General features: G+C 57.5%; 57 protein-coding genes (1 of these 57 only partly in view). 22 read left to right on the forward strand and 35 right to left on the reverse strand.

What is annotated here, in order from left to right:
- From HMCN_RS17240 to HMCN_RS19110, 19 genes are all read right to left on the reverse strand, one after another.
- Positions 1-255 (reverse strand): phage baseplate assembly protein (locus HMCN_RS17240; RefSeq protein ID WP_202962640.1); only part of this gene is annotated, 255 nt, incomplete at its 3' end.
- The gene (locus HMCN_RS0103850) at positions 245-1,528 is read right to left on the reverse strand and encodes a DNA circularization protein (protein ID WP_025916138.1); all 1,284 of its coding nucleotides are present in this window, start codon (positions 1,526-1,528) and stop codon (positions 245-247) included. The genes HMCN_RS0103850 and HMCN_RS17240, both read right to left, overlap by 11 nt.
- A gap of 90 nt (positions 1,529-1,618) precedes the next feature.
- Positions 1,619-3,886: a hypothetical protein gene (locus HMCN_RS0103855; RefSeq protein WP_025916139.1), complete on the reverse strand. Its 2,268-nt coding sequence runs from the start codon at positions 3,884-3,886 to the stop codon at positions 1,619-1,621.
- Between the two features lie 118 nt (positions 3,887-4,004).
- Positions 4,005-4,319, reverse strand: a complete 315-nt coding sequence (locus tag HMCN_RS0103865) for a phage tail assembly protein (protein ID WP_025916140.1) — start codon at positions 4,317-4,319, stop codon at positions 4,005-4,007.
- A 2-nt stretch (positions 4,320-4,321) separates the two neighbouring features.
- On the reverse strand, positions 4,322-4,675 hold the full coding sequence (locus HMCN_RS0103870) for a phage tail tube protein (protein WP_081801398.1): 354 nt from the start codon (positions 4,673-4,675) through the stop codon (positions 4,322-4,324).
- An 82-nt stretch (positions 4,676-4,757) separates the two neighbouring features.
- Positions 4,758-6,242, reverse strand: coding sequence for a phage tail sheath subtilisin-like domain-containing protein (locus HMCN_RS0103875; protein ID WP_025916142.1), 1,485 nt, complete (start codon positions 6,240-6,242; stop codon positions 4,758-4,760).
- 36 nt (positions 6,243-6,278) lie between these two features.
- Positions 6,279-6,524: a DUF2635 domain-containing protein gene (locus HMCN_RS0103880; RefSeq protein WP_025916143.1), complete on the reverse strand. Its 246-nt coding sequence runs from the start codon at positions 6,522-6,524 to the stop codon at positions 6,279-6,281.
- Entirely contained in the window at positions 6,521-7,120 is a 600-nt protein-coding gene (locus HMCN_RS0103885; protein ID WP_025916144.1) for a hypothetical protein, read from the reverse strand. The genes HMCN_RS0103880 and HMCN_RS0103885 overlap by 4 nt, the downstream gene beginning before the upstream one ends.
- Positions 7,120-7,602, reverse strand: coding sequence for a hypothetical protein (locus HMCN_RS0103890; protein ID WP_025916145.1), 483 nt, complete (start codon positions 7,600-7,602; stop codon positions 7,120-7,122). The genes HMCN_RS0103885 and HMCN_RS0103890 overlap by 1 nt, the downstream gene beginning before the upstream one ends.
- A complete protein-coding gene (locus HMCN_RS0103895) occupies positions 7,599-8,234 on the reverse strand; it encodes a hypothetical protein (RefSeq protein ID WP_025916146.1) in 636 nt (211 codons plus the stop codon). The genes HMCN_RS0103890 and HMCN_RS0103895 overlap by 4 nt, the downstream gene beginning before the upstream one ends.
- Positions 8,235-8,236: 2 nt before the next feature.
- Complete coding sequence (locus HMCN_RS0103900; protein WP_025916147.1) at positions 8,237-8,569, reverse strand: hypothetical protein; 333 nt, start codon at positions 8,567-8,569, stop codon at positions 8,237-8,239.
- Positions 8,570-8,655: 86 nt separating this feature from the next.
- The gene (locus tag HMCN_RS0103905) at positions 8,656-11,217 is read right to left on the reverse strand and encodes a phage protease (protein ID WP_035625706.1); all 2,562 of its coding nucleotides are present in this window, start codon (positions 11,215-11,217) and stop codon (positions 8,656-8,658) included.
- Positions 11,218-11,365: 148 nt separating this feature from the next.
- Entirely contained in the window at positions 11,366-12,424 is a 1,059-nt protein-coding gene (locus HMCN_RS0103910; protein WP_025916149.1) for a hypothetical protein, read from the reverse strand.
- The gene (locus tag HMCN_RS0103915) at positions 12,424-13,770 is read right to left on the reverse strand and encodes a hypothetical protein (protein ID WP_202962641.1); all 1,347 of its coding nucleotides are present in this window, start codon (positions 13,768-13,770) and stop codon (positions 12,424-12,426) included. Before HMCN_RS0103915 ends, HMCN_RS0103910 begins: the two co-directional genes overlap by 1 nt.
- Complete coding sequence (locus tag HMCN_RS0103920) at positions 13,757-14,011, reverse strand: hypothetical protein (RefSeq protein ID WP_025916151.1); 255 nt, start codon at positions 14,009-14,011, stop codon at positions 13,757-13,759. Before HMCN_RS0103920 ends, HMCN_RS0103915 begins: the two co-directional genes overlap by 14 nt.
- Positions 14,001-15,638, reverse strand: coding sequence for a hypothetical protein (locus tag HMCN_RS0103925; protein WP_025916152.1), 1,638 nt, complete (start codon positions 15,636-15,638; stop codon positions 14,001-14,003). Before HMCN_RS0103925 ends, HMCN_RS0103920 begins: the two co-directional genes overlap by 11 nt.
- Positions 15,635-16,615: a hypothetical protein gene (locus tag HMCN_RS0103930; protein WP_025916153.1), complete on the reverse strand. Its 981-nt coding sequence runs from the start codon at positions 16,613-16,615 to the stop codon at positions 15,635-15,637. The genes HMCN_RS0103925 and HMCN_RS0103930 overlap by 4 nt, the downstream gene beginning before the upstream one ends.
- Positions 16,616-16,736: 121 nt before the next feature.
- Positions 16,737-17,012 (reverse strand): hypothetical protein, encoded by a 276-nt coding sequence (locus HMCN_RS0103935; RefSeq protein ID WP_155837379.1) that lies wholly within the window; start codon positions 17,010-17,012, stop codon positions 16,737-16,739.
- 334 nt (positions 17,013-17,346) lie between these two features.
- A complete protein-coding gene (locus tag HMCN_RS19110) occupies positions 17,347-17,778 on the reverse strand; it encodes a hypothetical protein (protein ID WP_155837380.1) in 432 nt (143 codons plus the stop codon).
- A 1,176-nt stretch (positions 17,779-18,954) separates the two neighbouring features.
- Here HMCN_RS19110 and HMCN_RS0103940 point away from each other — a divergent pair.
- From HMCN_RS0103940 to HMCN_RS0103990, 11 genes are all read left to right on the forward strand, one after another.
- Complete coding sequence (locus HMCN_RS0103940; RefSeq protein WP_025916155.1) at positions 18,955-19,854, forward strand: CheR family methyltransferase; 900 nt, start codon at positions 18,955-18,957, stop codon at positions 19,852-19,854.
- A complete protein-coding gene (gene cheD, locus HMCN_RS0103945; RefSeq protein WP_025916156.1) occupies positions 19,851-20,462 on the forward strand; it encodes a chemoreceptor glutamine deamidase CheD in 612 nt (203 codons plus the stop codon). The genes HMCN_RS0103940 and cheD overlap by 4 nt, the downstream gene beginning before the upstream one ends.
- A gap of 44 nt (positions 20,463-20,506) precedes the next feature.
- Complete coding sequence (locus HMCN_RS0103950) at positions 20,507-21,583, forward strand: chemotaxis response regulator protein-glutamate methylesterase (protein WP_025916157.1); 1,077 nt, start codon at positions 20,507-20,509, stop codon at positions 21,581-21,583.
- Positions 21,584-21,766: 183 nt separating this feature from the next.
- Positions 21,767-22,150: a chemotaxis response regulator CheY gene (gene cheY / locus HMCN_RS17245; protein WP_035625718.1), complete on the forward strand. Its 384-nt coding sequence runs from the start codon at positions 21,767-21,769 to the stop codon at positions 22,148-22,150.
- Positions 22,151-22,599: 449 nt separating this feature from the next.
- Positions 22,600-23,814, forward strand: coding sequence for an EAL and HDOD domain-containing protein (locus HMCN_RS0103960; protein ID WP_025916158.1), 1,215 nt, complete (start codon positions 22,600-22,602; stop codon positions 23,812-23,814).
- 252 nt (positions 23,815-24,066) lie between these two features.
- Entirely contained in the window at positions 24,067-25,209 is a 1,143-nt protein-coding gene (flhB, locus tag HMCN_RS0103965) for a flagellar biosynthesis protein FlhB (RefSeq protein WP_025916159.1), read from the forward strand.
- Positions 25,206-27,293, forward strand: a complete 2,088-nt coding sequence (gene flhA / locus HMCN_RS0103970; RefSeq protein ID WP_025916160.1) for a flagellar biosynthesis protein FlhA — start codon at positions 25,206-25,208, stop codon at positions 27,291-27,293. The genes flhB and flhA overlap by 4 nt, the downstream gene beginning before the upstream one ends.
- Positions 27,290-29,752 carry a flagellar biosynthesis protein FlhF gene (flhF, locus tag HMCN_RS0103975; protein ID WP_025916161.1) on the forward strand — a complete coding sequence of 821 codons (2,463 nt, stop codon included), beginning with the start codon at positions 27,290-27,292 and terminating at the stop codon, positions 29,750-29,752. The genes flhA and flhF overlap by 4 nt, the downstream gene beginning before the upstream one ends.
- Before the next feature lie 10 nt (positions 29,753-29,762).
- Complete coding sequence (locus HMCN_RS0103980; protein ID WP_025916162.1) at positions 29,763-30,605, forward strand: hypothetical protein; 843 nt, start codon at positions 29,763-29,765, stop codon at positions 30,603-30,605.
- 57 nt (positions 30,606-30,662) lie between these two features.
- Positions 30,663-31,388, forward strand: coding sequence for an RNA polymerase sigma factor FliA (locus HMCN_RS0103985; protein ID WP_025916163.1), 726 nt, complete (start codon positions 30,663-30,665; stop codon positions 31,386-31,388).
- Between the two features lie 58 nt (positions 31,389-31,446).
- A complete protein-coding gene (locus HMCN_RS0103990) occupies positions 31,447-31,938 on the forward strand; it encodes a flagellar protein FlhE (RefSeq protein WP_162174114.1) in 492 nt (163 codons plus the stop codon).
- Between the two features lie 168 nt (positions 31,939-32,106).
- Here the strand turns inward: HMCN_RS0103990 and HMCN_RS0103995 are convergent, their stop codons facing one another.
- From HMCN_RS0103995 to flgA, 3 genes are all read right to left on the reverse strand, one after another.
- Positions 32,107-32,565, reverse strand: coding sequence for a flagella synthesis protein FlgN (locus tag HMCN_RS0103995; RefSeq protein WP_025916165.1), 459 nt, complete (start codon positions 32,563-32,565; stop codon positions 32,107-32,109).
- Positions 32,562-32,882, reverse strand: coding sequence for a flagellar biosynthesis anti-sigma factor FlgM (flgM, locus tag HMCN_RS0104000; RefSeq protein WP_025916166.1), 321 nt, complete (start codon positions 32,880-32,882; stop codon positions 32,562-32,564). Before flgM ends, HMCN_RS0103995 begins: the two co-directional genes overlap by 4 nt.
- Positions 32,883-32,970: 88 nt before the next feature.
- Entirely contained in the window at positions 32,971-33,696 is a 726-nt protein-coding gene (flgA, locus tag HMCN_RS0104005; protein ID WP_081801400.1) for a flagellar basal body P-ring formation chaperone FlgA, read from the reverse strand.
- 439 nt (positions 33,697-34,135) lie between these two features.
- Here flgA and flgB point away from each other — a divergent pair, with 439 nt between their 5' ends.
- The 11 genes from flgB (at position 34,136) to flgL (ending at position 45,182) form a co-directional block, all read left to right on the forward strand.
- Positions 34,136-34,543: a flagellar basal body rod protein FlgB gene (flgB, locus tag HMCN_RS0104015; protein WP_025916168.1), complete on the forward strand. Its 408-nt coding sequence runs from the start codon at positions 34,136-34,138 to the stop codon at positions 34,541-34,543.
- A 14-nt stretch (positions 34,544-34,557) separates the two neighbouring features.
- A complete protein-coding gene (gene flgC / locus HMCN_RS0104020) occupies positions 34,558-34,974 on the forward strand; it encodes a flagellar basal body rod protein FlgC (RefSeq protein WP_025916169.1) in 417 nt (138 codons plus the stop codon).
- Between the two features lie 60 nt (positions 34,975-35,034).
- Positions 35,035-35,694, forward strand: a complete 660-nt coding sequence (flgD, locus tag HMCN_RS0104025; protein ID WP_025916170.1) for a flagellar hook assembly protein FlgD — start codon at positions 35,035-35,037, stop codon at positions 35,692-35,694.
- Between the two features lie 68 nt (positions 35,695-35,762).
- Complete coding sequence (gene flgE, locus HMCN_RS0104030; RefSeq protein WP_025916171.1) at positions 35,763-37,061, forward strand: flagellar hook protein FlgE; 1,299 nt, start codon at positions 35,763-35,765, stop codon at positions 37,059-37,061.
- A gap of 52 nt (positions 37,062-37,113) precedes the next feature.
- Entirely contained in the window at positions 37,114-37,857 is a 744-nt protein-coding gene (locus tag HMCN_RS0104035) for a flagellar basal body rod protein FlgF (RefSeq protein ID WP_025916172.1), read from the forward strand.
- Positions 37,858-38,131: 274 nt separating this feature from the next.
- Complete coding sequence (gene flgG / locus HMCN_RS0104040) at positions 38,132-38,914, forward strand: flagellar basal-body rod protein FlgG (RefSeq protein WP_025916173.1); 783 nt, start codon at positions 38,132-38,134, stop codon at positions 38,912-38,914.
- A 13-nt stretch (positions 38,915-38,927) separates the two neighbouring features.
- The gene (locus HMCN_RS0104045; RefSeq protein ID WP_081801401.1) at positions 38,928-39,620 is read left to right on the forward strand and encodes a flagellar basal body L-ring protein FlgH; all 693 of its coding nucleotides are present in this window, start codon (positions 38,928-38,930) and stop codon (positions 39,618-39,620) included.
- A 2-nt stretch (positions 39,621-39,622) separates the two neighbouring features.
- Positions 39,623-40,786, forward strand: a complete 1,164-nt coding sequence (locus HMCN_RS0104050) for a flagellar basal body P-ring protein FlgI (protein WP_081801402.1) — start codon at positions 39,623-39,625, stop codon at positions 40,784-40,786.
- An 8-nt stretch (positions 40,787-40,794) separates the two neighbouring features.
- A complete protein-coding gene (gene flgJ / locus HMCN_RS0104055; protein ID WP_025916176.1) occupies positions 40,795-41,757 on the forward strand; it encodes a flagellar assembly peptidoglycan hydrolase FlgJ in 963 nt (320 codons plus the stop codon).
- Between the two features lie 158 nt (positions 41,758-41,915).
- Positions 41,916-43,919 carry a flagellar hook-associated protein FlgK gene (gene flgK, locus HMCN_RS0104060; protein ID WP_025916177.1) on the forward strand — a complete coding sequence of 668 codons (2,004 nt, stop codon included), beginning with the start codon at positions 41,916-41,918 and terminating at the stop codon, positions 43,917-43,919.
- Positions 43,920-43,949: 30 nt separating this feature from the next.
- Complete coding sequence (gene flgL, locus HMCN_RS0104065) at positions 43,950-45,182, forward strand: flagellar hook-associated protein FlgL (RefSeq protein WP_025916178.1); 1,233 nt, start codon at positions 43,950-43,952, stop codon at positions 45,180-45,182.
- A gap of 240 nt (positions 45,183-45,422) precedes the next feature.
- Here the strand turns inward: flgL and fliR are convergent, their stop codons facing one another.
- From fliR to fliF, 13 genes are all read right to left on the reverse strand, one after another.
- A complete protein-coding gene (gene fliR / locus HMCN_RS0104070; RefSeq protein WP_025916179.1) occupies positions 45,423-46,217 on the reverse strand; it encodes a flagellar biosynthetic protein FliR in 795 nt (264 codons plus the stop codon).
- Positions 46,217-46,486 (reverse strand): flagellar biosynthesis protein FliQ, encoded by a 270-nt coding sequence (gene fliQ, locus HMCN_RS0104075; RefSeq protein ID WP_025916180.1) that lies wholly within the window; start codon positions 46,484-46,486, stop codon positions 46,217-46,219. Before fliQ ends, fliR begins: the two co-directional genes overlap by 1 nt.
- A gap of 143 nt (positions 46,487-46,629) precedes the next feature.
- Complete coding sequence (gene fliP, locus HMCN_RS0104080) at positions 46,630-47,361, reverse strand: flagellar type III secretion system pore protein FliP (RefSeq protein WP_035625730.1); 732 nt, start codon at positions 47,359-47,361, stop codon at positions 46,630-46,632.
- Between the two features lie 35 nt (positions 47,362-47,396).
- Positions 47,397-47,852 (reverse strand): flagellar biosynthetic protein FliO, encoded by a 456-nt coding sequence (fliO, locus tag HMCN_RS0104085; RefSeq protein ID WP_025916182.1) that lies wholly within the window; start codon positions 47,850-47,852, stop codon positions 47,397-47,399.
- Positions 47,849-48,286, reverse strand: a complete 438-nt coding sequence (fliN, locus tag HMCN_RS0104090) for a flagellar motor switch protein FliN (protein WP_025916183.1) — start codon at positions 48,284-48,286, stop codon at positions 47,849-47,851. Before fliN ends, fliO begins: the two co-directional genes overlap by 4 nt.
- Positions 48,279-49,283: a flagellar motor switch protein FliM gene (gene fliM, locus HMCN_RS0104095; protein WP_025916184.1), complete on the reverse strand. Its 1,005-nt coding sequence runs from the start codon at positions 49,281-49,283 to the stop codon at positions 48,279-48,281. Before fliM ends, fliN begins: the two co-directional genes overlap by 8 nt.
- A 34-nt stretch (positions 49,284-49,317) precedes the next feature.
- Positions 49,318-49,797: a flagellar basal body-associated protein FliL gene (gene fliL / locus HMCN_RS0104100; protein WP_025916185.1), complete on the reverse strand. Its 480-nt coding sequence runs from the start codon at positions 49,795-49,797 to the stop codon at positions 49,318-49,320.
- Between the two features lie 286 nt (positions 49,798-50,083).
- Positions 50,084-51,619 (reverse strand): flagellar hook-length control protein FliK, encoded by a 1,536-nt coding sequence (locus tag HMCN_RS18180; protein ID WP_025916186.1) that lies wholly within the window; start codon positions 51,617-51,619, stop codon positions 50,084-50,086.
- Positions 51,620-51,743: 124 nt separating this feature from the next.
- A complete protein-coding gene (fliJ, locus tag HMCN_RS0104110) occupies positions 51,744-52,199 on the reverse strand; it encodes a flagellar export protein FliJ (RefSeq protein WP_025916187.1) in 456 nt (151 codons plus the stop codon).
- Positions 52,200-52,227: 28 nt separating this feature from the next.
- Positions 52,228-53,661 (reverse strand): flagellar protein export ATPase FliI, encoded by a 1,434-nt coding sequence (gene fliI, locus HMCN_RS0104115; RefSeq protein WP_025916188.1) that lies wholly within the window; start codon positions 53,659-53,661, stop codon positions 52,228-52,230.
- Positions 53,654-54,430: a flagellar assembly protein FliH gene (gene fliH / locus HMCN_RS0104120; protein WP_238551941.1), complete on the reverse strand. Its 777-nt coding sequence runs from the start codon at positions 54,428-54,430 to the stop codon at positions 53,654-53,656. Before fliH ends, fliI begins: the two co-directional genes overlap by 8 nt.
- Positions 54,423-55,451: a flagellar motor switch protein FliG gene (gene fliG, locus HMCN_RS0104125; protein ID WP_051566772.1), complete on the reverse strand. Its 1,029-nt coding sequence runs from the start codon at positions 55,449-55,451 to the stop codon at positions 54,423-54,425. The genes fliH and fliG overlap by 8 nt, the downstream gene beginning before the upstream one ends.
- Positions 55,444-56,466, reverse strand: the 3' portion of a protein-coding gene (gene fliF, locus HMCN_RS0104130) for a flagellar basal-body MS-ring/collar protein FliF (RefSeq protein WP_025916191.1). Its footprint extends 690 nt past the window's final position; 1,023 of the gene's 1,713 nt are visible here — the last part of the coding sequence; its start codon lies beyond the right edge, outside the window — the gene reads right to left on this strand; it ends in the stop codon at positions 55,444-55,446. Before fliF ends, fliG begins: the two co-directional genes overlap by 8 nt.

Raw genomic sequence — 56,466 nt, forward strand, 5'->3', positions numbered from 1 at the left:
GCCATGCGCCTGCTTGTCGAACGACGGCCGCACCGCATCGGTATAGCCTGTGATGACGGTCTGGCCGTTGATCTGCAGCTCGCAGGCATCGCCCGGACGGATCTGCCACGGTTGCGACTGCCCGGCCCAGCGGTCCATCACGCCCAGCTCGAACGCGCCGGCGCACTGCTCGATGCCGATTTCTGCGCGCAGCGTCTTCCACCCGGAAAACACCAGGCCGCCGACTTTCAGGGAAACCACCGGGCTAGACGACACGGCGCACCTCCAAAGGCGAGCCGCCCGGTACGAACAATGGATGCAGCACGGTGGCTGCAGCCTGGTTGCGCTCGACCAGCTCGGCGGCATACGCGCCCGAACCATACAGCCGATACGAAAGCACCTGCGCCGGTGCGGATGCCGGCAAGGTCATTTTGGAAAGCTGCGCCAGATCCGCGCCGCGCGCGGTAATGTCGCGCACCATTGCGCTACGTAAATCGTGCAGCGCCGCATACACCGCATCCGGCGCATCCAGCATCAGCGCGTCCAGCGCTTCGTACAGGGTGTCGCGCACCGCCACCGATTCGTCGGTGCTGGCGAACGGCAGGTAAATCGACGACCGAACCGCCTCCACCACCGCACAACGGGCTACCAGGGCAAACACCGCCGCCTGATTGGCTGCCTGCTGCCGGCGCACCGGCGTATTGGTTGGGATGATCGGCCTGGCATACGGCGTGCCGGCTTGCCCGTACGTCGCCAGCGGCAGCAGGCTGCGCAGCGGGTTGGATGGTTTGCTGGCGTTGCCGAACGAAATCGCTGATTTACCGGTACCGGTGCCGGAGGCGGAAAAATCAAACTGGCCAACCAGTGCCCGGATCTGCACCGACAGTTCGGTAAACAAGGCATTCGGCGTCGCCAGCAAGCCCAGTACATTGGCTTTCAGCATTGACCCGGCGCGCACCAGCTGGGACAGCGCTGACAGGTCAAAGCGCATTGCCGACCGCACTGCAGTCACCACATCATTGATATGGCCGATTTCATCTACAAACGACTGTACCGACCAGGCCGGCGCGCCAGCGACAGAAAACTCGGAGGCGAAATCATCCTCCATCGGGCCGTAGGCAGCATCGGCTGCATCATCCACGGCTTGCTGGGTATCGACTGCGGTGGACGGCTGAACATCCTCGCCAGCTTCGACAAACACCAGCGAAAACGACACCATGCCGCGCCGCTCGATGAAAGACTCGCGCAAGCGCCCTGGCTGTAACAGCGACACCTGCAAGGTGCCAAAGGAAGGGTGGATCAGTGTTCCGGGGCCAGCCTCCGTCAACGCCGCGATCAGGCGCTTCATATTGGGCAGGTAATCATCGCCGATGATGAAGCCATCTACCGCGAACTCGGATGCTTTGCGCCCCATATCTTCGGGAAACGGCAGATCCTTGAGCGGAAATTCATGTGCAACCGTGCGTCGTCCGACCGAAGTATCCGCGCTGGATACCTCGAATTGGATGCCACGGAAAGAGGCTGGTTGCAGTTCGTCTCGGAAGCTCAAGGAAAATCTCGGTCACACGATGAAGTGATGCCGAGTTTGCCGCTTGCGTCAATACAAAATCAGGGGGGGATTGTGTTGGCAGGGGACGAATCAGTGCGTCATCATCGGTCCGGTATCGAGCCGGAAGTTTGTGCCGGATAGATTCGTTTGCGAGACAACCGGCTTGCCCATTTCATCGAACGCGATCTTCAGCTGCAATTTTGCCTCAATCGGGTTCGACTTGATCGATTGCTGCAATGCCTGCGCGACCCTTTGCGGATCGGGGTCCTTTGAGCCGAACATCGCCGCGCCTGCCATCGTTCCGGCCTCATGTCCGCCCCAGTATCCCAACCCGCCACCAATCAAGCCCCCAATCGCGGTGCCAACCACCGGAAAAACGCTGCCCATCGCCGCGCCGGCAACTGCCCCGCCAAGGGCGCCGCCCAGGGCCCCACCAACAGCGCCGGTATAGCCGATTTTCTTTTGCTGCGCGGTCAGTTTGTCATTGCTGTAAATGTCATAGGCGTCATAGCCAGCGCCCACCGCAGCCATCGCCCCAGTACCTTTCAAATTACGAAGAAACGTTTTGCCAAAGCCGCCAGTGCCCTTCGGCACACCGGGGATACCATCGACACCGGCGTTTCCGCCAACCTTGCCAAGCGCAATTGATGCAAGGGTCGCGTTCCTGCCCAACAAAGCCATCACACCCGCCGCCACGCCAGCACTTGCGCCCAAGGTCATGACGCCAACTTTGCCGCCTTCCATGGCAGCGGCAAGCGCCGGGTATTTCTCATACAGGGCGCTGGTTTTTTCGGCTAATTTGCCGAGCCAACCATTGAAGCCTTCCATGCTCCGATAAACTGCATCCGCCTTGTTTTCCTCTGCCAACTGTGCCTTGTAGCCGGGCTGAGCCGCAATGAATTCATGCTCCGACTCGGCCATCTTGATGGTGCCGTCCTTGTTGATCTGCTTCACCATGTCATGGTAAGCGTCCGGATTGGTCAGCACGCCGATGCCGCCGCGCAGCTCTTGCTGGTTATGGAACAGCTTGCCGATGCCGCGCCCCAGCAGGATGGCGGTAACGTTATCGGCAATGCCGCTCAGTTCCTCTGTCGCTGCCATCTGCGCACCGGTGTCGCCGCGCTTTTTGGCATCATCAAGGCGTTTCTTGGCGACATCGCGCTTCTTGACGGCCTCGACATATTTCGGATCGCCTTTGCTGATCATGCCGACGATCTGGATCATGGTGTCGACCGCATCGACGCCCTTTTCGGCATTCGAGGCCAGCAGGTGCCCCAGATCGAGATAGTTCTTGCCGGTGCGCTTTTGGCCGTTGTTTTGGACCAGTGAATTCGTCTTTTTGTCGAAGCTGAAACGCTTGAGGTTGTTGGCCAGATGCGCCGAGTTCATCGAGTTCAGGAAATCGGTGGTATTGATGCCGGCTTGGTCCGGTGTGCCGGAATAATCGACCGCCAGTTCGTTGAGCGCCACCATCTTCGCCACGGCCGACGATCCCGACATACCGGCATTTTTTGCCGCCGCCGACTGCTGCGGGAAATAATGCGCCATGTGCTTGATCTCGGAGCCGCCGATCGCGCCGCCGTACAGTATCTTCGCCAGCCCGGCGGGGACCTCGTCGACCGGCACGCCCAGGCTTTTAACCAATCCAGACGTGGCTTGCCCCACATCGACGGCGGAAGCATTGCCGGCTTTGGCGATCATGCCGATGAAGGGCAGCACCTTCAGCGTGTCGTCCATGTTGCCAAGCGAGTTACGTGCAATCAGTGATTCGGCGGCTTCCAGCAGTTCTTCCCGCTTGCCGCCGCTGTAGCGCGTGGCCTTCATCACGCCGGCATCGAGCTTGGCCATGCCCGTGATTTTTTCATCGATGCTGCCGCCCAGTAGCGACACGTTGGTCGCCTGGGCCAGCCGCATGCCGTAATCCATCGTGGTATGCACAACAGGGGCCAGCACCGCCTTGCCGGCCTGCCAGCCGGCCATGGCGGCGCCGATCGCTTTGCCGCTGGTCTGCAGACGGTCGAAGGTATTCGCCAGCAGCGTCGCCTCCTGATTCGACTGGCGTAACTTGTTTTTCAACTTGTCGGCGCCATCGTTGCGCCCCATCTTCTCGATGCGCTCGGTCAGTTTCTCGACCGAGGTTGCGACGTTCTGCACTACCTTCGGCAACGCATCGAAGGCAGCATCGGTTTTGCCAATGCGCTCGGTCAGCTTGTCCACTGAGGTGGAAGCGTCTTGCACTACCTTCGGTAACGCACCGAAGGCTTTATCAACTAACCCGGTAAACCGCTGAATATCGCCCAGCGCCTTCGTATAGTCGGCGTTGATACGAACTGAAATATCTTCTTTTCTCTCAGCCATGTTCACTCATTGTCTTCTTTGGTCAGTTGTTCAATATAAAAATTGAATCGGGCGCGGGGCATGGCCAGAATGTCGGCCTCGCTCCAGCCCGTTTCCTTGCCGAGAAAAAGCACCGACCTTAATCGGTCGCCTTGCTCGGCAATGACTCTTCCCCCAGGCTGGCCACCTCGCTCAAGCCGTCGCGCAGCGCGTTGAAGTCATCCGGTTCCAATGCCCGCACCATCTTCAACGTGAAAGGGCCGTCATAAGTACCGACACGCACCAGTTGCAGACTGGCCAGCGCAGCAGAGAAGTTCATCACCTTGCTGGCCGGAACCTCCATCTCGGCATCCAGCATGTCGGCCGTGGTCATCTCGCGCAGCTCGAAATCCATGTGGATTTCCTTGCCGACCTTCATGCCTTTTTTGAACTGTCCGGTATAAGTTGCCGCCATGATTACATTTCCTCCACGTCGCCGATGAAGGTCGCCGAGATCTTGCCGCCGGCGCTGATTACGCGCGCCTGTTCGCAGACCGCGTTGCGCATCATGTAGGACTGCCCGTTGTTCCCCTCGGCAATTATGGTGCCGCCGCGCATGGCCTGCACCGGGCGCAGCTTGAAGCCCTCGATCGCCAGCAGGCTGCATTTGAACTTGCCGGGGTTGAGTTTTTCGACGCTGTGGGTATTGCCAGCGGCATCGACTACTGGCTCATTGTCGGCGCCGCCGATATCGATTTCGGTAGCGCGCTCTTCGGTGGCGTAGGTCTGGCCGTTAAAGGTCATTTTCAGCCGTGCGAGTACTGCAGACATGGTGCTCTCCTGATGTTGTGCTGTTGCTGGCAGACCATGTCGAGGATGTTCTCGACATGGTCGTACACATTAATTAATGAACTTAGTTAATAAACTTGACCGCCGCGGCGAACACGTCGAATTGATTGACCAGGTTTGGCGATGCCACCGCGTTGACCTGATTCGGGTTGGCGATTGAACGCAGGATCAGCAGCGTTTTCTTGAACTCATCCACGTTTTCGATGACGCCGGCGTATTCCAGGGTACGCGCCAGCGCAATGGTCTCGATCTTCAGCACGCTCGGCGTGACGATCGGCTGGCCGGGCGCGAAGTTGGTGCCGTCGTCAGCCAGCTTGAAATCCGGGTAGCGGGTCGCGATCAGCACTTTCCACGCGTAGCGGAAGTAATCGGCGGTCCATTTGCTCTGCAGCTTGAAGTAAGCCCGGGTCGGTATGCCGAAACTGTTGGTCTTGTAGGTGGTGGCCACCATCTCGATCATTGCCTTGCCGCCGGCGTCATAACGCAGGGTGGAAATACCGTTCTTCAGCAGATTGTTGCGGGTCGGCTGGTCGAAGCGGGCGCTTTCCGCCGGCGCCGGGATGCCCGGCAACACCATGCCGAAATAAGGACGGGCCGGGTCGCCGGATCCGCGCAATGCGCATAGTCCGGCCACCGACGCCGCAATGCGCCACGGCGCCACCATATTGCCCTCGCGCGGGATGATCGACACATGCGGGCTGTTGCGGCCGGTGCCGTACGTCACCAGGGTGGCGAAGGTGCCGGACAGGGCTGCGAAGCAATGCGATTCCTGCTGTTTCATCGGGCCGTAGCGGTCGGCGAAGTCGGCCTCGATCTTGACAATGTTGGAGCTGTCAGTCCAGGGGCTGATCAGCACGATGCGGTCATCGCCCTTGATGGCGGCCAGCAGCGGGCCGACATCGGGGTTGCCGGTGCCGCCCGCCATTGGAGTGACGGTCAGCGCCACGCCGGACGGCAGGTTTTGCCCGAGGTAGAACGAGTGGCGCACATCGATATCGTTGCCGCATTCGCCCTTGTGCCTGGCCACCAGCGCCAGCGTGGCTGTGGTCGGCGCCACCGGCACCGATAATGGCAGGTCCGGGTTGGCGTTGATCTGGGACGCAATGTTCGCCGCGATCTGGATTGCGGTATCGCCGCTGGTTACACCGACCTGCACCAGTGTGCCGTCGATATACAGCGCAATGGTGCCCGATGCCGTCGCAGGGCCAGCCGCCAGGATGGAACCCGTTGCCGCCACGCCGGCCACCAGGTCGTCGGCGGCAATCACGGTGAATTTCCCGTACGGATGCGCCTTGAATGCTTCAACCGCCATCTGCGCCAGCAGCGATCCACGCCCGCCCAGCTGCACCACCTGGTCAGGCGTCGCCACCGGCACTTCGGTCGGCACCAGGGTCACTGAGGTGCCGGCAGCCAGCTTCTGGCCCATGATGATGATTTTGCGCGGGATCGGCGGCGTGCCGCTATCGGCGCGCGAGCCGTCGATTTCAATATATTGCCCCGGCACAAGAACGTCGGCCGGGATTTCGCGAAAGCTGACATTGTCGGCCATGGCGGTTCCTCTCTGTTAGATGATGCGTGGATGGGCCTAATTGCCCTTGGTTTTTGATGTTTCTGGCTGTGCGTCTGCAAACATAGGCGCATTCATCGGCGCTTCAGGCTGTGCGTTTCCAGGCACAGGCACATCCTCGATCGTCACGTCGCCATCCGACTGGCGCTGATACCAGTAGCTGTTGAGCGCAACAACCTTGCCTTCGACAGGCAGATTGCCGTTGCCGTCCGGCAGCGGCACGATCATGCCGGGCTTGGGGGTGATGTATTTCTGTTCGGTCATGGGGTGCTCCTGGGGATCTCGACGCGCATCTGCGCGTCCGGTTGGCTGGTGGTGTAATCGGGTATATCTGCGACCCACTTGCTATGTTCAGCCGCACTCTGGTGCGGCTGGGCGAGATCGATGCCGGCTTGGAACGTCAGGAAGTCGGTCAGGTGGCCGATATTTTCATCGGTGGTCAGCGGCTCGGTGGCGTCGTACGGGCCGCATTCGACCTTGACCGATACCCAGCCATACGGCGCTTCGATTTGGGCCGAATGATCAGTGTCGGTGATCCGCATCAAGGGCCCGTACAGTTGGCGCTGGATCAGGGTCTTGATCTCGCGCGCCATGATCAGTTCGGCCTCCTCGATGTCTTCTCCTGTGGCATTTCGATTCAATTGCAGCTGCCCGACCACCTTGAATATCAGCGTCTGATCAAAGACATCGGCGCCAGACTGGCCGACCGTTACGATCGTGAACACGCCGGCTTTCAACTCAGCCGGCAGGCGTTCGGCAAAATCCTTCAGGCTGCGGGTGACGATGCGCAACGGGTAAGCCGCTGCCAGTACAGCCTTGAAGGAGCTCAGTATCTTGGATTCTGGGGTCTGTGGATTCATTATTCGAATGCCTGTTGTGCCGCGGTATGCACGCCTTCGCGCAGCAGGGCGACCACGCGGTCATCCATCTTGTCGCGGGTACGCTGCACAAACGGGTTGGCCTTGGTGCCGTTGGCGGCGATGAAGCGCTGCAAGCCCTTGGCGCGCACCCGCAGCTGCTGCTGATCGGTCACGCGCTTGGTTACGCGCAACCAGTCCATCAACGGATTCAGCGGGGCCCAGTGCGGACGGCCGCCATTGTTGACGGCGGCCGCGTATTTCATGCCCGGCGCCACGCTCCAGTCGGCGATGCTGTTCTTGTGTACCTGGATACTGTTGGTCAGGCTGGTCAGGGCTTTCGGCGCTTCCTTCTTCTCGGCCCGGGCGAATTCATTTGCGCCGCGCTGCACGAAGCGGTCGAGCGTTTTCGGCATCGTTATCACCGCCCGCGCCACCCGTTTTTCCAGTTGGGCCGCATCGACCACGATATTCAGGATCCTCATATGCCCAGCCTCGCGACCTTGGATTCCCACTCGCGCATCATCACGATATGCAACGCGGCCGGCGTCATGTTGCGCGGGGAAGAATGCAAACCGTCGCGCATGGTCACCGGTTTATTGATATTGCGCATCGTCATCTCGCGCATTGCCTCGGCCTGGGCCCGCAGCAGCAACAGGAAGCGGTCGCCGGCCGCCAGCGTGGTATCGGCGGCGGTGTCGCCAATCACATGCTGGCCGAAATAGTAGTAACGGAACTCGGTGCCGAGCGTCATCAGCTGCAGCTGGGTCGGCGCCGGCGTCAGGTGCAGCTCGCGCCCGGACACGCCGTCAGCCACATGCACATCCGGCAGCGGCCCCGGCCATTGCCGTTCCCACGGTTTGGCCCGCGCTACCGGCGCAATACCCCACAGCGACGACTTGAACAGGTACAGATTGGCCGGCGCCGGGTAATCCATGCGCCCGACCTCGACTGTCATGCTGCCCAGCAGGGTGCGGGCCCGATGGCGACTGAAATCGAGCGCAGCCGCATCCAGCAGCCGATCCATGTCGCCGGGATCGGCAAACACGTCCAGCGCATCGTGCAGGGATGCGCTCAGATCAGCCGCCAGATCGGGGCGGGACATCGAACTGGCCATGCTTACTGACCGTCAGCCGGGTTGGACGCGCGGCGTAGTTTTTCGGCCGCCATCAATTCCAGCAGGGATTTGCGGGCCTGGCCGTTTTCTTCCAGATACATGGCGGAATGCAGCTCGTCGTCGCTGAGTTTTTCCAGTGCGGATCCGATTTCCTTGACGTTGCCTTTCAGCCACTCGGCGATCGGGTCTGGCGGCGAATCTTCCTTTCGCTCTCCTTCCGGCGTCCAGCCAGGCAGCAGCGACGGATCGACGTCGCGCGTCTCGCCGGCAGGGATGGTGACGCCGCCGATATGGGCGGTGTTTTCACCTGTGTTTGTGTAGGGAACTGTTTTCATGATGGCTTCCTGTCGATTGTTTGGCACAAAGCCTGCCCTCCAATGAGGGCAGGCTTTAGCACTTGCTGCTGGGGTTATCCCGTGGTTTAGCGACCGGTTACGCTGTACACCAGCACCGAGGTCATGCGCTGGGCGACCGGGGTCGGCACCTTGATTGCGCTGTACTCTTCGCCATACGCCTGTTTCTTGCCGATCGGCGTGCCGCTGGAATCGACCGCCTCGAACGGCTGGCCGGTAACGAAAGGCTTGGCAACCACGTAGCCCAGCAAGCCGCGCTGCCCGATCAGCACGCGCTCAGCGCCCATGTCCACGCCTGGCGCGTTGGTGCTGTAGGCCGGCAAGGCATTGACCTGGCCCAGATCGCCGACGTTGTCGGTGTTGGCGCCGCTGCGCTGGTACTGCTGCATGAACTGCTCGGCGTTCGACATCGCATTGTTCAGGCTAGGAGAGGTCAGCAAATAATCCGGCTTGACGTAACGCTGTTCGTCCATGAATGCCTTGCGCTTGCCGATCGCCTGGATCACCTTGTTCATCTGCTTTTCAAGCGTCGAACCGGCCGCGATGTCCGAATCCACCTTGACGATGTTGGTCGGGGTGTAATACGCGATCGTGTTGGTGCCGGTCGCGGCTGGCACTACCGGCACGCCGGCTTGCGTGACGAACTGGATATAGCCGAGATTGTAGGAATTGGCCTTCCAGTAGGTGCCTGCCGCTTGCTTGCCGGTGCCGTCCCACTGGGTGATCACAACAGTGTTCAGCGTGACCACAATCGGATTCTGCGGCGATCCGACAGCGTTGCCCTGCAGGTCGCGCTGCTGAAACGGACGCACAATCGGGAACGATGCCGTCTTGATCTGGCTGACAGCACCCAGCTGCGATGTAAAGCTCTCGGCTCCGACCGAGGTGGCCTGGTAGGAGTCGGCCGAGCGCTGCAGCTCGTTCAGGATGCGGCGGCAGATCAGCTCGCGCATGATGCGGGCGTTCATTTCGACGTTACGGCCCATCGCATCCCAGTTGATTGCAGCGGCCTGGGTGAAGTGCATCACCTCGTTCGACACCAGCATCGCCAGCTTCATCGGCTGGATGTAAGCGGTATCCATGAACTGGCCCATGCTGGCTCGATGGATCGGCTGGCCTTCGTACACGATGCCGTCGTTATACACCGCCGACATGTCGCGCAGCTCGTACGGGATCTGGGTGGTCACGGTGGCGCTGAAGTCGGTCGATGCCTGCACCAGTTCCAGGATGCGCAGATCGGACAGCGCCTCGCGGATCACCTCGCGGCGGAAGCCGACCGGCAGATTCGTGTCCGAGATATTGGTCATGCCACCGGACAGCATCTTGACTTCATTGGCGATCATCGGCGCATGGAGGCGGTCGAACTCGGCCAGCACCATGTTGACGAAGGCTTCAGAGCGCGGCGACAGCTTTTCAGCCAGCTTCAGACCGCCGTTGGCATAGCTGGAGGTTTTCTTGAGCTGGTCGCGGTACATGCCTTCCAGCTTCTTCACATCCTCGAACGGCATCGAGATATGCACGCTGCCACGCGGCGCCACATAGCCGAGCGCGGACAGCTGGCGCGCGACAGCCAGTTCATTGCCCTGGTTGATCTGCACCTGGGCCAGTTTGACGACCTGTTCCTGTGTCATTTCAGGGGTGATCAGGTCGGCCACCGCTTCGGTCAATACTTTCTTGGTCTCGGCATCGAAGGCGGCGACAGCGCCGATGGTGTCGGACAGCAGCTTGACGTTGCCGTCGCGCTTCTCAGTCAAAGCCTTTGCGCTATCCGCCGCTTTTTTGGTTTCGTCGGCCATCAGCTGCCTGACCTGGTCGGCATTCATGCCCATGTTCATCGTAGGTACTTCGACCGACAGTTTTACCTCCTGGCTGCCGATCTGCTCGGCTAGCTGGGTGCCGGACTCTTCAAAGGAAGTCAGCAATAGCGTTGCTGCGCCTTCGTCGGCGACGTGGGCAACCGCTTTTTCAGCGGCGAGCATCAGGGAATCGACCACGCCGGCCGCCAGTTTTTTGGCGATCAGCTTGGCTTTCAGTTTTTCGAGTGCGTTCTTGTGCATGATGTGTAGCTCCTGCAGTAATTTGGTTTGGAGTTCTGGATGGATCAGGACGGGAATGCCCTGATCGCCGGCGGCTTCGGATAACTCGATAGGATCCAGGCGCTTGATGGCGGGACGCACGACCAACCCCGCGCCCATCATGACCGGGCCGAAATCGGTGCCGGTCTCGTTATCCTTGTAATGTTCGTGGTATTCGATGGATAGGTAGCGGTAGCCCTTGTTCTGGATCGCGTCCAGGCCAAGCGGCGTCCACTCGCACAAGGCCCGCAGCCGGTCGCCCTCGACCGACAGCTTCAGCACCTTGGCTGCCGCCCCCTCGTTCGGGCGATGCGCAACATCAATGAACACGTCCTGGCCGAATACCCGCTTATTGAAGTTGTCGACCATCGTCAGCAGCATGGGCCGGCTGATCTCGAATTCGCCGTAGCGCGGATCGGTAAACTTGCCGGTGCGGGTGATCGTCACCCAGGTAGACGCCTTGCCTTCCTCCAGGATCACATGGAGGCCGGACAGGAATCGCACTGATCCGGATTGCGCAGCATCCAAAAGGATGTGACGTGATGATGTTTTCATTGTTCGCCCTGAATAAAAATGCCTGGCATCACCCCGTTTTCGAGGGAGACGGCTCGGAGGGGAAAACCGATGCCACGCAATAAACTTTACTGACTCAGACGCCAGTTTCAGGGTTTTTACAATACAAAATCAGGGGGGGATTGTGTGGTTACGACTGGCGGGCTATGCGTTTTTGCACGTCGCGCCAGCGGCTTCTGACCTGCGATGCGGGCAGCTTGCCAGCCTCGAACGCCTCGTTTTTGTTCACGCCCAGGATGCCCTCGCGGTCTGTGCTCGGAACCGTCTCCAGGAATTCGGTGGCGGTCTGCTGTCCGGCCCTGTCGGCTTCGGTTACCTCATTCCGGTACACGATTACCTCGAAACTCAGGGTATTCGGATGTGCTGGAAGCGGGCTTTTCCCATGCGGATAGACCCCGGCGCCGAGGCCGAACAGATTTGCCCGGGCGTGCATGTCGCAAATGTCGACGCGCGGGTGCCGCGGCGATAGCATGAACTGGGTGCCGATCGAATCGTCATCGGCGGCAGCGCTTTTCTGGTAGGCCTTGGTATGGGCCCGGTTGATCTCGGTGCGCATCACCCGCATGGCATTGTCGAGCGGGGCGCCGCGCCCGGTCATCAGGCCTTCTTCCACCGAGCCGGCGATGTTGCCTGCGGTGGCGGCATCCTTGGCCAGGTCGATCTCCGCCGGCGGCAGGATGCCCCGCGCCAGAAAATCGCGCGCCGCCTGCGCCGCGCCTTCTCCGCGCACCACTGCATTCTGGACCGCCTGGCTGACGATCTCGTTTGCATGGCGATCGATGCGCCAGATCCGATCGGACAGCTTCAGCTTATCGGGGCCAACATATTCACGCACGAACTGCGCCGCTTCGACCCGTATGCTGTCCAGTTGCGCAGCATTCACGGTCGGCATGAATGGCGTGACGCCGATGGTGGCGGCCTGATCGATACCCTGCATCAGCACCGCATTCCGGGCGTTGGCCAGTTTGCCCAGCCGCGCCTGGATCTGCAGCAGCAGGGCGGGCAGGGCGGTAGTGGAGACGATGCCGGCCGCACCGGCCACGGCGGCGATCATCTGCCGGATATCCTGCACCGCGTCGTCGTACTGTTTTTCCAGCTCGGCCAATGCCTGCGCATCGAGCTCACGCATGTCATCGCGTCCCTTGGCTGAGGCGGCAAGCACGGCCTGCTGTTCCGGAGTCAGGGCCATCAGCGGTGCGTGATGCTGGTGGCGGACTGGCCCTTGCGACCGTTGCCGGGGGTGATCTTGACCTGCGGCGCTTTCGGATCTGGCTTCACGTCGTCATCCGGGTACGGATTCACCGAATTGGCCTGATGCTCCAGCATCTCGTTGATATAAGCCGGGTCGTATCCCAGCTCCTGCCAGATCAGGTTCTGCGGCAGGCCCAGAGCCTGCAGCTTCAGCGCACGGTCGGCGGCCTGATTCGGGGTCTCGGTACGGCGTTCCGCATAGCAGATTGAAAAGTCTGCATCGAGCGGGTTGATGCCCTTCAGCAGCAGGTCGATATGGAATGCCTGCTGGTAGCCATAGGCCAGCGTATCCTGCAGCACGTCGATTTCGTCGTAATAGTCACGCTTCAGGTCTTCCAGAATGTCACGGTTCAGTCCATCGGTGTACCCGGCCAAACCTTTCGGCATCGGTGAGCCGGAAAAGAAGCAATCCAGCAGCAGCGCGATATCGGCCACCTGATCAAGGTTGCTGTCGCCCTGGATCGGATTGACCGCACCTTTCTTGTTCAGAAAATAATCGGTGGTGATTTCGCTTTGCTTGTTGATGACCTTGGCTTCATAGGATTCCAGTTCTGGAGCTGTCGCCCCTTCCAGCACGTGCGACAGTCGCAGCGGCGCCCGCACCCGGCGCCGGATTACCAGATCCTCCTCGGTCATGCGCAATTTCTGCCAGGTAGTGCGGTTGGCATCCAGAAAAGGCCGGCCCAGCGCGCCCATGTCGTCGAAATTGTCCGGATCGAAGCGCACCAGGTGCAGCTGCCACAGCGCGAAATGGGATGCCGGTTCGCCGGTCACCAGATCGTGCTGGGTGTAGGCCCGGCTCACATCCTTGAACTGGCCGCTATCGTTGACGTTCGGGACGATGGTCTCGGACGGCATGCGCACCAGGCTGCAGACGTTGTTGCGATCATCGACGATGATCTGCAGCGGCAGATTGCCCTCCATCACCAGGCCGCGAGCATCGGATTTCAGTTTTTCATGCCGGTCCAGCTGGCAGCGCCGGCGGAAATCCTCCCATGCCTCCGACACCGCCTCGTCCGGCTTGGCCAGCTGCATCACCAGTCCGCCTTTAATAATGTCGCGCGCCACCCGGCTGTGGATCATCTTGACCCGGCCGTCGAGCTTGTCCATCTCGCGGATGCCCAGGATCGCATTGCGGACTTCCGGATCGACATAGAACTGCCGGTACAGCGAGCGGTAGCGGTTCTCCGGCCCGAGCCGGGTGCCGGTTTCGGTACTGTTTGCCACTGGCGCGTTCGGCAGCAATGCGCGCAGCATTCCGGCCAGTTTGCTAATGAGTATCATCGTTGACTTTCGTTATGGTGACAGAGCGCCAGCCGTCGATCATGCCGAGTGCGTGCAGTTCCTTGATCATCGGCACCAGCTCCGGGCATTTTTCCTTAACGATGGCGATGGTCTGCTTGATGCGTGCATGCTCGGCTTCGCTCAGCGGCGGCAGCGGCTTCGATGCAGCCGCTGCTGGGGCGACAGGCTTCGGCCTGACCGACACGGTGGCATTCGTCTGGTATGGGCGCTCATCGGACATGGACGGCTCCTAGTAATTGTTCTCGGCTCTGGGTGCGGCCGCTGATGATGGTCGGCACATGGTCAGCGCCGCGCGTGGTCAGCGCCCAGACCCCGGCGCAGGCGGCATCGAACAAGTCGTCGCCGATCTTCGGATCGACCTGCTTGTAACTCGAATACGAACCGGATTTATTCGGGACCGCCTTCATATTCCCCATCTGCCGCACGAAGATGCGCCAGTCGTCGGTGTTGCTGGCGCTGACCCGGTGTTCGTTAGTCCATTGAGGGTTCGGGTCGACATCGCCCTCCAGCGCCTCGATATCCTCATCAAACGGCGGGATCGCCGCCTGCCTGTTGTGGAATGCAGCGCGCAGCGCCGATGCCATGCTGTGCTTGGTCATGCCCTCGAAACGGATAGGAGCAAAAGCCCATTGCTGCCAGGTCGATGCGTTGCTGTCGCCGTCGCCGATGGTGCGGCGGTCGATGTACGTCAGCCCTTCGCGGTACAGATCATCGTTGACCGAGGTCAGCATGCCGACGCCATACGCATCGCCCATCGCATAATCCGGACTGAAATAGCGCCACAGCCCGACCAGGTCGCGCCGGATCACGTTGTCGTCGGTACCGGCCGGCCAGGTCTTGACGTAGATGAATACGGTGAAGTTGCCCAGCTGCTCGCACACTACCAGCGCCGACTTGGACGCGGTCATGCTTTCGCCGTGGCCGCTGTGATCGTAGCCGAACGACACCAGTCCGCGTTTTTTGTAGCGTACGCCCGGCATCGGCCCGGCCGCTTCCAGCTTGGCCTGGATCCCGACCGACAGCGCCAGCCGGATGTATTTTTCCCAGATGTGATTCTGCGCCGCGACGTTCTTGCACAGGTACTGGCGAATGAACTCGCCTTCCGGCATCTCGGTGCGCTTCTGGGTGCAATAGGACTCGTTCAGGATGCCCAGTTCGATGCCCAGGTACATATTGACGATCGGTAGCAGGTGGTAGACCTTGGAATCGATGAAGCCCTGCAGCGTGTCGGCACCCTTGAACACGCCGGTGATGCGGATCTGCGGCTTGAAGGAAACATCGGCTGCCACGCCGAGCCTCCGGGCCGAGCCCAGCATCGGGAAGAAGTTCGAGTACAGCCGTTCGGCCGGCATATCGTCCATCTCTTCCAGCGACGCATACGACAGGCCGTCACCGTCGATCTGGCTCATGATCCCGTAGGCGATACCCTTGCTGCCGTTGTACAGCTGATATTTGGTGTCCGATAGCTGCTGCCGTCCGGATTTGTGCGCCAGGTAGCCGGACAGGATCGGAGAACGCCGGATCGCATCGACGTGATAGGTCAGATTGGTCTGCGCCTGCTGCTGCCGTGGCGCCACGATGCCGACCTCCTGGTGCGGATTGCAGGCATTGTGCTTGAGCGCATGCATTTCCTTCACCGCGGTCTTGCCGGTACGCCGGCACGACACGTCGATGGTATTCGGGTGCATGTCCATTTCGATGCACTTCAGCACCTGCATCGGATCCAGATCGACCCCATGCACATGCTTGTGCCACAGCGCGTGATCGTCCTTGTAACGCAGGATTTCCACCTCGGCCCTGCTGGCCACGGTGATGCGCTGGGTGGCACTGACGCGCTCGCCGCTCATTGCTCGCGTGCTTCGACGTCGATCACGTCGCCGGCAATGCCGTTTTCCCGCCCGAACTCGACCAGGATCGGATCGGATGCGGTCAGCTGATTCGAGCGCATCACCTTGGCCGACAGATCCTGCAGCGCGGTCAGCTGGCGGCGCTTGTACTCGTCGTCGCTCAGCATCGGCATCGTCTTGCTGCCGAGCTGGCCGGGCAGCATATCCTCGGCCTCGATCACCTTGTTGGTCATCCCCATGTCTGCCAGGGACATATTGTTCTTGGTCAGCAGCTCCGACATCGATTTCAGCAGCGGATGCGCGGACACTTCCATGATGGTTTGCTTCTCGCCATGGTCGTCGGTGTAGGTCGCCAGACTCAAGTGCCCGTTTTCATCGAAATGGAACTCCGGCCGCGTCAATTTCACGCCGTCGGCAATGATCGTCATGATGATCTGCTGCAGGATTGAGAAGATCGCCGCCTGCATGTCCGCATACATCCCGGTCAGCATGCCCGGCTTGCGCTGCTCGAAAGCGGCGTGGTGCAGCATGAAATTCTGCGTCTGCTTGACGCAGCACGGCTGCTGCGAACAGTAATAGCGATCGACGTCGCACGTCGTGCACAAGGCATAACCGCCTGGCTTGGCAGGGAAATACGTTGCCACCTTGGCCGACGCGCCATGCTTCATCGCATTGAAGCGCGTCCGCAGACTTTCTTCCTTGGTCGGATGCCCGATCAGATTCTCCGAGCTGGCCGCCTTGCCCTCGTCGGACGTCGGCCCGGTCGCTTTCTGCCAGGCCTTGAGCAACGAGCGCTCCCAATGCGCTTGGCCGCATTCGGCATCGCAATCCGGGCACGGCGCGAAATAGTGCCACGGATGCACCGCATCCTCCGGATCCGCATCCACCCGCGCCGGCTCGGCCTTGAATGAACCGTGCCGGCCGCAGCGGAACGTGACTTCTTTCAGTTGCGAACGATGATCTTTTTTAACGGGCACAAGAGGAGGGCAGCAAAGTTGAGATTCGCCCATCTTGCCGCCATCGTCAAGCCAAAATAAGGGGGGGATTTGTTAGGCAGCGCAAGCAAAATCAAGGGCTTGCGTTGCCTTGCGCAATGTTTTATCGGTAAGCGGCCAGGTTGATCGGCGGCGGCACATCCGCCTTGGTCAGCGCGGTAGATGCCAGAAACATCAGATCGTATAACGCATCAGCGGCGGTATCCCGCCGGCGCTGCGTCATTGCGCTGAGACTGGGCGCTGCCTTCAGCTTCGCATCATAGGCGAGCCACGCCGCCAGCAAAGCATCGGTTTCAAGACGGGGAAAGATGGCACGCGCACGCGGCAGTGTGGGTGTGGTGATGACGAGTTTAGGAAACTCTGATGATGTATCAGGCATGGTTTTGCTCCTACGTGAGACTTTGGATAAGTCCACCAATCCGTTTTGAAGCGAACTGGCGGGCGCGAGTGTTCAAAACTCGTACGTAGCCGAGCGAACGGTATTCCCCGGGGCTGTCCAATCCCAAAGGGATGGGGCAACCTTGAAGGTCTTGTATTCCCGTTCCACCGCGCCCATAGAAGCGAAACCTATAGGCGTAAAAAATGCCACTGACTGTCGGGATGGCATTCCGCTACGATTCGTGTTTTGAAGCACTTGAGCGGAATATATCCTTCGTTTTTCTAGTGTGTCAACATTCGCACTTCTTTATTTTTGTCGAAAGCCAAACACCAAATCATAGTCGGTTAAATAAACCACAAACACGAATTACCGTAAGCGTATGGCTTGTCCCTTCATTTCGATTCATTAGATAGAGTGCAATATTTTTTGATAGCGAATTCTTGGTAATATTTTTCCCGTCAGGCCCGCAGTAATCCGATACCTCTAAAAGATCAAATAATGAAGTTTGACTATCGTTTAGAACCCTTACCTGCTTATAAGCATATAAAACCAACCCACTCAGATCTTCAGCGGGAGCATGATATTTCTTGGATAAGGTTTCCAGCAATCTTTTTGCCTGCGCCACACTCCCGTCGTCTTTATCAAGCACTCTTCCCGCATTGATGTTCGCGGCTATATGCCATAGCGAACGCTGTTCCGAGGGACTTTGCGCCAAAACTGGAAATGACAGCAGCCCAGCAAATAATAATTGAATGATGATTTTCATTGTTCACCAGTAAAAAAGCCTGTAAAGCTAGCTGTCCGGCTTAAAACGGTTTCCCAGCGCGTATTGCACGACATTGCCGCCATTCTCCCCGGTCCTTCACCTTTGCATCTGCAGCCGTCTGCCACTGCATGTTGGTGGGCTCATCAGTCCCGCCAGCGCAAAGTGGCACAACGTGATCGATCACGTAACCTGGACACCGTCCCCTTTGTTTCCCCGTCGCAGGGCAAGGATTCGCCCGTTGGAAATTGCGCTTTGCTACTTGGCTACGATGCGCACGCGCAAAACAGTAGCCCGGCATAGTCAGTGAAAGTGACAGAACTGCCATTAAAAACAATCGAAGTGTGCTTTCCATGCTCACTAAACGTAAAAAAGCCCCGCAACGCGAGGCACTCGGAACCGACATCATAGATGAAATTTGCTTATTGGTAATGTTTTGCGCTTCGCTTTTCTGCTATCGTTATCGCTTCGCCAGCCATGCTAGGCCGCACGGATAGCAGCAAGGTTTGCCGGCAGCTTGACGCAGAGTCGAATGGTTCGCAGTAAGACCTGCTCGGGGAGCCAGAATATACAAAGGCTAGCACTTAGGTGCTGGCCTTTTTCAATTCCTGAACGTGACACGTTCAGCACGTTTCTACCTCTCCCGCTGTGTGCCGCTCGCGCCAGGTAATCGGCGTTCGAGCGCGAGAGGTTGAGTAATCTGCTACTTCGCTGATCAAATTATTCTAATTAAAGCTCTGGTTTTATCAAAAACTGTGTTTAATATGTCTCAGGAGTAATTTTTAAGCCCATCGTGGTCTTATAATATGCTGCATGCTAAGCTCAATTTAATGGTATCGGAGCCGTTATTAAAGAAGGCATTGCACGCGTTACGTTATTTGAATCCGCCGATGGTTACGTTGTACGTAACCATTATTTATATTGGGATATTGACAACCTTGTGACGCGATGTGTGAGTCGGAATTTTTCATGCTGTATCTAGAAGATGTCAGGCTTGGCGTTAATCGGCAGAGAAATTCATTATCCCCAGCCGTTTTCGCTTTGATTTTTCAAGTCCACTCTTCCAGCTTGCTATATGGCACTTTTTTGCATGTAGGTCGATATATTCAGCGCTGAAGATTATTTCATATTTGGTAATTTCTGATGTGTATGAGTGTTGATTTTAGAGAGAGTCACAGTATGAAATTAGCGCCTCAAAATAAATTAGATGGCGTCAAGGAGTTCGAATTTACAACGCATGATTTTGCCAGAGTGAAGGCATTGATTCACAAGCGTGCCGGAATTGCGTTGGCGGATACGAAGCAGGAGATGGTGTATAGCCGCCTTGCTCGCCGATTGCGGGCTAATGGAATCATGTCGTTTGGGCAATATTTGGATGGCCTGGAGGGGGGGGGCGTAGACGATGACGAGTGGGAAGCGTTCACTAATGCGCTGACCACCAACCTGACTTCCTTTTTTCGTGAGGCGCATCATTTTCCGATCTTGGCAGAGCACATGCGCAGTGTAAGGGAGCCAATTGCGATCTGGTGTTCCGCCAGTTCTACCGGAGAAGAACCTTATTCAATTGCAATTACAGCATGTGAGGTGTTTGGCACTCTAACTCCGCCGGTGCATATTATTGCCACCGATATCGATACCAGCGTGCTGAGCACAGCTTCTAATGGCGTTTATGCGATTGACAAGATAGCGAAAATGTCTCCTGAGCGAGTTAAACGTTTTTTCCTGCGCGGCAAGGGTGAGCAGGATGGGTTGGTAAGAATCCGCCCGGAGCTGCGCCAGATGATCTCTTTTAAGCAGCTTAATCTACTGGCCGACAATTTACCGATCTCAGGACCGTTCGATGCAATTTTCTGTCGTAATGTAATGATTTATTTCGATAAACCCACCCAAGGCAGAATTTTGACCAAATTCAGGCCGCTACTGAAGCCTGATGGATTGTTGTTTGCCGGGCATTCGGAAAATTTTCTGTATGTTTCGGATGCCTTTGCCCTGAGAGGGAAGACAGTATACGAACTGGTATCCTCAATGCGGCATGGCGAGGTAGGTGCGGTTACTGCGAATTCGAGAAGTTCGTTATGAGTCAGATGTTCGAAGAACAATTTGCAGCCAATGTTTACTACGACAGAACATTTGACTGCGATGCAGCTAAAATATTGCCTGGCGAATATTATTGTACAAGTAGAGATATGTTGATCGTGACTGTGCTGGGTTCCTGCGTGTCGGCTTGCATCCGCGATCGCATGTCGGGTATTGGGGGCATGAATCACTTTATGCTGCCAGACGGCAGTGGTAACGATGGAAATAACCCTGTTTCAGCATCGATGCGTTATGGCGCCTATGCAATGGAGGTGTTGATCAATCAACTTCTGAAGCTGGGTGCGCGACGTGAAAACATGGAGGCCAAGGTGTTTGGCGGCGGTAGTGTTCTGGCTGGCTTTACCTCGATCAATGTCGGGGAGCGCAATGCCCAGTTCGTTCGAGATTTTCTGCTTATGGAAAATATGCGAATAACGGCGGAGGATCTTAACGACATATATCCGCGTAAGGTCTATTTTTTTCCAAAGACAGGGAAAGTTTTGGTCAAGAAGCTCAAGCAAACGCATAATGATACGCTCGCCATGCGTGAGCATGCCTATGCCAGTCGACTTAAAACAAGTTCTGTTGGCGGTGAGGTTGAACTTTTCTGATACAGAATCACTGGCACTGCGGTGCTGAGCACGGGAAGCATTTTATGAAAATCAAAGTTCTGATTGTGGATGATTCAGCCTTAATTCGCAGTGTCATGCGGGAAATTGTCAGCAGTCAATCAGATATGGAAGTTGTTGGCGTGGCGCCGGATCCGATCGTGGCGCGAGAGATGATCAAGAAAACAGATCCGGATGTACTTACGCTGGATGTCGAGATGCCGAAAATGGATGGTTTGGATTTTCTTGAAAAATTGATGCGCTTGCGGCCTATGCCAGTGATCATGGTTTCGTCCCTGACTGAACGCGGTTCGGAGATTACCATGCGTGCACTTGAGTTGGGTGCGGTGGATTTTGTCACCAAACCAAAATTATCCATTCAAAGCGGGATGCTTGAGTATACCAATTTGATTGCAGACAAAATTCGCATTGCATCCCGTGCTAGGATCAAGTCCCATGCAGCTGTTGCAAGCGATTCCGCCAAGTTGACTGAGGTGCCGCTGCCCTTGATTCGCAATCCGCTGACGAGTAGCGAAAAACTTATTATTATAGGCGCCTCCACTGGTGGTACTGAAGCAATCAAGAGTTTTCTCATGCAGATGCCGTCAGATTGCCCAGGGATACTGATCACGCAGCATATGCCTGAAGGGTTTACTCGATCGTTTGCGCAGCGCCTTGACGGACTTTGTAAAATTTCCGTCAAGGAGGCTGAAGGTGGGGAGCGGATTCTTCCCGGGCATGCTTATATCGCACCGGGACATTCGCATTTGCTACTTACCCGCAGCGGTGCAAACTACGTTACACAACTTGATCAGGGGCCTGCAGTAAATCGCCATCGGCCCTCGGTTGATGTACTGTTTCAATCGGCGGCAAATTGTGCCGGTAAAAATGCGATGGGAGTGATTCTTACCGGAATGGGAAAGGATGGCGCGGCAGGGATGCTTGAAATGCGCAAGGCTGGTGCGCACAATTTTGCACAGGACGAAGCCAGCTGCGTCGTCTTTGGCATGCCACGCGAAGCTATCGCCATCGGAGCAGTGCATGACGTCGCGCCTCTGGACGAATTGCCGCGTAAAGTTCTGGAACTCCTGAACGCGTACGGTAATCGTGCGCTCAGGGTATAAGTCAACGTAAGTGGTGTGCGCTGGGACAAACTTGTTATGGAATCGCAGATTAATTCATGTCGTCAGAATTATTCTATAATAAAATCAATAGCTTACAATTGATTTATTTCTCGAATATCTGAATGAATTTGCGTTTCTTTAGTGAATTGGCAATCTGTTTTTGTAAAATGAATGGGGCAATATATGGCTGGTCCGAATACGAAATTTTTGGTTGTCGACGATTTTTCGACGATGCGACGCATCATCCGCAATCTGCTTAAAGAATTGGGATACACGAATGTAGACGAAGCTGAGGATGGCGTCATGGGGCTTGCGAAGTTGAAAAGTGAACAATATGATTTCGTGGTTTCCGATTGGAACATGCCAAACATGGATGGGCTTACCATGCTGCAGAATATACGGGCAGACCCCGCATTAGCTAAGCTCCCAGTGCTTATGGTGACTGCAGAAGCTAAAAAGGAAAACATTATTGCCGCTGCGCAAGCAGGTGCTAGTGGTTATGTAGTGAAGCCGTTTACCACGGCGATACTGGATGAAAAGCTCACAAAAATTTTTGTAAAAAATTGAGAAGGCGGCAGGTTCTTGATTTCTCCGGCTTCAGATTAAGTTTTCGCTCAGTAAGCGGATGAGCCAGAATGTGTCAACTGTTCCAGTTTGCAAGCGCAGTTTTAGCTAAGTATTGAAATTGGGTTTATGAACACTATTCCAAATAATGCGCATATTAAAATTTACCTGATTTTTTTAACTGCAAATGAATGCGCAAGTCCAACTGCTTGCAGCTGAACAGCGTTCGTTTTGCAAGAGCGAAACAATGACTATTGATCCGGCGCGATGAAGTCTTGACTTCATCGTGCCCCGTTCTCACCCTCTCCCTCTGGGAGAGGGTTGGGGTGAGGGGATCCGGTTCTAACTTTGTTCGTTCCGGATCTGTAGCTTGCTGTGAGGTATGCTGCATACTCTTTGCCCGTGGGCTTCCAGGATAACTGGTCTAATACAGATATACGCCCATATACATTATGTTTGACGAAAATTTCATCATTCGAGAACCACTGCTTGATTCGGGACAAAAAGTAATTGGCTATGCACTTAGTTGGCTGTGCCCTTCCGTAGAAAGAGACTCCTTTTCCGAGGATGCTCTCTCCTCTTGCATTAGCGCTATTGCAGATGCATTCAATAGTCGTGGGAAAGGTTGGCTACTAGAAGATAGCTTGATATTTTTAAATGCTGATCTGAGTTTACTGTCAATAGACACGGCATTAAGATTGCAGCCTAAAAATACAGTTTTTGAAGTGACTGTTGCCGATTTGCGTGATCCTGGTACTTTCGCAAAAATTATCGCTTTCCGTGAGCGGGGGTTCGGTGTGTCGTTAAGGAATGCAGATTTAGTTTTGCACGACAAGTCTCTCTTAACATATCTGACTCATGTTGAAATCGATTTTTCGTCAGCCGATTTCACATCTAAGGCCAAATTTTATGGATCGCTCAAGCAACTTGGAATTCATATGCTGGCTCGTCAGGTGAACGATTGGCCGACGTTTGATGCCTGTGCATCGCTTGGTTTGGATGCATTTGTCGGCAAGTTGCATTTAACACCACGACCAACTTCGCATACTAAGGACCTGAATCCTTCTCAGACCATTATTTTAAAATTAATGCATATGGTGAAAGAGAATGTTGAAATACAGCATTTGGAAGACGTTCTGAAAAGGGATCCAACCATTACCTATAAGTTGCTTCGCTATATTAATTCAGCAGGTTTGGGCCAAAGGGGAGAAATACGGTCGTTGAAGCAAACTCTGCAACTACTTGGTTATAACCCTCTTTATCGTTGGCTATCCTTACTATTGGCAACTTCAACAACGACTGGATTTTCTCCTGTTTTGTTGGAGGCTGCAATTGTTCGTGGAAGATTGGCTGAGATGCTGGGGCAGAAAGTGATGCCTAAGAGTGATGCGGAAACTCTCTTTGTCGTCGGCATGTTTTCCCTTCTGGACCGCCTCCTCTGCATTCCAATGGAGGAAGTGCTCGCCAAGATACAGGTGTCTAGAGCAGTGTCTGATGCCATTTTGTCGCGCACGGGGATATATGGGTCATTCCTGGCTCTTGCTGAAGCCTGTGAGCTAAACGCCACCTTGGTTGCAGCGCTTGCATCGCCACATCATTTCACCGCAGAAGATATTAATAATTCGCATTTGTCGGCGTTAGCTTGGGTAAAGAATTTACCCAAATAGCAGTAAAATTTATGTGTCATGAAGGTAACTTTATTATCCGGGTGCTGGATTTTTGACGAACAGGAGAGCTTTACGAATAGCTGTGCCTGATGGTGTAACGCATCAGACTTTATAACATCTTTATCCTATCATTCATCCCTATTGATCAAGGAACAGGTCAATACCTGGCCTGTTTGGTCGATCAATCGGTTGCTGCTGCATCAATAATCCTTCCTGATGGGCGCTATTTGCGCTTTCCAGTTCGGAGCATGCATGGCGGAAGAAAGTGATCTTGAAAAAACTGAGCCTGGATCTCCCAGGCGTCTGGAAAAGGCGAGAGAAGAAGGAGAGGTTGCACGGTCGCGCGAACTGACCACATTTGTTTTGTTGGTAACTGGTTTGGGCGGCCTGTGGTTGACTGCTGCACCGATGAGTGAACATATTGGCCGAGCATTGCAGCGCGGACTGCAATTTGAGCGAGCCTCCGCATTCGATCCGTCGCATATGCTTATGCAGGCCGGGAATGTGGTCATGGAGGCCTTGCAGGCGCTGTTGCCTTTGTTTGGGATGATGCTGCTGGCGGCATTGGCAGCACCGATAATGCTCGGTGGCTGGCTGTTTTCAACGCAATCCCTGGCACCAAAATTCTCTAAATTAAATCCAATAGAAGGCATTGGCCGGCTGTTTTCAACGCAATCTTTGGCTGAACTGATCAAAGCGGTCGCTAAGTCGCTGCTGGTGGGTGGCGTTGCATATTGGGTAATTTCTGCTAATGTGACGGCGATCATGTCGCTGATGACCGAGCCGGTACATAGTGCCTTGCCGCATACGATCCGGCTTGTGGCCAACTGCTGCGCGCTGATCATCGCTTCGTTGTTGCTAGTGGCGGCACTTGATGTTCCCTATCAACTATGGAGTTATTATCGAAAACTGCGCATGTCGCGTGAGGATCTGCGGCAAGAACACAAGGAAAGTGAAGGCGACCCACAAATCAAGGCGCAGATTCGTCGTCAGCAACAGCAGATGGCGCGGCGACGCATGATGACCGAGGTAGCCAGTGCCGATATTGTTGTCACCAATCCGACCCACTTTGCCGTGGCGCTCAAGTATCGCGACAAGGAAATGCGCGCACCCCGTGTGGTCGCCAAAGGCACAGATCTACTGGCCCTGCGCATTCGTGCCATCGGTGAGGAAAATAAGGTGCCGATTCTTGAGGCCCCACCATTGACGCGGGCGCTGTACCGGCATACCAAGCTCGGTGACGAGATTCCTGCTGCCTTATATGCAGCCGTAGCCGAAGTTCTGGCTTGGGTTTATCAATTGCAACGCTGGCACAGCGAAGGTGGAGTTGCGCCGCATGCCCCGGACGACTTGCCGGTGCCGGAATCGCTCGATCCGGCAGGGAGTAAGGCATGAAGCCGCTGAGTTCGTTGTTGCGCTTGCCTACCTTGCTTCTGGCCGGCAACCAGATCAAGGGCTTGGCCGGGCCGTTACTGATCGTCATGATCCTTGGCATGATGATCTTGCCATTGCCGCCATTCTTGCTCGACCTGCTGTTTACATTCAATATCGCACTATCGGTGATGGTACTGCTGGTCAGTATGTATACGATGAAGGCGCTGGATTTTGCTGCTTTTCCAGCAGTGTTGCTGTTTTCGACACTGCTGCGACTTTCCCTGAATGTCGCCTCCACCCGTGTTGTGCTGTTGCAAGGGCATACCGGACCTGATGCCGCGGGCAAGGTGATTGAGGCCTTTGGACATTTCCTGGTTGGGGGTAATTTTGCGGTCGGTATCGTGGTGTTCATCATTTTGGTGGTGATCAATTTTATGGTCATTACCAAAGGTGCCGGTCGCATCGCCGAAGTGGGTGCGCGGTTTACACTGGATGCAATGCCAGGTAAGCAAATGGCAATTGATGCCGATCTGAACGCAGGTTTAATCGCGGAGGATGTGGCGCGTAAACGGCGAGCTGAGGTGGCGCAGGAAGCCGATTTTTATGGCTCGATGGACGGAGCCAGTAAATTCGTGCGTGGCGATGCGGTAGCTGGTCTGCTGATTATGGTTGTCAATGTTGTTGGCGGCCTGATTGTCGGAGTTGCACAACACGGTCTGGATCTATCGGTTGCGGCCAAAACTTACACCTTGCTGGCCATCGGCGATGGCCTAGTTGCACAAATTCCGGCTTTGGTGATTTCGACTGCTGCCGGCGTTATCGTGTCGCGTGTGACTACCGATGAGGATGTTGGGCAGCAATTGATGGGGCAGTTGTTTTCCAATCCTCAGGTGCTATTTCTGACTGCCGGCATCATTGGCCTGATGGCCCTGGTGCCGGGTATGCCGCATGTGTCGTTCCTGATTATTGCCGGTGGGTTGGTATGGCTTGGCCGGCGTCAAGTGCAGCGCACCGTCCATGCCGCTGAGGCAGCCAAAGCTCCGCCGCCGGTTGTTGTTTCTGCTGAACCGGCAGAGGCAACATGGGACGATGTTGCATTGGTCGATCCGCTCGGACTGGAAGTCGGTTATCGACTGATCTCGCTGGTGGACCGGGCGCAGAATGGCGAGTTGCTGGGACGTATCAAGAGTATTCGTAAAAAATTTGCGCAGGATGTCGGTTTCCTGGTGCCGGTAGTTCACATTCGCGACAATCTGGAATTAAAACCGAATACCTATGTGATTACGATGAAGGGTGTCGAGATCGGCCATGGCGAGGCTTGGCCTGGTCAGTGGATGGCAATCAATCCGGGGCAGGTGGGAGGATCGTTGCCCGGCACCCAGACCAAGGATCCAGCCTTCGGCCTACCGGCCATATGGATCGACAGTAATCTGCGCGAACAGGCGCAGATTTATGGCTATACGGTGGTTGACGCCAGCACGGTAGTGGCTACGCATCTGAATCATCTGATCCATGCACATGCGGCTGAATTGCTGGGACGCCAGGAGGTTCAGCAATTGCTCGATCGGATCAGCAAGGAATCACCGAAGCTGACCGAGGATTTGGTGCCCAAGTTGCTGTCGCTGACTACCTTGCAGAAAGTATTGCAGAATCTGCTTGAAGAAAGCGTACCGATTCGCGATATGCGGACTGTACTTGACGTGCTGGCCGAACATGCTCCGAACGTTACTGATGCTAACGAGTTGACGTCGTTGACGCGCCTGGCGCTGGGACGCGCGATCACGCAACAACTGTTCCCGGGCAATGGCGAATTACAGGTCATTGGTCTTGATGGCTCGCTGGACCGGATGCTGCTGCAGGCACTCACTAATAGCAGCGGCCTGGAGCCGGGTCTGGCCGATAGCCTGCTACTGCAGACCCAGGCAGCAATAGCTCGGCAGGAACAGATGGGATTGGCCCCGGTACTGGTCGTCCAGCATCCGCTGCGTGTATTGCTGGCGCGGTTCTTACGCCGCAGCCTGCCGCAACTCAAGGTGCTCTCACACGCTGAAATACCCGATACCCGCACCATCAAGGTAACTGCAATCATTGGAGGTAAAGGTTGAATACTAGTACCAATGTCAGTACGAAAGCTAGTAAGGTTATTGCCTCATCGAGCCGCGAGGCCTTGCGTCTGATTCGCGAAAAATTGGGTCCGGATGCCATTATTTTATCCAATCGCGTGACGGCCGCCGGCGTTGAAATTGTAGCCATAGCCGAGGATGCAGCCGCGCAAATATCGGTTTCCACTTTGTCCGCAGCAACACCGATTGCCGTACCTGTATTGGGTAACCCAGCCGCACCACAGGCTGCAGAGGCCACACGGCCGCAGGCTGCCGATAGCTTGCTCAGCGAAATTCATTCGATGCGCGGCATGATAGAGGAGCAGTTGGCCGGCTTGGTCTGGAGCGATAAGCAGCGGCGCGATCCGGTGCGCAGCCATCTGCTGCGCGCCTTGTTGGGAGCAGGTTTCAGCGCACGATTGGCAAAAGCTATGCTGGACCATTTGCCGACCGGGCAGAGTTACACGAACGGGATGGAATGGGTTAAATCCGAATTGGCCCGTAATTTGCCTCTGCTGGAAAACGAGGATGCATTGATGGAGGGCGGAGGGGTATACGCGCTGATGGGACCGACCGGCGTCGGCAAGACCACTACTACCGCCAAGCTGGCAGCCCGCTGCGTGATGCGTTTCGGATCGGAAAAGCTGGCTTTGGTGACTACCGACAGCTACCGGATCGGCGCATATGAACAGTTGCGTATTTACGGTCAGATTCTGGGCGTATCGGTGCATGCGGTCAAAGATGCAGTCGATTTGCGACTGGTGCTAAATGATTTGCGCGACAAGCATATGGTGTTGATAGATACGGTGGGTATGAGCCAGCGCGACCGCACCGTTTCGGACCAGATAGCAATGCTGTGCGGCGCCGGCCGGCCGGTCAGGCGCTTGCTGCTGCTGAATGCCTCCAGCCACGGCGATACGCTCAATGAAGTGGTGCAGGCATATCGCTACGGTACGAATGGGGCCGATGGCAACGATCTTGCCGGCTGTATTTTTACCAAGGTCGACGAGGCAACCCATCCCGGTACGCTGCTTGATACCGTGATTCGGCATCGGCTGCCCGTATATTACGTTTCAAGCGGCCAGAAAGTGCCCGAGAATCTGATGATTGCCGACCGCGGGCTATTGGTTGACAGCGCATTTCAGGCCGGGAGCCGAAGTGCACTGTTCATACCTGGCGAGGCTGATCTGGGCGAGCAACCGGCACTCTTGAGCAATGATGCCGAAACGGCGGCGATTCAGGCCAGTTCGCAGGCGGCCACTGAGCGACTGCGGGTGCAGTGCCGGAAATTAATTCGCGCTTTGACGCATGATGCGCAGGAACTGAATGACAATGCAGACGCTCTGGCAGCCGGTCAGATCGGCTTTGACGGAACCCGCGCATTATGGCGAAACTTGACCGATGATGCGGTCAATCCGCAAGCGGTGGCCCAGACCTTGCTGACGCAGGCATGTGCCGAGGTCGATGTAGGTTGCGATCAGTACGTGCTGGCGCTGGGAGGGAAGGTTAGCCTCAGTGCGGAAGAGAGTGGAGATACATATGCGCTGCATGGTAGCTTGCTGTTGTCAGACCGTAGTGGCATGCCACTGGCTGCACCGAATCAGTTGTTGACTACAGTGGTGCCGTCCGCTACCAAGGACGGCGCTCATAAGTCATCCATGGCGGAAATGCGACAATTCGACTGGCTGCAGCGGCAGGACTTCGGTAGGCCGATGATCCATTTGCTGGAAAACATGCCGACCGCCACTCAGATACACGACTGGCAAACCGGCGGTGTCCGGTGGTTGGCACGCAGCCAGGCCGGTGCAGGCGTGGTTGATATGACAAGCGGCGTTGACAGCACGCTGGCCAAGCTGGCCGACACGCTCAGTTTCGGTACCCCGCAGTCAGTAGTTTATAAAGGGAAAGCGGCATTGCAAACTATGGCTGAAACATCGGTCAGCTTACGCAGCAGTGCAAAAAACATGACGGCCAACAGTGCTGATCCGATTCCCAGTTTGCGTTGCGTGATGACGCGGATTGTCGAGAAGCATAGCGGAAAGTTGCTGGCGAAATGGTATCTGCTCGGCAATATCGAAATGCAGGTAACGGCACAGCAGATCGTCCAGTGGCATCACTGGCGGGCAGCGGTCGAGCCGTATTTCAAATTGCTCAAACATGGCATCAACCAGCTTGGCGGCTGTGGCCAGCCGGGTGATGTCAACATGCTGAAACGTTTGCTGATTGCCGGACAGGTCTGCGCCACTGCATGGCGATTGCAGCATGTACAGGGTGATTGGGCCGAGCCGGCACGCAAGCTGTTGGCGCAATTGTCCGGCCATCCGTCGCGTTTGGGACGCGCGGTGCCGGGATCGGTTCTCTTTGAAGGGATGGGGAAACTCTATGTGCTGCTGGATGCGCTGGACGCCGATGGTTCGGCAATGCCACCGCAAGCGCCGGACCTGGTGACAGTACAGGATTGAGGAGACTGGATTGAGTAAGGTAGTCAGCGATCAGGCGGATGGCTTGCGGCGTCTGATGGCGCACAGTCCGGCTCGGCTTGTTGCAGTGGTCGGCAGCAGCCCTGCGGTGGGCGCTACCAGCGTTGCACTCAATCTGGCGGCAGCATTGGCGCAGCAGGGCAAGGATGTGCTGCTGCTCGATGAGCAGTCGGGCCCGCGGTCGGCCAGCGCAATCTGGAAAATCGCAGCGGCAGGTACCTGGTCCGATGTTGCAACCCAGCGCCTGCGGTTGGAAGCTGCAGCTGGATTGGCTGCATGCGGCGTTCAGGTATTGTCGGCAGCACCTGCGGCAGGCATGATAATCGAAAATGTACATGCAATGCTTCAGGGGCGGCTGGTGCTGATTGATGCTGCTCTCGATAGCGAGGGCGCATTGTCGCCTCTGGCCCGTCAGGCCGACGAAATACTGGTGGTGTTGCAGCCGCAGGCGGTATCGATCACGGCGGCCTATGTCTGTATCAAACGACTGCGCTATGCGCACGCGCTGCAGCAATTGCGGATACTGATCAACCGCGCCACCAGCGCTACCGAGGCGCAACGTGTACTGACGAATCTGTCCAACACCGGCAGCCGCTATCTGGCGCTGGCTTTGGAACCAGTTGGTTGTGTGATGGCGGATCCCCTCTTGTCGCGTGCGCTGCAATTAAATTTGAGCGTGGTGGAGGCTTTTCAGACCAGTCCGGCGGCCATCGACTTTCGCCGGATTGCGACCGAATTACTGCAATGGCCTTGGCGCTCGCCGGCAGGCCGACTGCCTTCGCCGATCTCGACTACTGCCAAGCGTCAATCCGATCGATTGCTGGAGCCGAATTAATACGGCGGCAGGAGCTTGACCACCCCGGGCGATAAAGAGGGAAGAGGAATCAACACAATGTATACAGCGCAGGGAAAAATCGACAAGTCCGGCATGCTGACGCAGTACGCGCCGCTGGTCCGGCGTCTGGCCTTGCAATTGATCGCCAAACTGCCGGCCAGCGTCGAGCTTGACGATATGATCCAGGCGGGCATGCTTGGCTTGCTGGACGCCACCAACCGTTATCAGGAAAATCAGGGCGCGCAATTTGCAACTTATGCCAGCCAGCGGATTCGTGGCGCCATGCTGGACGAATTGCGCGCCAACGATTGGCTCTCGCGCAGCTCGCGGCAATCCTCGCGCAGCGTGGCAGCGGCGGTGCAATCACTCGAACAGAAGCTGGGGCGCGGGCCGACCGAGGGAGAAATCGCAGAGGAACTGAAGATGCCGCTGGACGAGTACCAACAACTGCTGCAGGAGATTCACGGTTGCCAGTTGGTGTACTACGAAGACTTCGAAGGCGGCAACACGGAGAATACATTTCTGGATCAGCAGTCCGGCGATCATACCGGCAAGCAGAATGGACCGCTGGACCTGCTGCTTGAGCAAGGTTTGCGGCATAGACTGATCGAGGCAATCGAAGCAATGCCGGAGCGCGAGCGCTTATTGCTCAGCCTGTATTACGAGCAGGAACTGAATCTGCGGGAGATCGGTGCAATACTTGAAGTCAGTCAATCGCGCGTCTGCCAGCTGCACAGTCAGGCCGTCAGCCGTTTGCGTGCGCGCCTGCATGAGGCCGGTTGATGCGCTGATTGCCCGGTCAACGAGAGCAGCACGTGCGTTTGCCGGTAATTGCAGTGCCATGCTGATTGGTCTGGCATTCCATTGTTTGCCTGCCAGCGCTGCCGAGCCGGTGCCGCAAGCCCTCAGTTTGCACCGAAAATCAGTCGCTTTTCCAAGTGAAGTAGTAACGGCATCAATGGGTGCAGGCGGTGCCAGAGTTACCGGTTCCTGGGTTAATTCGACTAACGGGCCGGCAGTTATTCATCGCGGCGTGATTTATCAAGCGGCGCAGATCGTCCCGACAGGCAGTATGATGGTCAAGCCAGCCTCGCTGGTGCGCCGGGTCAATTGGCGCTACTCGTTTCTGACGCCGGTGCCGCATGGTCTGCGAGCCTATTTGTGCAACTATGTCAGATGCATCGCATTGAGCGGCGCCGCTGGCACCACCACTGCCTTTGACGGCGATAGCGCGTATTCCAATTTCTCTTTTGCTTTTGTAATCGATGGCAACGGAGGGCTGTCGCCAGCGTTGCAGGGGCACATAAACTATGTGGCTGTAAATTACGAATAGACAGGGTCGGCCGACGCGTTTGTCTTTGCCGAATTTACTGTCGAGTATCTGTGGTTTTCTGGGGTATGGTTTAAATTATTGCATTTTCAGCCAATTTTACTGGCGATATAAAAAAATACATAATGCAGTATTTTTCATGCAGCATGCTTTTGTACCAATAGGCCGGCCTCAGCCTGCAGCAATGCTATTTCCATTGCCAATCCCCACTTTATGCTGACCATCCGATCCATAGAGGGATTGTCCACTGGCACGCAGGAAGTTGATCGACTGCCGGGTGTAATCGAGGTGGGTGTGAATCAGCACGCCATTACGATGATTGCGCTCGCGCGCCTGGGCCGCGCATTCCAGCAATTCCTGCCATGCGCGTTGCAGATTCTCGCCGCCTGCCAGCGCCGCGGCATTGGCGCCGTCGTGATCGGGCGGGAAGCCAAGTGCAACCTGCTGCCGCTCGCGTTCCGAGTCGAGAAGCGCGAGGCGATCGGCAATTTGCGCCTTGCGTTCGCTCAGAGCCGGCAATTGGGTAAAGTTGCCATGAACTAATGCTTCGGCTTCCTGATCAAGTAATTCGAGGAACGTCTGCACCACGTCGCGCTCCTCTGCCAGGTGAGACAGCAGCCGGGCATTCATGAAGTCTGTTTGCCCAACAGGTCGCGTACCGTGTCAAGCAGACCATCGGCAATTTTTCCAGTGTCGACCTGATAGCGGCCTTCGCTGATGGCTTGGCGAATTTCGGCCACGCGCGCTGTATCGAAGTCAGCGCTGCCTGGTTGTACCAACTGGGTCTGTAATTGACGCGCCTGCGCTGCCAGGGAGTTCAGATTGCCAGTCGATGGGGCAGCGCTGGCCGTTGTTGTCGATGCACGTGCCGCGCCACCCTTGGCGGCAGTCACGTTGGCCGTGCTGGAGACCTTGGTGGGTAAATTGGCGATTTGATCGATTTTCACGATATTTCCTTAGAGAGATCTAGTCGGAGTAACGGCAGTTTGCAATGAAACTTTAGCCTTGTCCAAAAAATCCAGTCGTTCAATATTGTTAATTTGATAGCTCGACTGCCCCATCCTGGCGCGCGATGCCGCTCACCAGCCGACCGTTTTGCGTCTTCACCTGCACCGAGGCGCCAACTGCAGCATTGGCCATTGCCCGGCCTTCGGTGCTGGCAACGAAGCCCGCGCCTTGCGTTATCACTTTGACATTCTGCCCCGAATGTACCACGATTGCGCCGCGCAGCAATTCCAGTCGTAAAGGCGCACCGGAGGCAATCCGGTTGACTGCAATCGCGCCGCCAAGCTGGGATGCGTTGGTTATCACATTGCGTGGCAATGCTGTCAGATCGCCTTCGCGCAGCGTGAAATCGGTTGTTGCCAGGGTTTCACCAGCACTGATCGGGCGTGTTGCTACATAGTAATTTGCAACCACGGCGACATAAGCAGGAACGTAGCGCGTCCACGATTGCTCGGCGTTGCAGCGCACTCCGACCGATACGCGGCCCCACAGACGTGCGCCGTTTGGCAAAAAGGGCTCGGCTGCGTCGCAAGCCGGTAACGCGCCGGACATCGGGGTGTCGATAGTGATAGTGACTTTGCCTGGCAGGCCGGCGGTTTGGTCCAGCAAAAAACCTTCGATTAACGGTCGCAAATTGCCAGCCAATGGCATCGGTAGCGGCTTTGCAGCCCAGGCACGCATTGCTGGTGTACTCAACGCCATGAGTAATGCCATTGCTGCGCATTGGTGCCAGGGTCTTCGTACAGGCATCTTCATGGATTTGCGTTCTGGAAAAAATTTCAGTGAAACCGGACATCTATGCGCGGTAATTGAATCGCCCATAGGCGTTTCGCATGCGGCCGATTTTAAGCAATCCGCAGCGGCAGGCAACGGGAGAGCTGCGCCGCCATTTTAGCGTTATTCATGCGATTGCACGAGATGCCATCTGGAATCATATAAATTCGGCTTGGTAAATAAGCAGGGAATGCTTATCTAAAAATAGCAAGATGATAATGGAATTGCTGTAGTAATTATTTTTTGCGCCCGGTGCTTTTTGAAACGTTATTATTCCCATATGGAAATTGCAAACAAGAACGGAATTGCACTAGAAACTCCCGCCTGTTCATTCGATTGCAGGTTGTCGCGTTTGCCTATAATCGCTTTCATCAAAAGGTCTAAGGCGACTGGGTAGCTTACTTAATATGGGTGATCGAACATGATTGACAAGCTTGATGCGGCACTTCGCTTCCATCAGGAAGCGCTAAACTTGCGGGCACGGCGACAGGAAGTATTGTCGTCCAATATCGCCCATGCAGACACCCCGAACTACAAGGCGCGCGATTTCGATTTCAGCAGTACCTTGACTCAGGCGGTGGAGCGTGGCCGGCAATCGCAATCGATGTCGCTAACCACCACCTCGTCGCGTCACCTGCCGGGCGAGGCCGTTGTCGCGAATGATGCCGAGCTTTTATATCGGGTGCCGACCCAATCCAGCATTGACGGCAATACCGTCGAAATGGACGTTGAGCGCATTAATTTTGCCGATAACGCAATGCGTTACGAGTCGAATCTGACGGTGCTCAGTGCGCAAATCAAGTCGATGCTGTCAGCGGTGCAACAATAATCAGGGGTTAGCGCATGCCGTCTTTCAATGCCTCGCAGAGCATCTTCGATATCGCCGGTTCCGCGATGAGCGCGCAATCGCAGCGCATGAACGTCACTGCCAGCAATCTGGCCAATGCCGACAGCGTCGCCGGCCCCGATGGCCAGCCGTATCGCGCCCGTCAGGTCGTGTTCACCATGGCGCCATCGGACCAGCAGGCGATCGGCGGCGTACGGGTGGCTGGGGTGGTCGAGGATCAATCGCCGATGCGCATGGTCTACGATCCGAAGAACCCGCTGGCAAATGCGGGCGGCTACGTCACCATGCCCAATGTCAATGTGGTCGAGGAAATGGTCAACATGATCTCCGCTTCGCGTTCTTACCAGGCTAACGTCGAGGTGCTGAATACCGCCAAGACCTTGATGCTGAAAACACTTACGGTTGGCCAGTAACCTGTTCTGTCTTTGAATTATTAAATAGCAGTCGGCGTTTTATCTCGGGAGAAATACATCATGGCAGTTTCAGGAGTCGGTTCGAATACAGATGCTACAGCGGCATTGGCGTCAGCTTCTACCACAAGTGTTGACTCTGAGCAGCGTTTTCTCAAGCTGCTGGTTACGCAACTGAATAACCAGGATCCGCTCAATCCGCTCGACAACGCCCAGTTGACTTCCCAACTGGCGCAGATGAGCACCGTCAGCGGCATCGAAAAACTGAATGCCGCATTGCAATCGTTGGTCGCCCAGAGCGGCTCCAGCCAGACTTTGCAGGCGGCTTCCCTGATTGGTCGCACGGTGCTGGTTCCGGGCAGCCAGGTGGCGCTTGCCGGTGGGGCGGCGACACCGTTCGGGATCGACCTGCAAGGAGGGGCTGATTCGGTCAAGGCCACTATTGTCGATGCAGCCGGCAATGTCGTGCGTACTTTCGACATGGGTGCGCAGGCACAAGGTGTCAAGGCGATGTCGTGGGATGGCAAGAGCGATGCGGGCCAGCAAGTTGCCGACGGCGCATACACCATCAATATCAGCGCAACCGCTGGCGGCAACGCGGTCGCCGCCAATGCGCTGACTTTGGCTGCGGTCGCTAGCGTTGCGCAAAACAGCACCGGGGTTACGCTGAATCTGGCCAATGGCGGCACAGTCGGCCTGAGCAGCGTCAAGCAGATTTTGTAAATCCGGCATATCTGCATCTATTTTTATTAATAATTGATTCAAACTGATTCAAGAATAAGGGGAATACCATGGGTTTTGCGCAAGGAGTAAGTGGACTGAATGCCTCTGCGGCCAATCTCGATGTGATCGGCAACAATATTGCCAACTCCGGGACTATTGGCTACAAGTCTGGTAGCGTCCAGTTCGCCGATGTCTATGCCGGTTCGCAGATAGGATTGGGCGCCAAGGTTGCTAGTCTCACGCAGAATTTCGCCGCAGGTGCGGTGCAAACCAGCACCCGGGTTATGGATGTGGCCATTACCAATGGCGACGGCTTTTTCCGCTTGACCAGTCCCGGCGGAGAAGTGGCGTATTCGCGCAACGGCCAGTTCAATGTGGACAAGAACGGCTTCATGGTCAACGCAGCCGGTCTGCAGTTGACCGGCTTTCAGGTGGGGGCCAACGGCGCGATCGCCGGCGGCAGTCCGACGGCACTGCAATTGCCGACCTCCGCGATGACGCCGAAGCAGACTACTAATATTAATGCGCAGTTCAATCTTGACGCGCGTGCTGTGAACAGCCCGATCATCCCGGTCGCGACAACATTCGATGCCAATGATTCGACTACCTACAATTATTCGAATGCGGCGACGATCTATGACTCTTTGGGTAATTCGCATGAATTAGTGACATACTTTCGCAAGAACGCTGTCAACACTTGGGATACCTACGCTACTGCGGACGGCTATCCGCTAACAGCGGCCGGTGCAATGGTTGCAGCCCCAACGCCCGCAGGTCCTCCGACAATCGCCAACAGTGCAAAGCTGGCAGATGGAACGCTCGGCTTCGATCTCAACGGTATTCTTAACGGTGGCGCACCTAGTACTCTCGTGGGCGGAAAAATGTCGATTACCGGTCTTGATTTCGGCAACGGTTCCGCACCAATGACTTTTACTACTGATGTCACCGGCACCACCCAGTTCGGTAACGACAACGACGTCAAGAAACTGACCCAGGATGGTTTCACTTCCGGCGTGATCACCTCTTATGCAATCAACCAGGACGGCACCGTCATCGGCAAGTACTCGAACGAACAGACCAAGACCCTGGGGCAGATCGTGCTGTCTTCGTTTATCAACCCGAACGGACTGCAATCCAAGGGCGACAACGTCTGGTCTGAAACTTCCGCTTCCGGTCAACCATTGACCGGTACTCCTGGTGCCGGTACCAAGCGGGGTGCGCTGGTTTCGGGCGCACTGGAGTCGTCCAATGTCGATCTGACGGCCGAACTGGTCAACCTGATCATCGCGCAGCGTACCTACCAAGCCAATTCACAGACTGTCAAGACCCAGGATCAGGTCATGCAAACGTTGATGAACATGCGTTGATGACGGCGTCATCAGTTAATTTGGCAGTCAGCGCAACGATCAAGGGGAACATATGGATCGGATGATTTACATCGCCATGAGTGGCGCCAAGCAAGCGATGGAGCAGCAGGCATCGGTGGCACACAACATGGCGAACGTGGCGACTACCGGCTTCCGCGCCCAGATCAACAACTTCCGTGCGGTGCCGGTGGTGGGCGCAGAGGCCGCCACTCGTGCCTTCGTGGTGGCTTCGACCCCCGGCGCCGATCTGCGGACCGGGCCGATCAGCGAGACCGGCCGTGCGCTTGATGTCGCCATCAAGGGGGACGGCTGGCTGGCAGTGCAAATGCCGGACGGTAGCGAGGCTTATACCCGTGTCGGCAATCTGCAAGTCGGTGCCGACGGCCAGTTGCTGACGATGGATACCCATCCGGTGGTGGGCGAGGCTGGTCCACTGGTCGTGCCGCCGGGCTCGGCGGTGATGATTTCCAAGGATGGCCTGGTGACTGCGCGCGGTGCCGGCGACCCGGTCACGGGCGCGGCCGAAGTGGGCCGGCTCAAGCTGGTCAATCCGGCCGCAACCAGCATGGTACGAGGCGATGACGGACTGTTCCGGATGCAGCCGGGCGTCGCAGCGCCGCCAGCCGATCCGTCCGTGATGCTGATGACGGGCGCGCTGGAAGGCAGCAATGTCAATCCGGTCGAGGCCATGGTCGACATGATTGCCAATGCGCGCCGTTTTGAAATGCAGATGAAGGCGCTGCAGAGCGCCGACACCAACGCGCAATCTGCGAATAAGCTGCTGGGCATGAATTGATGAGTTTTTGTAGGTCGGGTTACGCGATAAAGCCGCTAACCCGACCTACAATATTGGAGTATATTTAGTTTCCGCAATGAAAATATGCGGGAAATGCCATGAAAATGATGATACTCCTTGTTTCATGAAAAGCATTGGATTGTGAGGTCTGTTCGTGTTTTTTGTTGTTTTTCGTGGGTAAATGCGTAATCTCAGGTAGTAATTGTCATAGCACCAACCGATTATTTTGAATTAATTTAGATGCGGTCACGGCCGCCTTGCAGGAGTTGTTTTCATGATCCGTTCCCTCTCGATTGCCAAAACCGGCCTCGATGCGCAGCAAACCCAGCTCGACGTTATTTCGAATAACCTGGCCAACGTCGGCACTACCGGCTTCAAGCGCAGCCGGGCCGTGTTTGAGGATTTGATGTATCAGAACCTGCGCCAGGTCGGCGGCCAGACTTCCGACCAAACCCGCCTGCCGTCCGGGCTGCAAATCGGTACCGGCGTGCGCATTGTCGCCACTGAACGGATTCATACCCAGGGTAATCCGACCAAGACCGATAACTCCAAGGACGTCGCGATCAATGGCGACGGCTTCTTCCAGGTCCTGATGCCGGACGGCACCATCTCGTACACGCGCGACGGTTCGTTCCAAACTGATCAGAACGGCCAGTTGGTCACCGCCAGCGGCTTTCCGGTGCAGCCCGCGATCACGCTGCCGCAAAACGCCACCAGCATGACGATTGCCCGCGACGGCACCGTCTCGGTCACGCAGGCAGGCAGTACCGCCAGCGTGCAGGTTGGTCAAGTGCAACTGGCGACTTTCCTGAATTCGGCCGGCCTGCAAAGCACTGGCGAAAATCTGTATGTGGAAACCGATGCTTCCGGCGGCCCGAACACGACGGCCCCGGGCCAGAACGGTGCCGGCATTCTCAGCCAGGGTTATGTCGAAGCATCGAATGTCAATGTGGTGGAGGAGCTGGTAAACATGATTCAGGCCCAGCGCTCGTATGAAATCAACAGCAAGGCAATCAAGACCTCGGACGAGATGTTGCAGCGCCTGACGCAATTGTGATGAGGCTGTCGTGATGGCGCTGACTATGGTGAAACACTGGGTTGGATTGTTGCTGCTGGCTGCTGTCATGCTGCTGGGCGGGTGTGCGCAACTGCCGCGCGAGCCGCTGGTACAGCAGCCAATGACGGCACGCGCTGCTGCGGCGGCGATTGCCGTAGCGCCGCAAGCGGGCGCAATCTACCAGCCCGGCATTGGTGCGCGGGCATTGTTTGAAGACCAGCGTCCGCGCAATGTCGGCGATATCCTGACCATCGTGGTCAGCGAAAAGGTCAACGCCAGCAAGAACTCGGCGGCCAATGCCAGTCGTGATGGCAGCGTAGCCGCCACGCTTGGCGTGACCCCGAAAATTTTCGGCGGTTTGTTCACTGGTATGGACACTGATGTCAGTGGCAAGAACATTATGAGCGCCAAGGGCGGTGCCAATGCGGCCAATACCTTCAACGGCGTGATTACCGTGACGGTAATTGAAGTGATGGGTAACGGCAATTTGATGGTCAGCGGCGAAAAACAAATGATGATTAATCAGGGTACCGAATTCATCCGCTTTTCGGGCGTGGTCAACCCGCGTACGGTCAGCGGCAACAATACCGTATCCTCGACCCAGGTGGCAGATGCGCGGATTGAATATAGCGCCAAGGGTTACATCGATGAAGCGCAAACCATGGGCTGGCTGCAGCGCTTCTTCCTCAACGTATTGCCGCTCTGATGATGGGATTTATGCGCATTCAATTTCTGCATTGGCGCTGGAAAATTCGCCGTGGCCTGAAGTCCGGCTTGTTATTGGCGGCTTTGCTTTCTACCATTGCCGTGATTGCCGCCGCTCCGGCCTATGCAGAACGGCTAAAAGAGTTGGTCAGCGTGCAGGGCGTGCGCGACAACCCGTTGATCGGCTATGGTCTGATGGTCGGCCTCGATGGCAGCGGCGACCAGACCATGCAGACGCCGTTTACCACGCAAAGCCTGAACAACATGCTGTCGCAGCTCGGGATTTCGGTTGCACCCGGCACCAATATGCAGCTCAAGAACGTAGCGGCGGTAATGGTTACCGCGACCTTGCCGCCGTTTGCGCGGCCCGGTCAGAATATTGATGTCACGGTCTCCTCGATGGGCAATGCCAAAAGTCTGCGCGGCGGCACTTTGTTGATGACGCCGTTAAAGGGCGCCGACGGCATGGTGTATGCGATTGCGCAGGGCAATATGGTGGTCGGCGGCGCCGGTGCCTCGGCCAATGGCAGCAAGGTGCAGGTCAACCAGCTCAGTTCCGGGCGCATTCCTGCCGGCGCTATCGTCGAACGCGCGGTGGTGTCGCCGCTTGGCGATGGCGGCATTTTTACGCTGGAATTGAAGGTGTCCGATTTCGGGACCGCGCAAAAAGCGGTGGATGCGATCAATCGCAGTTTCGGCCCCGGTACCGCCACTGCGCTTGACGCGCGCATGATCCAGGTGATTGCGCCAGCCCAGCCGGAGGCGCATGTCGGCTTCCTGGCGCGGATCGAGAATATCGACGTAACCCCGACGCAGGCGCTGGCCAAGGTCGTCATCAACGCCCGCACCGGCTCGGTGGTGATGAATCAGGCGGTCAGGATTGAGAATTGCGCGGTGGCCCACGGCAACTTGACCGTGGTAATCAATACCCAACCCGTCATCAGCCAGCCCAACCCGCTCTCAGGAGGCCGTACCGTTGCGACCCAAGCCTCCCAGATTGAACTGAATCAGGCCGGCAGCGCGCTGCAGGTGGTGCGCGGCGGTGCTTCGCTGGCCGAAGTGGTCAAGGGATTGAACACGTTGGGTGCTAATCCGCAGGACCTGCTGTCGATTCTGCAAGCGATGAAAGCTGCCGGCGCATTGCGCGCCGAACTTGAGATTATTTAAGAGCGCCCATGAGCCTGACCGTTCCAAACAGTTCCGTTATTCCTGGCGATGCCGGCAGCCGCAGCGGCGCCCTAGACCAGCGCTTTGCTCTCGACGTGCAGGGCGTCGATGCCTTGCGGCGCACTACCCGCACTTCGCCGCAAGAAGGCCTGAAGCAAGTGTCGCGCCAGTTTGAGGCGTTGTTCATGCAAATGGTTCTGAAAAGCATGCGCGAGGCTACCCCATCCGATGGCATCTTCGATAGCCAGCAAGGCAATTTGTATACCTCGATGCTGGATCAGCAGCTAGCGCAAAATCTGTCCGGTCGCGGCCTCGGCTTGGCCGAGGCGATGCAAGCCCAGCTCAGCCGCGGCATCAGCTCCGGCCAGACGCAGGATGCGATGCCAGCGGCCAAACTGCTGACGCCGCCGCTGAATCAGAATCCATCAGGCCCGCAGCCAGTTCCTGCCAGTGGGCCGGATCTGTCGTTTTACGACGCAGCCTCCGAGCACCCTGCGCGCAACGCTAGCGCGACTGTGCAAGGGCATATCGACCAGTTCGTAGCCCGCATGGCGGCACCGGCGCAGGCCGCGAGCCAGGCCAGCGGTGTGCCGACCCAATTGATTCTGGCGCAGGCAGCGCTGGAATCGGGCTGGGGCCGGCGCGAGATTCGCGGCGACGACGGCAGCCAGAGTTATAACCTGTTCGGCATCAAGGCCGGCAAAGGTTGGAAAGGGCCGGTAGTGGAAGTGGCTACCACCGAATACGTCGACGGTGTCGCGCAACGCACCAGGGCCGCTTTTCGCGCTTATGGCTCCTATGCGGAAGCGTTTACCGATTATGCCCGTTTTCTGACGGGCAATCCGCGCTATGCGCAGGTACTAGCGACGAGCGACCCGGCCGAAGCGGCGCACGGATTGCAGCGTGCCGGTTACGCCACCGACCCGCAATACGGTGGCAAGCTGGTGCGCATCATGAAACAAATCGCGTAGACCGACTGCGCGCCATGCAACCGGCATCACGGCAAACACCGAAGAGATTCGACATCCGCGCTTCAACTTTTAACGCTGTTGCCGTTATATAGAAAATAGCTGCCCAAGGTGGCGTCGAGGCAACATTCGATTGGTTGTTTTATTACAGGACGAGACTTATGTCGAACAGCATGTTTTATACCGGCCTCAGTGGCTTGAATGTCGCGCAGGCCGCGCTGGTGACTACCGGCCACAACACGGCCAACGTGAATACTGCCGGCTACAACCGGCAGACGGTACAGGTTGCGTCGAATGGCGGCCTGTATGCGCCGGGTGTCGGCTTTTTCGGCACTGGTGCGAGGGCGACAGATGTCACCCGCAGTTACGACCAGTTCCTGACAACGCAGCTGAATCAGGCGCAAGCGACCAATCAATCGCTGACAACGCAGTACACCCAGATCAGTCAGATCGACAATTTGCTGGCTAGCCAGACCGCAGGCCTGGCGCCGCTGATGCAGACGCTGTTTGCCGGCGTGCAAGCGGTGGTGAATACTCCTGCCGATCCGGCTGCGCGCCAGCAACTGATCAGTTCGGGGCAGGCGATGACCAATCAATTCAGATCCATGAGTCAATATCTGACCGGTCTGAACGCCAACGTCAACGACCAGATAACCGGCAACATCGATCAGATCAATACTTTTTCCAGCCAGATCGCCAGTTTGAACAAGCAGATCGCGCTGCTCAGTAACGCGACCGGCGGCCAGGCGCCAAACGATCTGCTCGACCAGCGCGATCAATTGGTGAGCAATTTAAGCAAACTGGTCGGCACCAAGGTCGTGGTGCAGGATGGCGGTCAATACAACATTTTTATCGGCAACGGTCAGACCTTGGTGTTGGGCGACAAGGCAAGCACATTGAAGGCGGTCAGTTCCGCCGCCGATCCAAGCCAGACTGGGGTTGCCGTGGTGGGCGCCAGCGGCGTTCCGGTGGAATTGCAGGACAGCGTACTGGCCGGCGGCGCGCTGGGAGGCTTACTGCAATTTCGCAACGAGACCTTGAGCGATGCGCAAAATTCGCTGGGCCGGATCGCGATCGCCTTGTCCGACACTTTCAATGCGCAGCAGAATCTGGGCGTCGATCTGAATGGCGCACTCGGGCAGGATTTTTTTACCCAGGCCAGCCCGGGGATTATTTCGAACAGCAGGAACGCCGGTGGTTTGGTATTGACGCCGACGATTGCCGACAGCAGCCAATTGACCACCAGCGACTACAGACTGAGTGTGACGGCGGGTCCGAATTATTCGCTGACGCGACTGTCCGACAATGTGGCAATGGGCCCAAACGGCGTTCCTCCTTTCCCGGCCACTTTCAGCGATGCGGATTTTCCGATTACTTTCGATGGCGTGACACTGACAGCTGATAACACCATTCCCGCGCAACCCGGCGACTCGTTCCTGATTCAGCCGACCCGCACCGGCGCCCGCGATTTTGCCGTGGTGTTGACCGATCCGGCCAAGGTTGCGGCTGCTACGCCCATTGTCACCGGCAATACGGCCGGCAATCTGGGCAGCGGCGCGATCGGTGCAGGCACCGTGAGCGCTGCTTACCTCGGCACGCCGCTGGCGGCTACCGCGACGCTGACGTATAACAAAGCTGCCAATACCTTGTCCGGCTTTCCGGCTGGATCGGCCGTCACTGTGACGCTGGCAAATGGTACGGCTGATCCTGCCAGTCCCTATGCGGCAGGCGTCCCGGTTACCTATTCGGCGGGGGCCACGATGACCTTCGACGGCATCACGGTCAGCGTCAGCGGTGCGCCGTCCAATGGCGATAAATTCACTATCAGCCCGAACACCGGCGGCGTGTCCGATGGCAGCAATGCATTGCTGCTGGGCGCGCTGCAGAACCAGAAAACTATCGGTGGTGGAACTGCCACTTTCAATGATGCGTATGCGCAACTGGTCAGCGCTGTCGGCAACAAGGCCCAGCAAATCCAGATATCGAATGCCGCGCAGACTAGCCTGACAGTCCAGATACGGTCCGTTCAACAGTCGGTATCGGGCGTCAATCAGGATGAAGAAACTGCCAACCTGCTGATGTTCCAGCAAATGTATCAAGCCAATGCCAAGGTAATCCAGACCGCGTCGACCATGTTTGACGCAGTATTGGGCATCAGAGGCTAAGATTCACAACGTATCGCTCAGGAGATCAAGATGCGTATCAGTACCCAATCGTTTTACGAACAAAGCCAGACTGCGATTAACTCACAACAGAGCAACATGTTGCGCGTACAGCAGAAGATCGGTGCGATGACTAAGATCCTGGCGCCGTCGGATGATCCGCTCGGCTCCACCCGTGCACTTGCCGTTTCGCAATCGATTGCGCTCAATACGCAGTACTCAGCCAGCCGCAGCCAGGCGACCCAGACGCTGTCGCTGGAAGAGAACGCGCTGCAAAGCGTCACATCCATTTTGCAAAACATCAAGAGCCTGGTGGTGCAGGCTGGCAACGGCACGATGGCGGATGCCGACCGGGCCACCATTGCGACCACGCTGCAAAGCAATTTGGCGCAGCTGCAGGGCCTGGCCAATACCGATGACGGCAACGGGCAGTTTTTGTTTGCCGGCTTCAAGAGCGGCAGTGCGCCATTCGTCACCCAGGCGGGTGGCAGCATTCAGTATGCCGGCGACCAGGGACAGCGTTTGATGCAGGTCGACGTGTCGCGGCAGATGGCCGCCAGCGACGATGGCCGCAGCATTTTTCAGACGGTGCAGAATGGGGCGGGCTACGTTGCCGCATCCAACGCTGCCAACATTGTCAATGGCGGCACTGGCGTGTTCAGTGCGGTCGCGGTGGTAGATCCGACCGATGCCAATTATGGCAAGGATTTCGTCATCAGTTTTCCTGCCGCCACTCCTGGCATGTATCAGGTGGATACCGCGGATGTGCCGCCAGTCTCGATAGTCCCTGCCACTGCATATACTGCCGGTAATCCAATCCAGTTCGGCGGCTTGCAAATCAGCATCAGCGGTACGCCGGCAGCCGGCGATTCATTTTCTGTCGCGACCGCCAAAAATGCCGGCACCGATATGTTCGGCGCAATCAGCGATATCATTACCGCGCTAAAAAAACCGCTCGATACCGGCAGCGATCCCAACCGCGCGCAATTGCTCAATGCGCTTAGCACCGGCAACAAGAAAATCACCAATGCGCACGACAACGTGCTGACGGTGCGTTCGTCGATCGGTTCGCGCCTGCAGGAGCTCGATAGCCTCAATACCACGGGCGACAGCCGCACTCTGTACAACAAGAGCTATCTGTCGGACTTGCAGGACCTGGACTACAACAGTGCGATCTCCGAGTTTTATCAGCGCCAGACCGCATTGCAGGCGACCCAGCAAGTATTCGTGAAAACCCAGAAAATTTCCTTGCTTAATTATTTGTAAATGACACAATAAGCCGGAGATGAAAAAAGACACAGTGAATTTCACTGTGCTTTTTTTCTGTTTTGCGGCAACAGTAACGGCCAACCGAGCATAAAATATACTGGTTAATGTATTTTTTATGTTCGCTTAATATCATTGTGGTGATTCTGCTATTTTTCTACATACCCCGGTAATAAACGATTATTTTGGGTTTATGACAAGAGCATTTTCCTGGCGCGGAGCAGTAGCGCGATAGCCTGATTATGGACGTAGCGCCTGTATCACCTGCAGCATGCTAGTCATGACAGCAGCGAATTGCTGCTCCAGAAACGGCCCCAGATGCGGCAACTGCAGGCGCAGCATGGCAATGCCTACCAGTAGCGTCACCGGAAAACCGATGGAAAAAATGCTGAGTTGCGGCGAGGCGCGATTCAGAATGCCCATCGCCAGATTTATCGTCAGTAATGTAGTCACCAGCGGCAGGGCCAACATCAGTCCTGTCGAGAAAATTTGACTGGCTGACAATACCAGCAGCATCCAGCCATTGGCCGCCAGCGGGGCATTGGCGATCGGCAGCACCTGAAAGCTCTCGACCAGCATCGCAATTACCATCAGATGCATATCGAATGCCATAAAAATCAGCATTGCCAGCATGTTGAGCAGGCGCGCCAGCACCATGGTCTGGCCGCCGCTGGTAGGGTCGAAGAAGGAGGCGAACGACAGGCCCATCTGCAAGCCAATGTATTCGCCCGCGGCCTGGACTGCGGTGAATACCAGGCGCATCGAAAACCCCATTGCCACGCCGATCAGCACTTGCTGGGTGATTATCCAGATTCCTGGCAGCGAAACTACCGGCACCGCAGGCAGCGGACCGAGAGTGGGGCCGATGACAATTGCAAGCAGCGCCGCCAGTCCTACCTTGACGTGGCGTGGCACCCGCGATTCGCCAAAGATCGGAGCTGTGCTGATGAGGGCCAGCATGCGCACGAACGGCCACAGAAACATCACCAGCCAGACGCTGAGCTGGTCTGAGGTGACCGAAAAAACCGGAGGCATTAGCCGACCAGTTGCGGGATGCTGGAGAACAGTTGCCGCATGTAGTCGAGGATCGTATTCAGCATCCACGGGCCGGCGATCACCAGCGTGGCGAACACCGCCAGCAGCTTGGGAATGAACGACAGCGTCATTTCATTGATCTGGGTAGCGGCCTGAAACAGGCTGATGATCAAGCCCGTGATGAGCGCCACCAGCAGCAGCGGCGCAGCCAGCATCAGCGACACCTTCATTGCCTGGTAGCCCAATGCCATTACCGATTCGGGAGTCATGCTGTCATTCCATTTTCAAATCAAACGTGCGCTTTGGTGCCGGTTGTGCCTTGCTTGAGCAATGTCTGCGAATCCTGTCCGCCATCCTGCACGATGTAGGCACAGAATCGGAGCATCGGGGGTAGGGAAACATCCGTGCGCAGCTAGGTAAAAAAGCTCTGTGCCAGCGCACCGACCAGTAGCTGCCAGCCGTCCACCAGCACGAACAGCATCAGCTTGAACGGCAGTGAAATGGTTGCGGGCGGCACCATCATCATACCCATCGACATCAGTACGCTGGCCACCACCAGGTCAACGATCAGAAATGGGATGAATATCGTGAAACCGATCTGGAACGCAGTTTTCAGTTCGCTGATAATGAACGACGGCACCAGAATCCGCAGCGACACATCTTCCGGACCCTGCATTTGCGGCGTATTGGCCAGGCGTGCAAACAATGCCAGATCGGCCTCGCGGGTTTGTTTCAGCATGAATTGCTTGAGCGGCGCAACGCCGCGATCGAGCGCCTGTTCGGCACTGATCTTGTTGTTCGAAAATGGCTGATAGGCATCGCTGTACACCTTGTCGAATACCGGCGACATGATGAAAAAGGTCAGGAACAGCGCCAGGCCGACAAGGATCTGATTTGGCGGCGAGGACTGGGTGCCGATTGCCGAGCGCAACAGTCCCAATACGATCAGGATACGGGTAAAGCTGGTCATCGTCAGCAGCAGTGCCGGCAGGAACGATAACGAGGTCAGCAGCAACAGCGTCTGGACGCTGAGCGACCAGGTCTGGCTGCCACCCGCCCCCGGCGTGCTGATAATGCCGGGCAAGCCCTGCGCCGACGCCAGCAGCGGCAACGCTGTCAATAGCAGTGTAGTAAGGCGCAGCAGGTTGCTGCAGCCTGGAAAAGCAGGGCGCCGGCGCATCAGTCTGAACGTCGCAGTTTGGTGATGGACTCACGCAGTTTGAGCGAAAAGGCGCTGGCAGCGGCGATGCCGGGAACCGGCGCCGTGTCCGCCGGTAGTTCTTCGGCCGGCATTGTATGCAAAGAGCGAATCTGGCCCGGTGTAACACCGAGCACCAGCCATGAGGCGCCGATCTCCACCACCACGACACGCTCGCGCTGGCCGACCATGGTGCTGGCAACCACCTTGACCAGACGGCCGCTGGCATGTCGCTGCAGGCCCAAGCGGCGCACCGCCCAGGCGCACAGAAAAATGAGCGCCAGTACGGCGACCATGCCGAGGCCGGCCTGCAATAGTGCGGCTGCGCCCAGCGCCGGCATCGGAGCCGGCGCAGCAGGTGCAACGGTTGGCAGGATGGCGTTGGCCGGCAGCGCAACCACTGCCGGCAGCAGTCCGGGCAGGTAACGCACTTTCATCGATTCAGTTTGTGAATGCGTTCGGACGGCGTGATGATGTCAGTCAGGCGGATGCCGAATTTTTCGTTCACCACCACCACTTCGCCTTGCGCAATCAGATAGCCGTTGATCAGGACATCCATCGGCTCACCCGCCAGGCCGTCCAGTTCGACCACCGAGCCCTGGGATAGCTGCAGCAGGTTCTTGATGGTGATCCGGGTATGTCCCAATTCGGCGGTCAGCTGTACCGGCACATCCAGAATCAGGTCAATGTCAGCTTTGGCTATGCCCGCGTTATCATTGTTGAGTGGCTGAAAGACATTGGCTTTGGCAGCATTCTGGGTACTCTCAGCGTTGCTGGGAACGGGCTGGGTGGCAGCTGTCTGTGCGGCGAGCGCGCTAGCCCAATCGTCCTCAATATCGCTGGTTTGGTCCGGTGTGTTATCGTCACTCATTGTCGCTTCCCTTGCTTAAATCGCCGTCCTGGTGATTGATCATTTTTTGTACCCGCAACGCGTATCGGCCGTTGGAAGTGCCGTAACCGCATTCCATCACCGGTATGCCATCGATTTTGGCGATAATCGTTTCCGGCATCTCGATCGGCAGTACGTCGCCGACTTGCAGTTTTAGTAATTGGCCGATAGTCGATGGAATTGTCAAAAACTCGGCTTTGAGATCGACATCGGCACATTGCACCTGTTGCGACAATTGTTTGACCCAGCGCTTGTCGACTTCGATCTCGTCCTGCAGGGGATTCGACAGAAGGTCGCGAATCGGCTCGATCATCGAGTAGGGAATGCAGACGTGCAGCGCGCCACCGATCGGGCCGAATTCAATATGGAATGTGGTATTGACCACGATCTCGTTGAGCGCCACGATATTTGCCAGTTTGGCGTGCATCTCGGCGCGGACATATTCGAATTCGAGCGGATACAAAGGCTCCCAGGCACTGCCGTAGCTTTCCAGAGCCAGATTCAGCAGACGCTTGATGATACGTTGTTCGGTATGGGTAAAGTCGCGGCCTTCAACCCGCATGTGAAAGCGGCCATCGCCGCCGAACATATTGTCGACCACCAGAAATACCAGCTGTGGATCAAACACGAAGAGCGCGGTGCCGCGCAATGGCTTCATGTGGAGCAGATTGATATTGGCCGGTACCGGCAAGTGGCGGATGAAGTCGCCGTACTTTTGAATAGTGAGCGCACCGACCGAAATATCGGCGCTGCGACGCATGAAGTTGAGCAGTGTACCGCGCAGGTGCCGGGCAAAACGCTCGTTGACGATCTCCAGGGAATGCATGCGGTTACGCACGATACGTTCCTGGGTGCCGAGATTATAGGTTTGCAGACCTTCCGGGGCAGGCGGCGGTGGAGCGTCGTCGCTAACGTCGCCGGAGACGCCCTGCAGCAGCGCATCTACCTCGTCTTGAGACAGCTGCTGTTCATAAGCCATTGATGGATCTCATTCTGGAAGCTGGGGAACGGATTTACTGCAGCACGAAGGCGGTAAACACCACGTCAGTTATTTGCTGAGGTATCTGACTGGGGGAAAACGGCTTGTTCAATGTCTTCAGAATCTCGGTCGCCAACTGGTTTTTGTCGTCTTGAGTGCTCAGCGACTCCGGCTTGCGGTTTGATAGCAGCATCAGGACGCGGCTGCGCGCTTCCGGCAAATACTGGGTTACCTGCTCCTGAGATTTGGCGTTGCTAACCTTCAGCGTCACTCCGATATGCAGGAAACGAGGGCGCCCCTCCGACTGCAGGTTCACGGTAAATGGCTCCATCGCAATAAAAATCGGTACTTCGGCCACGGCTGCCGAGGCGCTGGCGGCCTGGTGCCCGGTTCTGCTATTGCCGAGGTAAAAGGCAAAAAGAGCTACTGCTATAACCGCTACCGTTGCTCCCAAGGCGACGCCGAGCATGCGGCTTTTGGGAGCATTGACTTTAGTGGAGGTAATTGTAGCCATGATTTTCCTGCATGAAATTCGAGCGTCTATTCTTGGTTAAAAAGACGCTGAACCATCTGTTGATAAAAAGGGATAAACCGGTCCAACTCCGGCATTTGCTGTGCCCGTGCCATGCCGTGCGGCCCTATGCCGGAGGTTGCGCATGTGCTTGTTCCGTCTGTACAGATGGAGGCAAATCCGCAATGCCGGCCAGGATTACACAAAATCAAAAATGGTGTGCGTGACGGCGCGCCGGTTCAGGCTGAGTCTACTGCATACTGCATCGCTCCCCTACGTTCATGCCCGGTCAGGCAAAAGTGTCGACCTGATTGCGGTTGCCAGTGCTGGGCGCCGCCGCCGCAGGCAAGCCGAGATCGGCTACCGGGTTCGCCGCACTGACACTGTCGGTACGGTATCTGGGTTGGCCGGACTGGTTGGCCTGATCCTGCGCAAATGCCCCTTGCTGCTGGGTATCCGCACTTACCGATGTATTGCCCAGGCTGATGCCGTTGTCAGCCAGGCTGGTCCGTAATTGCGGCAATGCAGCCTCGACTGCCGCCCGCACCGATGGATGTGCCGATACAAACAGTGCCTCGGCCTGATGGTTGTTAATGGTCAATGTGACTTTCAATGGTCCCAGACCGGCCGGGTTGAGTTGCAGTTCCGCTACCTGGTGGTTGGCATTGCCCATCCATACCATCTGCTTGCCAAGCGCATCACCCCAGTCGCTGCTGCCTATCGGTGGTGTCAGCGGCAGGCTGGCCGGTGCTGTCGCAGTCTGCTGGGCTGCAACGACGGGTGGCTGGTGCAGCTGGTTGGCCGCATTGGCGGGCATCGCGATACCGGAGTCGGACTGGTCGGCAGTTGCCGTGCTTCCTGTGGTAGCTGCAGCCGCAGTTGCGCTGGAAACTGCGCTGGAAACATTTGCCGCCACCGGAGCATCGGCAGGCCGTGACTCTGGCTTTACGCTGAATTTTCCATCCCGATCGCCTGTTGCCGTATCTCCCTGTTTCGATTGCTGGCCGCTTGAACGGGTATCCGGCATTATCGCTTGATCCGGAATTTTTCCGATCTCCGGCGTGACGGCGCTGCCGGCATCGGCTGTCGCGTTTTTGGTTGGTTGTGCGGCTTGGGCTGTTTCCTGCCGTCCGGTTGCTGCCAGCGTGATTTGCGGCGCACTCAAACGGGCGGGCGTTTCTGCCGTGGCGCCGGCGTCGCCAATGGTCGCGGCATTGCTCGCCAACACCGGCGAATCGCCATCCGGTTGCTCGGGTGCCGCCAGTGCAGATTGTCCCTTGGGCAGTGTGCCGGGCATGTCATGCCGGAACGTAGCCGAGGCAAGTTGCTCCGGGTCGCTCTGGTTAAGCGCCGGCAGCGCGCCTTGCGACAAAAGCTGCTTCGGATCGCTCTGGTTGAGCGCTGGCAGCGCGCCTTGCGCCGCAAGCTGCTTCGGGTCGCTCTGGCCGGGCGTCGGCAGCGCAGCTTGCGTTGCGCTCAAGTCGATATCGGTCCGCGCTGCGGCGGTAATCGTGCCGGCCGGGCCGGATGGCGTTGCGTTTGCCGGCACCGGAGCGAGTCGCGGCTCCTGTGCGATAAGGGCCAGAACCAGTGCGGCGGCCGGGTCCGGCGATTCGGTTTTTTGATCGTCGCTTTTTTTGCTCCGCGGTTGGTGCCGGTCAGCGGTTTTTTCAGGAGCCGTTTCGGTGCCTGCTTGCGAGCGTTCGAGTACTGCACCAAAACTGTCCGAATTATCCTGGTTTTGACTGTCGCTGCGTCCGGTCTGGCTGGCTGCCGGGGCTGCTGCAGCCTGCGGAGCAACGGGAGAGGAAAGGATTAAAGTCATGGCATTCCCGAATAATTGTTGATGTTTGGCAAAACGTATTCTACAGATAAAGGCAACAAAAAACCGCGGGGCGCGCCACGCACAGCACGACCGTCTGTGATTGCACAGGTGTGCATAGGGTGGCTTAGTCGCTTGAAGCAGTCGAGCGCAACTGGAACTGGCGCGCGGTATGCTCGTCGCTATCGCGTTGTTCGCGCCGGTTGAGCGTTACCAATTCCTGCTGGCGCACCCGGTCGGCCAGCGTATCGAACGAACTCAGGCGGCGCTTCTGGTTTTGCCAGTCGGTGCGGCCGTGTCCCAGTTTGACCTTGGCTTGTTCGCTCAATGCGCGTTGCTGCTCGATCGCGCCGTCCAGCGTGCTGATAAAGTTCTGGAAATTGCGCCACTGCGCGGACGGTACGCCCTGCAGCATCTGCGCCTGCAACTGTTCGTAATACTCTTGCCGGTACTGCAGCAGCATTTCCAGCTTTTCGGCTGCGCTGGTCAGCGCGCCTTGCAGTTGGCCCAGGCGCCGGGTCGCCTTGTCGGTCTTGTGTTGTGCCAGCTCGATCAGCATGGCTAACGGGAGCGTGTTTGACATGATGTTCTTTCAGAGCAGTGGACGGCGACTAACCGGCATTGAACAGTGCCTGTAATTGGGAAACGGAAGCCGCGTAATCGGTGCGCTCATGCATTTCCTGCTGCAGGAACGCTTCAATCGCGGGATACAGCGCAATCGCCTGGTCGAGCTGCAGATCGTGGCCGGCGGCGTAAGCGCCGACGCTGATCAGATCGCGGTTGCGCTGGTAGCGCGACAACATCTGCTTCAGGCGCCGCACCGCATCGAACTGCGACGGCTCGATCAATGCGGTCATGGCGCGGCTGATCGAGGCTTCGATGTCGATCGCCGGATAATGACCCGATTCGGCCAGGCTGCGCGACAGCACCACATGGCCGTCCAGAATCGCGCGCGCCGAATCGGCAATCGGGTCCTGCTGATCGTCGCCCTCGGTCAGCACCGTATAGAACGCGGTAATCGAACCGCCCTTGCCATTGGCGTCGCGCGCACCGTTGCCGGCACGTTCCACCAGCGCCGGCAGTTTTGCAAACACCGATGGCGGATAGCCCTTGGTGGCGGGCGGCTCGCCCACCGCCAGGGCGATTTCGCGCTGCGCCATTGCGTAGCGGGTCAGCGAATCCATGATCAGCAGCACATCCTTGCCCTGATCGCGGAAATACTCGGCCAGGCAGGTTGCGTAGGCAGCGCCCTGCAAGCGCAGCAGGGGCGAGGTGTCGGCCGGCGCGGCTACGACCACTGCGCGTGCCATGCCTTCCTCCCCCAGCGTGTTGTCGATGAAATCCTTGACCTCGCGGCCGCGCTCGCCGATCAGTCCGACCACGATCACTTCCGCGCTGGTATACCGCGCCATCATCCCGAGCAAAACGCTCTTGCCGACCCCTGAGCCGGCAAACAGCCCCATGCGCTGGCCGCGCCCGACCGTCAGCAGTGCATTGATCGCGCGCACGCCGACATCGAGCACGCTATCGATCGGCGCCCGCGTCAGCGGATTGACCGGCGCTGCGGCAAGCGGTACTTCGCGCGCGATGTCGAGCGGGCCGCGGCCGTCAAGCGGCCGCCCGGCGGCATCCACCACGCGCCCCAGCATGCCTGCGCCGACCGGCAAGCGTTTGGTGCCGGGTTCGGCCGCGCTGCCATTGGTGGTGGGGGTTTCAAGCGGATATACGCGCGCGCCCGGCAACAGGCCGGCGACTTCGCTTTGCGGCATCAGGAAGATGCGGTCGCCGGAAAAGCCGACCACCTCGGCCTCGGTGGTGCGCTGCCCGTAACCGGGCGGCAGTTCAATCAGGCAATCGCTGCCGACCGGCAAGCGCAACCCGACCGCCTCCAGCACTAGCCCCACCGCGCGCGTCAGCCGGCCGTAGCTGCGGATCGGCATGCAGTGCGCAACACTGGCGCTGGCATTGCGCAGCGCGGCGCGCAATGCCAGCAGGTGCGGATTGTCGGCGTCGGCGTCGGCGACAGGGCAGGGGGCGTCAGTCATGTGGCGGTTCCGGCGCTTCAGCAGGCGCCGCTGTGCTGCGCCCGAGGGCGGCAGCTACCCGTTCCAGGCGTGTTTCCAGCGTTGCGTCCAGCGCGCCGCTGGCGGCATGCACGCGGCAACCGCCGCGCGTAATCGAGAGATCGGTGCGGATGCGCCAGCCGGCTGCCTGTAAATCGTCGGCAAGATGTTGCCGCACCAGCGCGGCATCGTCGGCATGCAGCAACAGCCGTGGCGTGCCGTTCAGCGCCGGTTCCGCATGCAGCAGTTCGCGCACCAGTGCCAGAATCGGTTGCGGTTCGACTGGCAGCGCCTGGCGCACCACCTGGCGCGCAATATCGAGCGCCAGCGTCAGCACATCGTCGGCGACTTCGCGTTCGGCGGCGCGCAAGGCCGCCGGCAGCGCCAGCATCAGCGTCCGCAGCGCCTGCGCCTGCTCCTGGGCCATGGTCAGCCCGGCTGCATACCCTTCGCTATGTCCGGCGACAAAACCCTCGCGACGGCCTTCGGCCTCGCCGGCCTGCCGGGCTTCCAGCCGTAGTCGGGCCAGTTCGGCCTCGTCGATCAGCAGCACCGGCTCCAGCGGCTCGAGTACCGGCTCGGCGGCAGGGGGCGGCGGCGCGAATTCGGGCTCCGGCTCGTTGAAGGAAGCCATTTCCCAGCGCTGCCAGGCGGTCATCTGCTCTTTCGGCACGCTTCTGCGCGGTGCCATCTGGTAGGTGGCAGGCGAGGGAGCACCGGTTGGCGGCAGGCCGGGGGGCTTGCTAGACATATGCATCGTTGCCCTGGCCGCCGATCACGATCTCGCCGCCATCGGCCAGCCGACGCACGATCTGCAGAATATTCTTCTGCTCGGTCTCGACCTGCGAAACCCGTACCGGGCCGCGCATTTCGATATCTTCGCGCAGCATTTCTGCGGCGCGTTGCGACATGTTCTTGAGGAACTTGTCGCGCAATTCCTGCGGTGCGCCCTTGAGCGCGATGATCAGCGATTCCGATTCGACTTCCTTGAGCAGCAGCTGGATGCCGCGGTCTTCCAGATCGATCAGGTTTTCGAACAGGAACATTTCGTCGACGATCCGTTGCGCCAGAACCTCGTCGTGTTCGCGCACGTGCGAAATCACGTTTTCTTCCTGGGCACTGTTCATCAGGTTGAGAATCTCGGCTGCAGCCCGGGTGCCGCCCAGGCGGCTGCGCTTGACGCCCTGGCCCGACAGCATGCCGGTCAGCACCTCGGTCAGTTCGTCGAGGGCGGCCGGCTGCACGCCGCCGAAGGTCGCCACCCGCAGGATGACATCCTGGCGCAGCCGTTCGGTGAGCAGTTCGAGCACTTCGGCAGCCTTGAGACGATCCAGGTGGACCAGCAAAGTGGCAATGATCTGCGGATGCTCATCGCGGATCAGTTCGGCCACTTCATTGGATTCCAGCCGGTTCAACCGGTCCATGCCGCTGGTTGTCGCATCGCGCGACTCGAGAATCTCCTGGATCAGATCGGCTGCGCGGTCGGAGCCGAGCGCCTTGTTCAGCACCGAGCGGATGTAACTGTCGGAATCCAGGCTGATGGACGAGAACTGTTCGGTGTCGAAGCGGAACTCTTCCATTACCTCGGCAATCTGTTCGCGCGTTACCTGCGTCAGATGCGACATTGCCATGCCCAGCTGTTGCACCTCGCGCGTCGACAGATGCTGGAATACCGCAGCGGCGCCGTCTTCGCCCAGCGACATCAGCAGGATGGCGCTTTTTCGTATGCCTTCATTTTTGATGTCTGCATTCTTTGCGTCTGCATTACTCATGGGCGTTCATCCAGTGCTTGATTACCATGGCGACCAGTTGCGGGTCCTTCTCAGCGGTTTGTTGCGCATGCTGCATGTTTCCCTGGTGCAGGTCGGCTTGCCGCTGCTTCTCTTGCGCCAGTTGTTCAGGGTCCTCTGTCGGAGCTTCTTCGATGTTGCTGCCGACCGCAGGCTCGGACACTTCCGGTTGCAAATGCTTGCGCAACAGCGGCCGCGCCACTGCAAACCACAGGAACAGCGCCAACAGTGCCAGTAACAGGTATTTGCCACCGAACTTGGCCAGTTCGATATTTGCCGGCTGGCGCCACCACGGCAGTTCCGGCTCGCTGGCGGCAGAAGCAAACTGGCTGTTGACCACGTTCAGCGAATCGCCGCGTTCGGCGCTATAGCCCATCGCTTCCTTGACCAGGTTCTTGACCTGTTCCAGTTCAGCCGGCGGCAATGCCTGCGGCAGCGGCTTGCCATTCTTGCCGGGCACATCGCGATAATTGACCACCACCGCCACCGACAAGCGCTTCACGCCGCCGCCATCCTGCTGGATATGGCGGATCGAGCGGTCCAGTTCATAGTTGGTGGTGACATCCTTGCGCACGTTGCTGGGGCCGCCGCTGCGGGCGGCCATGCCGACCTCGGCAGCCGTCAGGTCGCGGGTCAGCTTGAGCTGCCCGTTCGCTCCCTGCTGCGCCTGGTTCGGTTGGGTAGTTCCGGGAGTCGTGATCGGCGCCACCGGATTGATCGGCGGCTGGTTCGACAGTGCGCCCGGCACGCCGCCCGGCGGGGCGGTGCCTTGCTGGTTGGATTCGCTCGACTGCTGGCTGCGAACCGCCGCGCTGCCCGGATCCTGATTCGGGCGGTATTTCTCGTCGGTGTGCTCGACCGTTGCAAAGTCGATCTCCGCAGTCACCTGGGCCTTCACATTGCCCGCGCCGACGATCGGCTGCAGAATCGCCTCGATGCGGCGGATAGTGTTCTGTTCGATTTCCTGCGTATATTTCAGCTGGCTGACATCCAGGCC

The sequence above is a fragment of the Herminiimonas sp. CN genome, assembly GCF_000622895.1.
Classification (GTDB): domain Bacteria; phylum Pseudomonadota; class Gammaproteobacteria; order Burkholderiales; family Burkholderiaceae_D; genus AVCC01.

What these genes read in the sequence shown, in the direction of transcription:
- HMCN_RS0103855 (WP_025916139.1), bottom strand. Translation starts at nt 3,886, where the DNA reads ATGGCTGAGAGAAAAGAAGATATTTCAGTTCGTATCAACGCCGACTAT.
- HMCN_RS0103865 (WP_025916140.1), bottom strand. Translation starts at nt 4,319, where the DNA reads ATGGCGGCAACTTATACCGGACAGTTCAAAAAAGGCATGAAGGTCGGC.
- HMCN_RS0103870 (WP_081801398.1), bottom strand. Translation starts at nt 4,675, where the DNA reads ATGTCTGCAGTACTCGCACGGCTGAAAATGACCTTTAACGGCCAGACC.
- HMCN_RS0103875 (WP_025916142.1), bottom strand. Translation starts at nt 6,242, where the DNA reads ATGGCCGACAATGTCAGCTTTCGCGAAATCCCGGCCGACGTTCTTGTG.
- HMCN_RS0103880 (WP_025916143.1), bottom strand. Translation starts at nt 6,524, where the DNA reads ATGACCGAACAGAAATACATCACCCCCAAGCCCGGCATGATCGTGCCG.
- HMCN_RS0103885 (WP_025916144.1), bottom strand. Translation starts at nt 7,120, where the DNA reads ATGAATCCACAGACCCCAGAATCCAAGATACTGAGCTCCTTCAAGGCT.
- HMCN_RS0103890 (WP_025916145.1), bottom strand. Translation starts at nt 7,602, where the DNA reads ATGAGGATCCTGAATATCGTGGTCGATGCGGCCCAACTGGAAAAACGG.
- HMCN_RS0103895 (WP_025916146.1), bottom strand. Translation starts at nt 8,234, where the DNA reads ATGGCCAGTTCGATGTCCCGCCCCGATCTGGCGGCTGATCTGAGCGCA.
- HMCN_RS0103900 (WP_025916147.1), bottom strand. Translation starts at nt 8,569, where the DNA reads ATGAAAACAGTTCCCTACACAAACACAGGTGAAAACACCGCCCATATC.
- HMCN_RS0103905 (WP_035625706.1), bottom strand. Translation starts at nt 11,217, where the DNA reads ATGAAAACATCATCACGTCACATCCTTTTGGATGCTGCGCAATCCGGA.
- HMCN_RS0103910 (WP_025916149.1), bottom strand. Translation starts at nt 12,424, where the DNA reads ATGGCCCTGACTCCGGAACAGCAGGCCGTGCTTGCCGCCTCAGCCAAG.
- HMCN_RS0103915 (WP_202962641.1), bottom strand. Translation starts at nt 13,770, where the DNA reads ATGATACTCATTAGCAAACTGGCCGGAATGCTGCGCGCATTGCTGCCG.
- HMCN_RS0103920 (WP_025916151.1), bottom strand. Translation starts at nt 14,011, where the DNA reads ATGTCCGATGAGCGCCCATACCAGACGAATGCCACCGTGTCGGTCAGG.
- HMCN_RS0103925 (WP_025916152.1), bottom strand. Translation starts at nt 15,638, where the DNA reads ATGAGCGGCGAGCGCGTCAGTGCCACCCAGCGCATCACCGTGGCCAGC.
- HMCN_RS0103935 (WP_155837379.1), bottom strand. Translation starts at nt 17,012, where the DNA reads ATGCCTGATACATCATCAGAGTTTCCTAAACTCGTCATCACCACACCC.
- HMCN_RS19110 (WP_155837380.1), bottom strand. Translation starts at nt 17,778, where the DNA reads ATGAAAATCATCATTCAATTATTATTTGCTGGGCTGCTGTCATTTCCA.
- HMCN_RS0103940 (WP_025916155.1), top strand. Translation starts at nt 18,955, where the DNA reads ATGAAATTAGCGCCTCAAAATAAATTAGATGGCGTCAAGGAGTTCGAA.
- cheD (WP_025916156.1), top strand. Translation starts at nt 19,851, where the DNA reads ATGAGTCAGATGTTCGAAGAACAATTTGCAGCCAATGTTTACTACGAC.
- HMCN_RS0103950 (WP_025916157.1), top strand. Translation starts at nt 20,507, where the DNA reads ATGAAAATCAAAGTTCTGATTGTGGATGATTCAGCCTTAATTCGCAGT.
- cheY (WP_035625718.1), top strand. Translation starts at nt 21,767, where the DNA reads ATGGCTGGTCCGAATACGAAATTTTTGGTTGTCGACGATTTTTCGACG.
- HMCN_RS0103960 (WP_025916158.1), top strand. Translation starts at nt 22,600, where the DNA reads ATGTTTGACGAAAATTTCATCATTCGAGAACCACTGCTTGATTCGGGA.
- flhB (WP_025916159.1), top strand. Translation starts at nt 24,067, where the DNA reads ATGGCGGAAGAAAGTGATCTTGAAAAAACTGAGCCTGGATCTCCCAGG.
- flhA (WP_025916160.1), top strand. Translation starts at nt 25,206, where the DNA reads ATGAAGCCGCTGAGTTCGTTGTTGCGCTTGCCTACCTTGCTTCTGGCC.
- HMCN_RS0103985 (WP_025916163.1), top strand. Translation starts at nt 30,663, where the DNA reads ATGTATACAGCGCAGGGAAAAATCGACAAGTCCGGCATGCTGACGCAG.
- HMCN_RS0103990 (WP_162174114.1), top strand. Translation starts at nt 31,447, where the DNA reads ATGCTGATTGGTCTGGCATTCCATTGTTTGCCTGCCAGCGCTGCCGAG.
- HMCN_RS0103995 (WP_025916165.1), bottom strand. Translation starts at nt 32,565, where the DNA reads ATGAATGCCCGGCTGCTGTCTCACCTGGCAGAGGAGCGCGACGTGGTG.
- flgA (WP_081801400.1), bottom strand. Translation starts at nt 33,696, where the DNA reads ATGAAGATGCCTGTACGAAGACCCTGGCACCAATGCGCAGCAATGGCA.
- flgB (WP_025916168.1), top strand. Translation starts at nt 34,136, where the DNA reads ATGATTGACAAGCTTGATGCGGCACTTCGCTTCCATCAGGAAGCGCTA.
- flgC (WP_025916169.1), top strand. Translation starts at nt 34,558, where the DNA reads ATGCCGTCTTTCAATGCCTCGCAGAGCATCTTCGATATCGCCGGTTCC.
- flgD (WP_025916170.1), top strand. Translation starts at nt 35,035, where the DNA reads ATGGCAGTTTCAGGAGTCGGTTCGAATACAGATGCTACAGCGGCATTG.
- flgE (WP_025916171.1), top strand. Translation starts at nt 35,763, where the DNA reads ATGGGTTTTGCGCAAGGAGTAAGTGGACTGAATGCCTCTGCGGCCAAT.
- HMCN_RS0104035 (WP_025916172.1), top strand. Translation starts at nt 37,114, where the DNA reads ATGGATCGGATGATTTACATCGCCATGAGTGGCGCCAAGCAAGCGATG.
- flgG (WP_025916173.1), top strand. Translation starts at nt 38,132, where the DNA reads ATGATCCGTTCCCTCTCGATTGCCAAAACCGGCCTCGATGCGCAGCAA.
- HMCN_RS0104045 (WP_081801401.1), top strand. Translation starts at nt 38,928, where the DNA reads ATGGCGCTGACTATGGTGAAACACTGGGTTGGATTGTTGCTGCTGGCT.
- HMCN_RS0104050 (WP_081801402.1), top strand. Translation starts at nt 39,623, where the DNA reads ATGGGATTTATGCGCATTCAATTTCTGCATTGGCGCTGGAAAATTCGC.
- flgJ (WP_025916176.1), top strand. Translation starts at nt 40,795, where the DNA reads ATGAGCCTGACCGTTCCAAACAGTTCCGTTATTCCTGGCGATGCCGGC.
- flgK (WP_025916177.1), top strand. Translation starts at nt 41,916, where the DNA reads ATGTCGAACAGCATGTTTTATACCGGCCTCAGTGGCTTGAATGTCGCG.
- flgL (WP_025916178.1), top strand. Translation starts at nt 43,950, where the DNA reads ATGCGTATCAGTACCCAATCGTTTTACGAACAAAGCCAGACTGCGATT.
- fliR (WP_025916179.1), bottom strand. Translation starts at nt 46,217, where the DNA reads ATGCCTCCGGTTTTTTCGGTCACCTCAGACCAGCTCAGCGTCTGGCTG.
- fliQ (WP_025916180.1), bottom strand. Translation starts at nt 46,486, where the DNA reads ATGACTCCCGAATCGGTAATGGCATTGGGCTACCAGGCAATGAAGGTG.
- fliO (WP_025916182.1), bottom strand. Translation starts at nt 47,852, where the DNA reads ATGAAAGTGCGTTACCTGCCCGGACTGCTGCCGGCAGTGGTTGCGCTG.
- fliN (WP_025916183.1), bottom strand. Translation starts at nt 48,286, where the DNA reads ATGAGTGACGATAACACACCGGACCAAACCAGCGATATTGAGGACGAT.
- fliM (WP_025916184.1), bottom strand. Translation starts at nt 49,283, where the DNA reads ATGGCTTATGAACAGCAGCTGTCTCAAGACGAGGTAGATGCGCTGCTG.
- fliL (WP_025916185.1), bottom strand. Translation starts at nt 49,797, where the DNA reads ATGGCTACAATTACCTCCACTAAAGTCAATGCTCCCAAAAGCCGCATG.
- HMCN_RS18180 (WP_025916186.1), bottom strand. Translation starts at nt 51,619, where the DNA reads ATGACTTTAATCCTTTCCTCTCCCGTTGCTCCGCAGGCTGCAGCAGCC.
- fliJ (WP_025916187.1), bottom strand. Translation starts at nt 52,199, where the DNA reads ATGTCAAACACGCTCCCGTTAGCCATGCTGATCGAGCTGGCACAACAC.
- fliI (WP_025916188.1), bottom strand. Translation starts at nt 53,661, where the DNA reads ATGACTGACGCCCCCTGCCCTGTCGCCGACGCCGACGCCGACAATCCG.
- fliH (WP_238551941.1), bottom strand. Translation starts at nt 54,430, where the DNA reads ATGTCTAGCAAGCCCCCCGGCCTGCCGCCAACCGGTGCTCCCTCGCCT.
- fliG (WP_051566772.1), bottom strand. Translation starts at nt 55,451, where the DNA reads ATGAGTAATGCAGACGCAAAGAATGCAGACATCAAAAATGAAGGCATA.